The sequence below is a fragment of the uncultured Eubacterium sp. genome (assembly GCF_937958975.1).
Lineage (GTDB): Bacteria > Bacillota > Clostridia > Lachnospirales > Lachnospiraceae > Eubacterium_G.
Genome location: NZ_CALGRE010000044.1, coordinates 1 through 57,671, shown reverse-complemented (window position 1 = coordinate 57,671; position 57,671 = coordinate 1). Strand labels below are relative to the sequence as shown.

Genomic DNA, 57,671 nt, shown 5'->3' with positions numbered 1-57,671 from the left:
TTTCTCCCATACCATAAGATATCAAATTCGCCTGACTATCCAATAAAATAGAACGCTTAAAACTATTACTCCAGTAATCGTAATGCGCCATTCTTCTCAGACTCGCCTCGATACCACCGATAATTATTGGTTTATTCTTATATGTATGGCGTATCAGATTGCAATACGCCACCACCGCATGGTCCGGTCTTTTTCCAATGACACCGCCAGGGGTATACGCATCACTGTCACGCCTTTTCTTTGATACATAATAGTGATTCACCATAGAGTCCATATTTCCACCCATAACAATAAAAGCAAGACGCGGCTCTCCTAAAATATTAATGCTTGCGTCATCTTTCCAGTCAGGTTGTGAAATAATCCCCACACTATAACCATGTGCCTCCAATACTCGACTGATAATGGCATGTCCAAAAGAAGGATGGTCCACATAGGCATCCCCGATAACATACACAAAATCCAATTGTTCTATTCCACGCTCTAACATATCCTGCCTTGAAATTGGTAGAAATGACATATCCTTTTTCCTCTCAAACTTTTTTCTCATTAATTTTTGTATTCAAATCATTCTAATTCATACTTTTTTCCGCTTCATCTAAACTGCGATACCCTTGCAGTTTTGCCGTATTTTCAATGGTCATCCGCGCCAGATTTTTTCCACTCCGGTACAAGTCCACCACAAACTGTGCATACAGTTTTAACAATTCCTCGGAATAAGTCAACAGTTCGCCTTTCAGATAAGTTTCATAACTTGCATTATCTATCTCATCTGCATCACTGGTTATATCACGGGCATTAGCCGCTAATTTAGGGTACTCTTTTGCAAAATCCTGCATCCATGAAACCTGTATCTCTGCAATCTGATTTACAATTGCCTTCGTCTCCTCAGATTTATGTGGAAAACTCTCCTGAATCCTCTCATATTCTTCGGGTGCTGTGCTTTCCATCATACGACCATATTTTTCTGTAATCATATTCCATCCCTTTGCTTTATTTTCTGACCAAAGGTCACGAATACATAAAAGCATATCATCTGTCCACGTTAAATACTGGCTCTTTCTCATCACATAGAAAAACGGCCAATTGTTTTGGCATTCTGCTCTGCCCCCCTCATTTTGTACCTTATCAAAAGCCTCAAACTCCAGACGGACAATTTCATTTATCACATCATCTCGCTTAAAATCAGCCCGATTCATAATTATTGTTACATAATCATCCAGAAAATTGGAAACTATGTTATCCACAATCTTCTGATTTTTTAACTCATTTATAATCAATTTTGCAATAATTTCCACAATCATTGCTTTTTGGTCATTTTCGTTGACTTCCGTATTTTTATATGCATAGTCTTTCCATACTGCTCTCTGGTCTTCTGTATCTGCCATAGCTCTTAAAATATCACCAACCTCCGGCAATATTTCAAGCTTTTTCGTTCCCTCAAGCATCCATTTATAATAAGGTGCATACTTTTTATTTAATATATAAATACACTTCATGGTATGCTGCATAAACTCTGAAATGCAAATCTGTGCTGTTACATAATCTTTTCTCGCCATAGACCGGGCATAGTTCGCCTGTCCTGTCTGTGCCATTGCCGATATTTCCCGTGCCAGCTTCACCAGCCTTACTTTTTCCGGCTGAGCTGCAAAATGATTCCTGATATCTGTAAAAATTCCTTCATCATCTCTAAAGACCATGCCATTCGTCACTGTAGCTAATCGGTAATCCTCAATATCTATCCATTCTGATACCTTCTCCGGACTCTGACAAAATCCGGTATATTTCTCATAAAAGTCGCCAATTAATTGCACTCCCAGTCTTCCCTGTGCCATTTTCGTATCGATACGTTGAATCCCCATATATTCTTTTGGCAGTTTATCATATTCTTCCTGTAACTTTTCTCCAATCTCCGCATAGGTAGATTTTGTTACCCACATGCAAAATCCCGGTCCGAAATCATGGTCCCTTGAATAAATATCATCAAAACCAAAACGCTCAGAACCTTCCCCGACAAACCCGACAGCTATCTTTCCCTCATACTCAGGAAACTTTTCATGTATCATAGGTACACCATATTCCTCATAAAACTGCCTTGCCAATTCTATTCCGGAGAGATTCGCATCACTGTCATAATTTGCATTCATAACCTTTTCCGGTCTTTTCATCCCCAGCTTTTCACATACTTTATTTAGATTACCCTCCGTAATCTGATAAGCAGACCCCCTGCCCATATTTACTTCTATTTCTTTCAAGGCTTCCTCATATAATGGAACTGCCTCCTCGTACCTTCCAATTTTGCATTTTGCCGCCGCCATAGCAGAGAGCGCTGCACTATAGTGAAAATTCTTTACCTCATCTTTTCTATAAGTACACAATGCTTTTTCGAGATAACAGATAGCCTCATCGGTTCTATCCAGCTCAAGCAAAGATGCTGCCAGATTAGAATATGTCGTTGCCACCTCAATTTCCGCTCCCTCAATATTTTCGATGATAGCCAATGCTTTCTCTAAATAATCTACTGCCTTTTTAAAATCTCCCATTTCCTGATACAACAATGCGATATTGTTATTCAGGCTGGCAAATCGATAATCACCGGCTTCAATATTTTTTTCATATATCCTGAAAGCTTCCATATAATAAGTCAATGAATCTTTTAAAAGCCCTGCTGCACGGTACGCATTTGCTATATTTTGAAGAGATGTTGCGTAATCTACCGTCCCCTCTATCCCCATTGTTTTCATAATATAAATACATTGCTCACACGCGTTGATAGACTTTTCATACTGACTTGTATCTCTGAAAAATCCCATCATTTCATTTAAAATCGTAAACTGCGCCGATAAATTGTTTTCTTTTTTTGCCATTTCAAGACTTGTCTGAAAAAAAGGCTCCACTTCCTTTAACTGTTTCTTTTCATATAATCCGTCTAATTCTTCCAAAAATAAATTGATATCCATATCTGTCTCCATTTTTTTTATACTCTTTTTTGAACCATAGAAAAAATACTAAATAATATAAACACTGCAAGATTTACAACAACAATACTCGCACCTGCCGGTATTGAAAAAATATAAGAGCATACAAGCCCTATTGTAAAATTGATTACCGCCAAAACAGCCGAACATACAGTGACACTCAAAAAACTTTTTAAAATACGCATGGATGTCAATGCCGGAAAAATAATAAGACTTGATATCAACATCGCCCCCATCATTTTAATTCCAATCACAACAGTCACAGCCGTAAATACCGAAATAAGTGTATTGTAAGTTCCAACCTTCACACCCGTTGCTTTGGAAAAACTCTCATCAAAAGTAACTGCAAATATCTTATGATAAAAGAACACGAACATAATAATTACAACAATGGAAAGACAGACACTGACGGTCACATCCTCTTTGGACATTGCCAGTATACTCCCGAACATATAACTATATACATCGGTGCTCAATCCTGTTGTGACAGATGTTACGATAACACCAATTGCCAACGCTGACGCTGAAACCATAGCAATTGCCGCATCACTTCGCATTCTTCCATTTTCAGCGAGTCTCAAAAGCAGAAATGCCGCCACAATAACAACCGGTATTGCGAATTTTATCGGTGCAAAACCACAGGCAATCGCGATAGATAATGCACCGAAAGATACATGAGACAACCCGTCCCCAATCATAGAATATCTCTTTAAAACAAGACTTACACCGAGAAGGGCAGCGCACAGTGAAACAAGCACTCCACCCACAAAAGCTCTCTGTATAAATTCATACGATAACATTTGACTAAGCATTTGTCACACCTCCTAAAAACATATCGGACACATTTGATTTTTTGTATTCTGAAACAGTTCCAAAAAAATCATTATCCTGTTCTAAATGAAGGATATGAGTCGCATAATTCAACGCATTTTTGATGTCATGAGTTACCATAACAATAGTAACTCCCTCTTTGTTTAATTCCTTTATTGTTTCATAAAATTCTTTTGCTGCCGCAGGGTCCAGTCCCGTTACAGGTTCATCTAAAATCAATGCACTGTCTGTAGCGCACAAGGCTCTTGCCAACAAAACCCTCTGCTGCTGACCACCGGATAACTCCCGATAACACTGCCTTTTTAAATGTTCTATTCCTAATTTCTTTAAATTGGACATAGCCTCTGCCTTGTCTTCTCTGGAATAAAAAGGTCTTTTATGCCCGGTATTTAATACGCCTGAAAGCACCACTTCCCATACACTCGCTGGAAAATCCTTCTGTGCCTGTGTCTGCTGTGGAAGATAACCAATCCCTTTCAGACTTTTTCCCACATTTACAGTAATCTTTCCTTCTATAGGACTAATCAATCCTAAAAGTGTTTTAATCAGCGTGCTTTTTCCTGTTCCGTTCTCACCCACGATACAAAGATACTCTCCTTTATGAACCGTAAAGTTTAAGTTTTTTGCCACGATGCGGTTTTCATATCCGAGTGTCACATTATTACATTCTAAAATCATTTCCATCTCCGTACTAATTTTTATATTACTTGCCATTCAATGCCTTGTCCAAAACTTTAATGTTTTCTTTCATGAGACTTACATAGGTAACTCCATCATCGAATTGTCTGCCGGTTATATTGTGACAGGAATTAAACTGATATTTTGATACGCCTGTATCATCACAGATAACATCTGCCATTGCCTGACTGCTTAACTCCAGATAGAATATTCCTTTTACATCTTTTGCCCGTACTTTGTCAATAAGAAACGCTACTGTTTTTGCACTGGGTTCCATTTCTCCGCTGCACCCGTCAAAAGCTGCATAATATTTTAATCCGTATTCATCTGCAAAATATTTCAGTGGAAACTTATCCGCAAAAATAATCTCCTTCTTCTCAGCCCTTTGAACAACATCCCTGAATTGTTTATCGATTCCTTTTATTTGGTTAACATAATTTTTTGTATTTTCTCTAAAAACATCTCCATATTCAGGCAACTTTTTACATAATGTATCACAGATGTTTTCTAATAAAATTTGGGCAAAAGCAGGGGATGTCCAAATATGCTCATCTACTTCTTCATGATGATGTTCCTCCACTGCATGATTGTGCTCATGGTCATCCACCGCAAAAATCTGTTCTTCGTCATCTTCATCATGATTTTCCTCAATCTGTTCTTCCACACAATCCATCATCCGGATAACTGTCTGTTCCCTGTTATCCAATGACTGTAAGACTTCACTTACCCAATTTTCAATAGTTCCGCCATTATAAATAAACACATCTGCTTTGTCGATTTCTAATACATTTGCCGGTGTTGGCTCAAAGGAATGGTCATCCTGACCCGGTGAAACTAATAATTTAATTTCAATATTTTCTGCATCCCGAACTATTGCTCTGACAAAATCATAATATGGAAAAAGAGTAGTCATAATTGTTATCTTATTTTCTTTTTTTATCTGTTCAGTGCTCTGACTACAACCTGCCAAACAGCCTGCTAAAATCAGCGCCATTACTATAGCCAATATTTTTTTACATTTCATAATAACTCTACCTACTTTGCACACTTATCACATTTTCCATAAAAGATTGTTCTCTTGGGATTAATGTTGAAATGATGGTCCTCATTTACATGGTGATATAATTCAGCTAAATGATGGCATTCCATTCTCGTAACCTGACCACATTTCTCACATTCGATATAAAAACCATCTTCCTTATCATTTGTAATATATTGAAAACACGCACCTGTCTGCTTTTCCACATGTATTCTGACAACGATACCATCCTGCTCCATTTTTTCTAAATGTCTGTAGATAGTTGTCAAACCAACAGCATAATTATTTTCTTTTAAATATCTTTCAATTTCCTGTACCGTAACATAACCATCCTTATGCAACTCAAGGCACTTTCTGATAGCAGCCTGCTGCTTTGTTTTGTATTTTCCTGCCACAGTAAACCTCCTTTGGTATTTTCAAATTGAAAACGTTTTCCAATTTACGTTATTTCATTCTACTATCCTGATAAGGCAATGTCAACAAAAGAAATAAAAAGTTGTTTCACAATCTCAACTTGTAAAACAACTTTACTTTTATGTCAAATTATTTTTTATTTTATTATACAATGCTTCCTGCAAAACCTGAGAGAAATTTATCCCCTGCTCTAAAGCAATCGTATTCAGCCATAAGGGAATGCTCAAAGTTTTCTTTACTGACTTTTCAAAATTTTCTTTTGCATAAGCTTTGACATCCACTGATATCATATTAACAAAAGCATCCTCAGATGAAATTTCCAATGCTGTCTCTATTTCTTTAATATTTACATCAGATACATTTGAGGGCGCCGCAATAGTCATGTTCATCTTCTCACAAGTATAAATATGACTCGCCAAACAATCAATAGACTTTTCTAGTGCTTCATTTAAATCCTTTCCACATGTACTTAACCAATCTAAATCTGGAAATATCACCGAATAACCGTTATCTTCCTTAAAAAAACATGCTGGATATACTGTTAACATATAAACCTCCTTTATTTTAAACCTGCTTGCTTTAAAATTGCATTTTCTGTTCCTTTTGGTAATTCCCTACAATGAAATGGAATTGTAACTTTTCCTTTTTTTATTGGATGAATATAGTGTCTATGTGAACCAACCTGCGCTTTTAGTAACCATCCATCTCTTAAAATAAGCTTTTCAATCTCTTTAGGTTTTTTAGGCATATCTTTCTCCTTTAAGTATATTTTTTAATACGTGTTTTGTCAATACGTGTTTCCTTTCAATATAAAAAAGCACACTTTAAAAAAATGTGCTTATCTCCATCTAAAATTATATATTATTTATTATTTAATTTCAATCCCATCATTTTAGAAACATCATTTGAGTTTAAATTTTACTGCTTTCTTTTTACCAGATATTCTAAATCTAATCATATAACGCTAATTTTTCTTTTAAAGCTTCTTTATTTACATAAAATACTCTTTTGCTGTTTTCCCCTTTCGTATTCTATAAACACTATCTTATATCATTGTAATACCTTTTTTCTTATAATCACTATCTCTAACTTCAATCCTATATCAGATATTTTTCTATCGCTTCCACACATCCATCATTGTCACAATCACTCACAACGGCATCGCATATTTTCTTTACATTATCATTGGCATTTCCCATTGCAATAGATAACCCGGCCTTACTCAAAACGTCTAAATCATTATCTGCGTCTCCCACAGCTATTACATCCTCTAATGAAATTCCTAAATGCTCACATAACTTAATAAGCCCTGTCGCCTTTGTTGTCCCCTCTGCCGATATCTCTAAAGATGTCTCCTCGGCATTAACCAAAATCAATTTCTCATCAGCCAATGCTCTTCTTGTTTTCTCACGCTCTTTTGCACTGCAATGATACATATTTAATTTCATTACTGTAGGTTTTTCATCAGAATAAAATCTATAAATATCCTCCACAACCGTTGAAACATTATGAAACAATGGTATATATCTATCCATCTGAAAATGTTTCATATTTTCCATATTACTTTTCTGTACAATGGATTCTCTCTCTAGCAGGTGAACCATCGCATCCACTTTTTTCGATGCTTCCAATATCTTTTTTACATCACGCTCTGGAATTTTATTTGTAAAAATATTCATATCTTCTTTAATATCATATACAAAGGCCCCGCTTAACCCCACAATATATCTCAATCTTGGTATCTGCTCTATATAATAATTTAATTCTGCAAGACATCTCCCTGTACAGAAAATCACTTCTTTCCCTGCATCAAATGCCATATCAATTGCCCTTAACGTGTTTTTTGAAATCTCTTTACTGGAATTTAGTAACGTTCCATCCATATCCAAAGCTATCATCTTATATTCATTCATTTTTTCTCTTAAACTCCTTTATTACCTCACTGATGGTATTATAATCTCTTTGAAATAATTCCTCACTAATTTGATAGTTCAGCTCGTCTTCAGGTACTTTTAACAAAATCTTTTCCATCACAAAATCTTTACTTTTCTGTTTATACTTTGGCATTTTATTAATTTCTTGTATATGTGCCAGCTCGGGACGCCAGAGAATACTAAGCTTTTTCTTTATTTTCATTTTAGGATTTTTTGCAGGTTCTCTTATAACATAAAAATCCACTTTTCCATGAATCAATTCCACAGAAATAATTCCCCACCATTTAGGAACATGTTCCGACACATGCCTCGCATGTTTTGAACCCACAACTACATAATTAAAATCAAAATATCTATTGTAATCTTTTACCTGTCTCTCTAATCTGGCATATGTGTCAGCATCGCTCTTGATTTCAATGCCCACAATCCCATCAGGCATAACCATTACCACATCTGCCCTTGATTTGGCAATCTGTTTTTCTTCTATTATTCTTATTTTACCATAATTGTCCTCTAAAAATTCAAAAAGAGGTTCTCTTATATCTGCATCATATAACATGGATTTTAACCTCGTTACTCTTCATATCCGATAGCCTCGATACCGCCCTCATCCATCAATGTTACATCATATAGTAAGTCTTTTGCCAGTCCCTGTGCAAAAAACTTTCCATCCTTCATTATTACCACTTTGCTGCACACTTCTTTCGCAAAAGTTAAATCGTGTGTGGCAATCAACATTGTATGGGGCAGTCCTTTCAAAACGTGAATCAAATTTCTTCTTGCCTTCGGGTCCAAAAATGCAGTCGGTTCATCCAAAAGCATAATAGACGGTTTCATTGCAAGAACTGTAGCTAAAGCCGCCATTCTCTTTTCACCCCCGGATAATTTCAAAGCGGTTTTGTCTTTTAAATATTCAATATTCAAAAGTTTCAATCTATCTTCCACTCTATATTTCACTGATACTTCATCTAATCCCATATTTCTCGGTCCAAAAGCTACATCATCATAAATTGTTGCCATAAATAACTGGTCGTCAGGATTCTGAAACAATAACCCCACTTTTTTTCTGATATCCACAACCGTATCTTTTGCCAAAATAATATCTTCCGCCTGCACTTTTCCTGTACTTTCAATAATCCCTTCGACGGCAAGCATCAGACTGGACTTACCTGCCCCATTTGCACCAACCAGTGCAATATGCTCACCATCCCCGACTTCTAAAGAAAAATCTTCCACCGCAATTTTCCCATCAGGGTATTTCACATTTAAACTCTCAATCTTTAACAATTCCGCCTCCTAAATCAAAGCAAATATAATAGAAGAAATACAACCCGTAATTAAAAATATAATATCCCCTGCCTTCATTTTCCGCTTCATATAAACAGCCTTTACACTTCCATATCCTCTGCACTTCATTGCCTGATAAATTCTTTCAGCACGCTCAATACTGCGCAGAAACAAATGTCCTACAAACGGTCCCATATCCCTGATAAGCGGCCACTTATAATTTGGATTTCTCAGACGATAAGACGTGACCATCACCGAAGCTTCCTCGACTAAAACCGATAAATACCTATATATCATTTCTAATAGATTTACAATGATAGCAGGTATATGTGCTCTCATAAGCTGTCCGGTAATCTCCGTAAAATGCGTGGTTGCCACTAAAATCAAAATGGCACTGACACACAAAAAAGTTCTTACAATTAACGTAAAAAAAGAAATCAATCCCGTTGAAATTACAACATTGCCTACAGTCCCCCATTGCGCTGTATCAAATATTAAATTGCTAATACCTGCAAATAAAGTAAACGGTAATGCAATGCTTGTTCTCTTCACAATCATCCCAAATGGTATCTCAGCCAATGCCATTATTACAATAGGATAAAATAGAAAGGGTGCCATAGCAGATAGATGATATCTGCCATGAGCCATAATGCATATAATATACACAATCGTAACGAGCATTTTCGATAAAGGATGTAATTTATGTATCAATGTATTTTTTCTGCTAAGGCTTTCCAGTGAATATACATCATTCAGTTTGCTCCGCATATCTGCCATTTTTTCTTTTCCTCTTAATAAATGTTATTACAAACCCGGCTCCCAATGCCAACACACTTGTTATAATAGCGCCAATCACACCGGATATCCCTGTACCTTTTCCCTGCCCTGCTTTAAAATCATAATCGGGAAGAAAAGACATTTTTTCCTGTATTCCTGACACAACACGATATACAAATCCCTGTGCTTCTAACTCTGTTGTTCCCGCTGTTTTTTCCATAGACCACTCCAATCCATCAGGATTCGAAGATGCATATAAGGAAAGAACACCTCCAACCAATATCGCTAAAGCCGCTAAAATAACCGTCACTTTTCTCATTGAAACTTTTGCATGTAGCTTATGCTTTAAAACAGAAGATTGAATTAATTCCGGTCTCATCTGCCACACAAAAACTAAAACAGCAGCGGTAACCGCCCCCTCACCAAGTCCGATTGCAAAATGTATTGGCTGCATCAAAGACAAAAAAGTCATAAAAGGCAATTGTGTTATCCCTGAAGCTAACGTCTCGATAACAACAAAAAATGCCCCGAGCTGTAACCCTATTACCGGCGCTAGTACAGATGCTGCCGTGAGCTTTCTTTTCGTTATTCCTCTTTTTAAAAACGGTCTAAATACCAATGGATACACAACCAGACAAGGTATTACACCCATATTAAATATATTTGCCCCAAGAGCCAGCAGACCTCCGTCTGCAAAAAACAGGCATTGAATCACTAATACCGCTGATAAAGTAATCAATGCCGGAAATTCTCCAAGCAGAGCCGCCAATAATATGCCTCCACCAATATGTCCACTGGAACCCGTTCCCGGAATTGTAAAATTTATCATTTGTGCCGCGAACACAAACGCTCCGGAAACTGCCATAACAGGAAGTTTCTTCTCTGACATATCTACATCATTTATTTTTTTTGCCGCATAAACCGTTGCCCCCGCACTGGCTGCCCACATCACAGTGCCAACTTCAGGTGACAACAACGCATCTGCCATATGCATAATTTACCTCCTAAATATTACATTATATCATTCTTAAGTTCTATCTCTATTTCCTCTATAGACTTTGACTGTTCCTTTGCAATTCTTTCCAAGTCACTATATTCCATTTTCTCTCTTTTTACTCCATACCCTGTAGACGTCTTTATATGAACCTCGCCGTATTTTGTCTGTAACACACGAATACTTCTATCCAATCCATATCTGTTACATATATACTCTCGGATTCCCAATGTTGTAGTATGTTTCAATAAAATATGTAAAAATTTACTTTTATCTGCTTTTTTACACATACAGGTAAGCATTATTCCCGGACGATTCTTTTTCATTCCCACAGATGTAGTATAAACATCTAACGCTCCCTGCTCAATCATGAGTTCCATCACAAAGCCAATTTTTTCTGCTGTCATATCATCTAAATTGCAACATAATTCCACAATTTCATCCATCTGCTTCTCTGTGATGCCTATCATAGCCCTTACACAGTTTGCAATTTCAAACTCTTTATTTCCCATACCATAACCGACTTTTTCTATCTGCATAACCGGCATACCTGAAAAATCATCCACGAAATGTTTCAGCAACGCCGCACCCGTAGGTGTACATAACTCCCCTTTGACCTCTCCTCCATAAATAGGAACCCCCCTTAAAATATATGCAGTCGCAGGCGCCGGAACCGGTAAAATACCATGCGCACATTTTACATTTCCACTTCCCACATGTACCGGAGAAGCAACAATCCTATCTACTTTTAAGTCGTTTATCAGCAGGCAGACGCCAACCACATCTGCAACTGCATCCATCGTTCCCACCTCATGAAAATGAATCTCTTCCATAGGTTTCCCATGAGCATTACTCTCAGCCGCTGCAATCAGTTGATATACACACAATGCATTCTCTTTCACCCTCTGCGGTATATCTAAATTATGTATTATATGCGAGACATCATAAAGGCTGGTATGATGGTGATGATGTGCATGAGCATGATTGTGTGAATGCTCATTATCATGCATATGTCCATGATGTGCATCCAAACTTTGTTCCTCTTTTCCATCTACAGTAACCTTTATATGCGTTCCTTGAATGCCACATTTCACACTACTTTCTTTTTCTAATTTCACTCCGGGGAGCCCCAACTGATTCATTTTTTCAATAAAATTATCTGCGCTCGGATGCAATTCCAACAATGCTCCCATCAGCATATCGCCTGCTGCTCCCATATTACATTCTAAATATAAAGTTCTCATATATTTCTCCTAACTATATTTAATAGGAATTTCTGTCTTTATTTCAATACTACTTGAAATCCCTTTGTCGCAATGTTATCATAATTATATAAGGAGAAAGCACCCACTCCATAGATGGATGCTCCGAGTTTAGACGAATAATTGTCCTTATGGACGACGCCTACCCTGTGGACCAGACAGGATAGGCGTTTTTATTTTTGCTTGTTTCTCTTATCGAGTAAGGCAAGCAATGCAACAACTAAACTTCCAAAAGATATTAGCAAAGCCAATATCCCTATAAAAATTGAAATAATCTCATAAGCTGTCATTGACACCACCTCCCCTCTTATGTACTCCGATAATTCGGTATTCATAAACTCAGGAGGTTACCACCCTGTCATGGGTACTTTCTGTAACAATATTATACCATCCGCATTACTAATTAACAACTATATATATATTTAGTAATCATTCTTAATGTCAAAAATGATTACAATTTATGATTTATCATGCTTGCCAGATATCCGGCTCCAAAGCCATTATCTATATTTACCACACTCACTCCACTGGCACAGGAATTGAGCATGGATAAAAGTGCCGATACACCGCCAAATGAAGCCCCATATCCCACACTTGTAGGCACTGCAATCACCGGACAATCTGCCAGACCACCGATTACACTTGCCAGCGCTCCCTCCATCCCGGCAATTGCAATAATTACCTGTGCGCTCATCAATTCCTCTGCATGCGCCAGCAGCCTATGTAAACCTGCAACCCCCACATCATATAATCTTACCACTTCATTTCCAAGAACCTCTGCCGTCAGTGCCGCTTCTTCCGCCACAGGCATGTCACTGGTACCACCTGTAGCTACAACTATTTTTCCAATACCATCAGGATGTGGTATATCACCTACAATACCTATTCTGCTCATCTTATCATATTGAAAAACCCCTGCACCATCTGCATGGCTCAAACCTTCTTCCACATGCACTGCTGCTTCTTGACTTATTCTGGTAATCAAAACATTTTTCTGCCCCTTTTGTATAAAAGCCCTTACAATTTCTACAATCTGTTCCGGTGTCTTTCCCGCACCATATATCACCTCAGGCACACCTTGTCTGATACTCCTATGATAGTCCAACTTGGCAAAACCTAAATCTTCAAAAGGTTCTTTTTTTAACTGCAATTCAGCCTCATCCACACTTACCTTGCCCTCTGCCACACAATTCAACAGTTCTTTTAATCTCATTTCTTCCATAATAATTCCTCATTCATACTGCCACTTCTAAAACCTAATATATCAAGAGTTATATAAGAAAACCCCAGATATTTAAAATAATTATAAATTTCCTCTCTAATATTATCTTCCATAAATTTATCAAATTGTTTCGGAAGTATTTCTATACGCGCCATCATCCCATGTATTCGAACTCTGTTTTGCTCAAAACCATGTTCCATCAAAAATTGTTCCGCTCTATCTATCATCTGTAGCTTTTCTTTCGTTATCTTTTCTCCATAGACAAATCTCGAAGCCAAACAGGCCTTGCTTGGTTTTTTCCATGTACTAAGTCCCAACTGTCTTGACAACATTCTTATCTCATCTTTTGACAGCTCTGCTTTCTGTAACGGACTAAATACATTTAATTCATTGATTGCTCTCAGCCCCGGTCTGTAGTCAGATATATCATCCATATTAGAACCTTCTGCTACATTATCAACACCATGTTCCTTTGCAATTTCAATTATTTCATTAAAAATTTTCTTTTTGCAAATATAACATCTGTCAGGAGGATTATCTGCAAAACCATCGATGTTAAGAGGCTCAAACTCACACACACAATATTTTATTCCCTCATTCTCACAAAATCTCTGAGCCTCCGCCAATTCTTCAGAGGGAAAAGCTTTCGCCTTTAACATAATAGCTATTGTATTTTCGTCTAAAACATCATGTGCAACTCTTAATAAAAATGTAGAATCGACTCCTCCGGAAAAGGCAATTGCAACACTCCCTAAATTTCCTAAATACTCCTTTAAACTTTCTAATTTGTCTATTATATCTCTATTCATAAATCCTCACTATAGTTTTCAATATTTTATCAGGAACCCTCACACTTTTGCAACTTTATATTTATTCTAACCAAAACAAACACATGTATCAAATACCTATATTATATACCTAAATATGCTTTCAAAGTATAATAAAATAAAACGATAATAATATTGAAATCACATATCTATTCCACTATAATTATTTTATCACTGATTTTATATATAGAGGGAAACAAAATGAATAATAACGAAAAATGGCTGCAATGGGCTGTTGAACTTCAAAGTCTTGCCCAGGCCGGACTAACATACGGAAAAGATATATATGACAAAGAAAGATATGAGCGGATAAGAGAGATTTCAGCAGAAATGCTTTCATATAAAACAGAAATTTCTATTGAGAAAGTAAAAGAGCTATTTTGCAATGAGACCGGATATCAGACACCGAAACTCGATACCAGAGCCGCTATTTTTGATAATGGAAAGATACTTCTCGTAAAAGAAAACAATGGCAAATGGTCACTGCCTGGCGGTTGGGTTGACATAAATGTATCTGTGAAAGAAAATACTGTGAAAGAAGTCAAAGAAGAGTCAGGATTAGATGTCACGGCTGACAAAATTATTGCGGTTCAGGACAGAGCAAAACATAACCTGCCGGTCTATGCCTACGGCGTATGTAAAATATTTGTCCTTTGTTCTGTCATCGGAGGACACTTTCAGAAAAATATAGAAACAACAGAATTTCGTTATTTTTCTGAAAATGAATTACCTGAACTCGCAACAGAAAAAAATAACGAGGAACAAATACAAATATGTTTTTCTGCATATCGAGATAAAAACTGGCAGACATTATTTGACTAATTTAAAAATCAACTTATGAAAAATAAAGAAGCCGATTCTACAATTGTAAAAGCGACTTCTTTATTTTTATTTTACATTTTCATATATTTTATCTGTCAATTCTTTTATAATTCTATCAATCTCTTCGAGTACACTATCCATTGAAATTTTTTCCTGAATACTCTTATCACGAGTGGATATTTCAACGACACGCTCTTTTAGATTTCTAGGGCTTACAACCACCCGCACCGGAACACCCAAAAGGTCTGCGTCAGCAAACATTGCTCCCGGTCTTGCTTTTCTATCATCATAAATTACTTCAATCCCCTTTTTCTGCAATGTGTTGTAGATATTGTCTGCAAATTCTTTACACTCTGCATCATCAGAACGCAGACAGCAAAGATGTACCTGCCAAGGTGCAATTGTAATCGGCCAGATTGGACCGTAATCGTCATGTCTCACCTCACAGATAGAGGCAGCCATACGTCCTACACCAATTCCATAGCATCCCATAATAGGATGTTGTTCCTCACCATTTTCATCTGTATACTTAAATCCCATAGATTTAGAATATTTTGTACCAAGCTGGAAAATATTACCAACCTCAATACCTCTGGAAACTTTAATAATAGGTTTACCACACTGAGGACAGATACCGCCTTCTGTTATTTTTGCAAGGTCGAGATACTCTGCTTCTCCATAATCTCTCTCAATATTAAATCCTGTATAATGAACATCAACCTTATTTGCACCTGTAGCAAAATAGTCAATTCCCTTAAGAGAATTATCAAATACTACTGTAATCTTATCGGAGAGGCCTACAGGACCGATAAACCCGGCATTTAGTTCACAATCATCAGTAATCACTGCAGGATGAATTTCACATCCGAGTGCATTCGTCAACTTTGTCTCATTAATATCCAAATCTCCACGGATAAATGCAACAATATAACTATCATCTTCATTTCTCTGATATACTACAGCCTTACATGTATTTTCTGCCGGAATTTCAAGAAATGCACAGAGTTCCTCAATAGTTCCCACATTCGGTGTTTGAACCTCTTTCATCTCTTCTATCGGTATCTTATTTTCATTTTTTATAATGCTTTCTGCCGCTTCTACATTTGCACTATATCCGCATTCCGGACATATTGCAATCGAATCCTCGCCAGCTGCTGTAAGTAACATATACTCATGGGAAATACTGCCTCCCATCATACCGGAATCAGATGCCACAACTGTAACTTCCGGGATACCACATCTGGCAAAAATGCGATTATACGCATCATATGCTTTCTGATAATACTGCTCTAAATCTTCCTGAGATGTGTGGAAAGAATAAGCATCCTTCATTGTAAATTCACGGACACGAATTAACCCCGCACGCGGCCTCGCCTCATCACGGAATTTTGTCTGAAATTGATAAATCATAAACGGGTATTTTGCATAACTGTTTGCATATTCTCTTACCAGCTGTACGGATGCCTCCTCATGTGTCATACCAAGTACCATCCTACTTCCGGTTCTGTCAGTAAACCTGAGAAGTTCTGAACCGACGCTTTCATATCTGCCCGATTCTTCCCATAAGCTGCCTGGTAAAGCGACTGGAAATAAAACCTCCTGTCCATCAATTTTATCCATCTCATCTCTGATAATATTTTCTATTTTTTGTGAAATTCTCTTCATTGGGGGGAATTGTGAGTAAATACCATTCGCAACGTTCTTGATGTATCCTCCTCTAACCATTAATGCATGACTGTCAATCAAACAATTCGCCGGTCTTTCCTTAAATCTGTCCCCAACAAGTTTTGATAATTTCATCTTTCTTTCTCCTCTTCCATATGTATTGCCTTCTCTTTTGATGAGCGGCATATCGTAATAATTCTAATACACTTTATATAAAAAAGCAACTTACCGCACAAAATAAATAGGCAAAACGCTCTGTAATCTTTGTTACGTTCTAGTTAATATAAGAAAACTATTAAACACATCTATTTTACCATACCCCCATTGCCTGCTCGGATAAGTTACATCCCGGTCTCTCTGTGCTCCACGGATTAAATAATTTTTAATATATGCAGTTTTCATATATGGCTCATTTGCATCGACAACTCCCCACTCTAACATCTGGGCACAACAGCCTGCAACAAGAGCTGTCCCTACAGAGGTTCCCGTTTTTCTCGTAAATCCACCTGAACCTTCCACTCCCCTGCCGACATCCGGTCCAAAAACATTCACTGACGGCGCCACTAAATCCGGCTTTACATTATTGTCATTTGTAAATCCTCTTCCTGTTCTGGGATAAATGGCATTTGAATTATTGTCAAAACCTCCTACTGTGATTACCCCCTCCGAGCTCGACGGCACTGTCAATGTCATATCCGGGTCAGGCTTTAAAAAATACGTTTCACTATCCATGAATTGTCTCAAATTAGACCAAATATTAAACCGGCCGCTTAAAATAAAGCTTCCATAAACCTTTACAGTCCATATTCCCGGCGATGGATTCACAAACCTCATAAAAATCAGCTCTCCACCATTTCCTGACTCCACAAGTTTATAATCTACATCAATGTATGTTCCCTCCAGCAAAAAATTAACTCTCTCACTCACATCCTTTCTCGCCGGTATTCTCGGAACGCTTTCTCCTAAAGGTGACACAAACGAAACCGAAAATAAATCCGGTGTATTTCCCCACAATTCCAATACAAATCCATTACTGTTTTCACCAACTCTTATTTCTACATCTTCGCTGCTTCCATCCTCCACACTTCCACTGTAATGCAACCTCTCATTTCCTTCATTACCGCTGCAAACTACCACACATTGTCCTACATACTGCCCAAGGGCATCTAAATGCTGCGCCAAAGGTGAACCTCCTGCCCGGTCACCACTTCCACTTCCAAGACCCAAAACTATCACTACAGGCATATCATATTTAATCTTAAGTTCCCGCAGGTATGAAGCTGCAAGCATAATGTCATTCTCCTGATATACAGGCTCTCCATCTTCAATAAGAAAATAATCTTTTAAATAACGCTTCGCAGGTTTCAACTTTACTATAGCAATCAGACTCTCAGGAGCGCTTCCTATAAAATCCTGCTGCTCATTATACTTTCCGCACGCCACTCCTGCCAAAAAAGTCCCATGTCCATTTTCATCATTATGCGGAACAATATTTCTTGGATTATCACTTTGCAGCGCCCTATTAATCGCATCCATATCATATTCACTTCCATATAAGAATCCCTCCGGCGGCTCCCCTGTATTGTCCGTCTGGTCCCAGATACCTATGATTCTTGTCTGACCTGTATTATTCTTAAAAGCATCATTTGTGTAATCAATTCCGGTATCTATAAATCCTACGATAACCCCTCTCCCTGATAACTCAAATCCGGTTTGATTCTGAAGACGAATAGCTCCTGTTGCGGCAACTGCTGTTGTATCCATTAATCCATAGAGCTTTGGTATTGCACCATATGTATAATTTGCGACATTAAAATTTGTTACTAATCTCAGTTCCTGATATAGTGTCACATATCTGTCACTTATAAACTGTGGACAATATTCCCCAAATTTTTCTTCAATTTCACTACTCAAAATACTGTATTCAGCAATAAAGTCCGCATATTCTTCCGACATAATTTTTTCTCTGCAATCCGGCATAATTCATCATCCTTTTATAACAAATGGAGAGAATTATATTCTCTCCATTTGTCTGTCTTTTTTTATTAAATTGTATGCCGGGCAATATCCCATTATGTCGTATTTTCCAATTTAATTATCCCGGCAAACGCATACCGATAACCGGTCCTCCGGTTCCATTGATATATGCCTCCGTAATCTGTACTGTACCAATATGGTCATCCTTTGGAATTTCAAACATGACATCCAGCATAAATTCTTCAATAATAGCCCGAAGTGCTCTGGCTCCTGTCTTCTTTTCCATTGCTTTCCTTGCGATAGTCCTTAAAGCTTCCTCCGTAAACTCTAATTTTACTTCATCTAGCTCTAATAATTTCTGATACTGTTTAATAATTGCATTCTTTGGATTCGTTAAAATTTTTACAAGCATATCTTCTGTCAGTCCGTCCAGCGTAAATACAATCGGCAATCTTCCTAAAAACTCGGGTATCATACCAAACTTTCTCAAATCCTCACCTGTAACATTTTTCATGATGTTCTTATCATGGTCATATTTATCCGTTAAATCTCCCGTAAAACCAATTGCAGCCTGTTTATTTAATCTTTCTTTAATAATATCCTCTAAATCCGGAAATGCTCCACCGCAAATAAATAAGATATTTTTTGTATTCATTGTGGCAAGAGGTACCATTGCATTTTTGCTTGTGGCTCCCACAGGCACTTCTACCTCGCTCCCCTCCAGTAACTTTAGCATTCCCTGCTGCACAGACTCTCCACTGACATCCCTGCTTCTTGAAGTATCTTTCTTTGCGATTTTATCAATCTCATCTATGAAAACAATTCCCGTCTCAGCTCTCTCCACATCATTATCTGCTGCTGCAAGAAGTTTTGACAAAACACTTTCAATATCATCTCCGATATACCCCGCCTCTGTAAGAGAAGTTGCATCGGTAATGGCCAATGGTACATCCAAGAGTTTTGCTAACGTCTTTACAAGATATGTTTTTCCACATCCGGTAGGTCCAATCATAAGCATGTTGGACTTTTCAATCTCAATTTCATCCATTGTATTTGTCGCAACACGTTTATAATGATTGTACACTGCCACAGACATAACCTTCTTTGCATAATCCTGCCCAATTACATAATCGTCTAACTTTTCTTTAATCACATGAGGTGCAGGAATTTTGTTAATATCAAGTACCGGATTTTCTTTATTTTCTTCTACTTTTTTCTTTTTCTTTATTTTCTGCTTATTAGGAACTGTTTTTCTCAAATCCTCAGGTGTCATCATATGAATCCCAGGCATATTAAGGAGATTTTCAAGTTCTTCCTGACTAATATTGACATTCATTCCTATATTCTGAAAACTGTTAAAACTTTTTTGAAGGCAGTCAGTACATACACAGATTCCCCCCGGCATATCTATCATCTTGCCTGCTTTACTTTCCGGCCTTCTACATACATAGCATATCTTTTCATATTCATCATCATCTTTTTTATTGTCATTCATATTTTGTTCCATATTATCTAACTGTTCTTTTTCTAATTCATCCTTAAAGTCACTCATAATAACTCCATTCTTAAAATATTCTTAACTCTGCTTAGTTTAACACATATCTAAAGAAATTGAAACATACAAAAAATGTCACCACCCCCTTTAAAATGGGAAAAGTCCTATGCAATGATAAAACATTGAGCATAGGACTCCTTTTATATTTTGGAATGGAAAAACCTAAATTTAAATTTTTTTAAATTATTTATTCTGCGTATTTACACTTACATCTTTTGCCGTTCCCAATGTAACCGTTACTTCTTTTTGCTTATATTCTCTCCCCTCAGCATAAGCAATTTTTACTTTTACTTTTTCTCCTGCTTTATAGTATGCCATTGCACTCTTTAACGTATCATATGAGGATATCTGCTGACCATCAAACTCTGTGAGAATATCTCCTGCCTGTATTCCTGCTTTATCTGCCGGACCATTTTTTACAGTCTCATAAATATAAACACCGGTTGGCATACCATACATTTCTGAAATCTGTGCAGAAACATCATACTTACTGCTGATACCCAAATATCCCTGTTCTTCTTCGCTTACTTTTGTTCTTGTCTGTTTTGTTTCAAGATTACTAATAATATTCTTTACAGAAGAAATAGGAATTGCAAATCCCATGCCTTCTACACTCGCACTGGTTGTTCCATCAGACGAATATTTTGCAACATTAATTCCAATAACTTCACCCTTTGCATTCAGTAAAGCTCCACCACTGTTACCACCATTGATAGCAGCATCTGTCTGAAGAAGTTTCATCGTCTTTTCTTCGATAGTTACCTCTCTGTCTTTTGCACTGATAACACCTGTTGTTACGGATTGTCCATATCCAAGAGCATTTCCTATCGCAATAACACCCTCTCCTACGCTTACTTTATCTGAATCACCTATAGTCGCCTTTTTAATTGTTTCCAATGTCCCACTCGAGATATCTTTTAGCTTTACTGCCACAACTGCAACATCAGCATTTGCATCTGTCCCTTTAATATATCCATCGACTGCATCTTCTGTTTTCATGCCATCAAACTGTATTTTAAGGCTGTCAGAACCTTCTACAACGTGATTGTTTGTAACAATCAAAAGTTCTGTGTCTGTCTGGTCCACAATAATTCCTGAACCTGCTGCCTCCTGCTCATAAGTCTGATTTCCACCTCTTCCACCACCGAAATATTCATCAAAAATGGAACTGTATCCTTTGGACTCTATTAATGTCTTACTGGTAATAGCAACAACCGATGGCATTGCGTTACTCACAACACCTGAAACGTCTGTAACTGTTACCCCACCACTAGAAGAACCACTGCTGATATTCGTAGAACCAATATCATCATACTTCTCTGTACTTTCTGTTGTTTCTTTATTTGATAACATATTTTTTAAATCTGAACCACCCGAATTTTTCCCAATGATAGTAAAAATGCCAACTATACCGGAAATCATCACTAAAACTGTTGCACAAGCGATAGCAATAATAATAGGCAGCTTGTTTTTATTTTTATTATTTCCATTATTATAGTCATTCATCTGATTATAGTTTTGTCCACCATTGTTATTTGACGAATAATTGTTCTGAGAATAATATCTATTATCAAAATTTTCATATCTGTTTTGGTTTTCAAAACTATTATTATCCTCACTAGAATTATTTTCTGTTTGATTTACTTGTCCATTTGTTTCATCGTTATCTTCCGGATTTATATTAAATCCATTTGTATTTTCATTGTCTATCATGAATATATCTCCTTTCAACAAACTTTACTTGATTTATTTTATAACTAGAGTTTAATGTTTATATGTGATTATTCTGTGTTTTAACTGTTAAAAAGTAAGTAATTTGTGAACGTACTACAGGGCATACAATATTAGTATGCCCTGTGACAATTAAATATGAATCTAATTTAATAAAAATCACTTTTCCCTTTATCATCATAATCATAATTCGTGTCATCCGCTTTCGTTGTCGTATCCGGCTCTGTTGTATTCTGACCGGCCTGTGTAGGATTAAAACCATTAGAATCTGCTGTTATTCCTGTATATCCCGCTACATAATTTTCTACGGACAGCACATTATCTGTTGGCTGATAATTTTCTTCTCCATAAAAGAACTTGTGAAGTTCAGAGACATTATGGGATAATCCCCTTGCGACAACAAAACTTACAGTATCATATGTCCCCGTTGTAAGTTCAGATGGAAATCCCTGACTTCCACTCAACTCAAAATCAAAGATTACTGGTATAAGATTTATAATTTCGTCGAAAGTAAAACTTGTAGATATAATTCGATTCCCATCTGAATTGTCATTCATTACAGCCTGCACCATTCCCTGCAGCTCTGACAATCCCGCTTTTTTTGCTTTCTCTACCAGTTTCATCATAACCAGTCTCTGTCTGGCAGCACGCCCAAAATCATCACTAATTGCATCACCTGTGTCCGGGTCATAAAATGTAGCTTTTCTAATTCTACAATAAGTAGTAGCCTGAAGACCATTCAACTTTATATTTTTTCCACTTTTCTTGACCTGCGGCGTATACTGTCCTGTAGAACTGAGCGTACTCTTTAAATGACGATTTAATTGAGAAAGTTCATCATCCGTCAGGTTAACTGTAATACCTCCCAGCTGATTGATAATTTCTGCAACCCCTGAAAAATTTACAGTCACATAATCCTGAATATCCAAATCCAGATTTTTATTTAATGTATTGATGGCAGCTTCCGGTCCACCTCCTGCATAGGCTGAATTTATCTTAAAATACTTATTTAAATTTCCTTCTTTATCATATATGCCAAGCATGGTATCTCTGTAAACAGAAGCCATTTTTACTTCACCTGTTGTATTATGGATATTGACAATCAATATAGAATCACTATTGGAAGCCTCCACTTCTCCCTCTCTGGAGTCCACTCCAAATAGTACAAATGTCGTATATTCTTCTGAATAATTATATTTTAATTCATTTTTGATTAATTTACTCATATCGAAATTAGAATCAAATACACTTTGTGCATAAGCCTCACTGCCAAACCAGGAAATAATCTTCTGCCCTATCGGTGTAGATGCCATTCCCTTAATTAGTTCAGCTTTCACGTTTGGAACAAATAAAATTATTGCCATTGCAATCAATAATACTCCAAAAATCACTTCAATTGTTGTAATAATTCTTTTCCATATTTTTATTGTTTTCAACTGCTTTTCCGGTGTCTTTATCTTCTTAGAACTCATGGTTTTCTCCAATCATGTTTATTGCTTATCTGTATCCGTTCGGATTGTTTTTCTGCCAATTCCATGAATCTTCACACATTTCTTTGATTCCATTTTTGGCTTCCCATCCCAACTCTTTTTTTGCCAATGCCGGGTCCGCATAACATTCGGCAATATCTCCGGCTCTTCTTTCTGCAATCACATAAGGAATATCTTTTCCAACCGCCTTGCTTACATTGTTGATAACATCAAGGACACTATATCCTTTTCCTGTTCCCAGATTATAAATCTTTACTCCCGGATTTTCTTCGATTTTCTTTATTGCCTTGACATGTCCAACTGCCAAATCAACAACATGAATATAATCTCTGACACCTGTTCCATCCGGTGTAGAATAATCATTACCAAATACGTTTACCTTTGGAAGTTGTCCAATAGCAACCTTCATGACATAAGGCATTAAATTATTCGGTATGCCATTAGGGTCTTCTCCCATCACCCCACTCTTGTGTGCCCCAATCGGGTTAAAGTAACGAAGTAAAATAACATTCCATTCGTTGTCAGCCTTCTGTATGTCCATTAACATCTGCTCTAACATTGACTTTGTCCATCCATATGGATTAGTACATTGACCTTTTGGACATTCTTCTGTAATCGGAACAGTCTCAGGGTCACCATAAACAGTTGCAGAGGAACTAAATATAATATTTTTTACATTATATTCACGCATCACTTCACACATAGAAAGAGTTCCTGATATATTGTTTTTATAATATTCCAAAGGCTTTTCAACAGATTCTCCAACCGCTTTCAGTCCCGCAAAATGAATGACGCCAAATATATTATTCTCCTCAAAAATTTTGCTCATAGCTGTCTTATCTGCGATGTCAGCCTCATAAAACTTTACGCCTTTTCCTGTTATTTTCTCTACTCTCTTTAATGACTCTTTTGACGAATTGCACAGATTATCAACAACGACCACATCATATCCTGACTCTAATAATTCAACACATGTATGGCTGCCGATATAACCTGCTCCACCTGTTACTAAAATGGTACTCATAATGCATTCCTCCTAAATATAATTACTTTTTCTTTTTCTTAATTTTAACCTTAACCGTGATGTTATTCAACAATACCGTTCCATCCGGAACGACAACAGATACATCAACCGTTTCTGTTCCCTCTTTATAATTTTTTATATCAATACTTGCACGAATATCCTTTGAAGAAATATTCTTCATGATTTTATCTTCACCCTGCAGTTGTGCAGAGACTGACTTATTACTGAATGTCACTTCATAGTCACGATTCAAATCTTCTATTACAATATCATCTGTATCAATAGTAAATTTCTTTGTTACGAGCTTATTAATTTGAATCCGGACTTCAATCAGACTATCTCCGCGAACAGAAACACCCTCGGGAAGATATTTTTTTATATCAATCTTTTCTAAGGTATCCTTTGCTTTATCGGTAATATCTATAGTATCCGCAACTATAATAGATTCAATGCCATCAATCTGCTCTTTTTTTCCAATCAATATTACATTTTCCGGCTTAGTCTCAACTGATTCCACATGATATCCACTCAAAGGCGAGCTAATATTATTAACAACAATTGGAACTTCCTTCTCTTTCAAAACTATTACAGAAACCTTTATAGTCTTTGCTGAAATTGTGATGTCATTTGATTTCACCTGTCTTCCATGTTTATCATATAAGACAATGGCACTTTTTTTCGTGAAATCATCAGTCTCGCCATCTACATCACACTGTGCAACAACCCTGTCGATTCTGTCAAGTATCGATTCCGGCGCCTCAATCGTAACATTGTTTCTGGATAAAGTATAATCACCTGTGACATATCCCTCTGCAACATTTCCAATATACTCAGCCTGTATGGAAAAGGTCTGCTTTTTAATTTCCTCCACACCAATCTCTAATGTCTGAATGGATTGTTTTTCTATTGTCACCTTTCTTCCTATAGAATTTTGTTTTGCAACGATTTCCACCGGCACAGAATTAACTTTTGACAATTCCTTTAAAGATGCTGTTGCCTTGAAATCATCTGCCGAGAGCCTGCTTACTATAGAACGTTTTCCTGATACAGTAATATTCACGCTTGCATCTCTATCTACATTATAAACCATATTCATATCGGTTATGGCATTCTCATGCGTAATTGTTATAGGAATATTATATATTACTATAGTTTTTTCGGGGTCGCTTATATTTACAACTGTAAGCCAGATAAGCGTAGCAATAATAACCGCAATAATCTTAATCCCTACGTTGTTTGTAAGCGATGCCTTAATTTTCATCATGGCTTTTTTCATTGCGGTTCCTTCCTTTCCAAAACCTCTTTTTAGGTTTTACTTCTTCCTTTGCCTGTGCTTTTGTCAATTCATTTTTTAAAATTGCAGCATCGGCATATCGAATTAGTTTTCCTTCTCTGGCAATAGAAATACTTCCCGTCTCTTCTGATACTATAATTATAATACTGTCTGTCACCTCGCTTAAACCAAGCCCCGCTCTATGCCTCGTACCCAGTTCTTTGCTCAAAGACGTACTGTCCGACAACGGTATATAACATGTGGCTGAGATAATCTCATCCCCCTCAATAATTACAGCACCATCATGTAACGGTGTATTTTTTTCAAAAATATTAATCAACAGCTGGCTTGTAATCTTGGCATCCAACCTAATTCCTGTTTCAATATACTGCCCCAAATCATGCTCCTGTGAAATAACCATAAGCGCTCCTGTCTTAGCTTTTGCCATTTCAAGTGTCGCTCTGGTGATTTCTTCAACTGACTTATCACTAAATCTCTCGTTGGACAAACTGCTTCCAATTTTCATTACCTTATATAATACATTTTTCTTTCCAAGCTCCTCCAAAGCTCTTCTAAGCTCCGGCTGAAATATAATTACAAGAGCAATAATTCCTGCGCTTAGTGTTTTGTTTATAATCCATAAAAGAGTCGTCAGGTGAAACAGCGATGCGACAACCATAAATAGAACAAGAACAAGAATACCTCTAAGCAAAACCCATGCTCTGCTCTTTTTGAACCAGAGTATAATATAATAAATCAATACAGCGATAACTATAATCTCAATAAAATCACTCATATAGATATCCGGTATTGTCAAATATTTCTCTATGAAATTTTGAATATAGTTTAATACGGTGCTCATCCTGACTCTCCTTTCTTCTTACTATTTTAATTTATACGAAACAGATTTACGATTTATTTCAATAATTTATATTATTTTCTTTTTGCCTGAACTTTTCTTCTTCTCTGGGCGTTTATTCTTTTCACATTCATTTCCGGTGCTGTCACATTAATTTTTGGTACAGCTTTTACATAATAATAATATTCATCATCTTCAAACTGTGTATGCTCTGTCCTGGAGTAATCAACTGAAAATACAAAAAACTGCAATATAGCTGATATTATTATTGACAGTACCGTGCCTATAATAATCCATAAAATTGAATTTTCTGTGTTCAAAATCATACTTCCAACAATTGTAATAACTAAATCTACAATTCCGCCAACTATAATAGCAATCGACCATGCATTATTTACAGAAGAACGTCTGATAATATATACAACAATAATCGTTACGGCAAATGCAACCACCGTCAAAACCATTCCTTTATTATTACTCATCATATTAATAATGGAATTTATGCTCGCAGCACTGGTTCCCCCACCTGAAATATTAGATATGGCAGTATCATTTTCGCTTATTACATAAATCATATAATATATTATTGTTCCAAAGCTGACAGAAACAATTGCCGTCGGAGTACAGATAAGTCCAACTATAATTGGCACAACATACGGTATTTTAAGAAAGAAAGCTAATGGTATCATTACCAATAAAACTCCCTGTCTCGGTGTAAACCGAAAGAAAAATAAAAACATAATCAACATAACAACGAGCATTAATAAGGCAAGCTCCATCGATAAAGAAAATACATTTGCAATAATAACTGCCGCAAGACATAATGTAATGACTCCCCAAGGTAAAAAGGCAAAGATTATTGAAATAACAATAATAAACGGCCATGTATTAATATATCCCATATATCCTATATTGTTTTTTATGAGAAACATCGCTACAAAAGCAGCGAGAAACTTTATAATCGGTCTCAAAAACATTTCATGCTCTGCATAAAAATTCTTTAATTTTTCCTTAAATTCTATTAAACCTGTCATTATTCTTCCTCGCCTCCCTCTTCTTCCAGCTCATCAATAATAGCATCATACTCTAATTCCTGTATCCTATGTAGTGTCTTCAAATCGCCATTATATTCTTTAAGATTTTTTCTTATTGTTCTAAACCTATGCGAATAAAATGCATAGCTAAAAATCATATAAATTATTGTTACTATAACATATATGAGGATAATAATAACGATAAAACCAGTAAATCTTCCAAGAGTTGTCATATTTGCCAGAACCTGGTCTGAACTGTACATAAACCATACTCCAAGACATAACAGATATCCTATGGTCACACTGATAAATGACCCTAGCATTTTTAACAACATGTAATCACTCTTAAAATACTTACCCGTCTTGATTTCTTTTTTCTGATTTTTCTGCTCGTATAATGACAGCTTTGTCATTAGTATAATCTTTTCATTATTAAGCATATAAATCTCCTATTTTTCATATAAAAAGTTCCAGGGTACAAATTCCCATAATTATTTATTATTCTATCATAACCCACTTCCCCTTGCAATGTAATAAAAATAAAAAGGCATTATGCCTAAAGCACAATACCTTTTTTACTATAATAAATAATTTATTTCTGTGTAGGGTCTAATACCTTTCCCATAAACATAATTTCATTTGTCTTATTGTTTTTTATTACATAAGCAAATGGTCTGTTTAGATTCACCGTCTTAACTTTAGTTTTTCCTCCCAGTGCAGATGTTGCCTTGACCGTTGTTATCGTGACCGCTGCTGCTTTTGTTCCATCTTCATCCATAATAATCCTACAGGACTGTAATATATCACTGACATAGATACTGGCATTCGTCTTGCAAAACATATTTTTCAACGGATTTATTTGTGCATCAAAAATATATTTTACATCTGTTTTTTGAAGCGGCTCGCTTAAAGAATCCTTCCAACTGTACTCAAACTTTGGAAGATAAATATATACTTTATATTTATTTGTCTTCCTTTTTAAAAAGTCATTGAGATTCAGTTGAGAAAGTTTGAAATCCCCTTTTTTCTTTGGGAGAACAGCCACAAACGAGTATTCTTCATTTTTTCCATATGTCTTTTCAAAACCGGTCGCATACTTATTTTCGTAATAATCCCACACTGTATCTTCCATCATATCAACTCTGACCTTTTTATTATCTGCTTTTGTAAACACTTCCGGAGAGGTCAGCTCATGTTTGAAAGGCTCCGTCCATTTGCCTTTAAACAAAAGAGTATTTATCAAATAAGCATACTCATCTCTTCCAATTTCCTCTATAATTTTTTTAATCATTCCATCCGTATTATCACATACCCATTGGTTTATTTTTGGAACCAATTCCGCATTAAATTTTTCTTTATTTATATCTGCATAATAACAGTTTTTTAACATTTTCTCATACTGAGGCTCTATTGTAAGACTATCCCGATACCAGAAACTATTGGCAATATGAAACATGCTGTCTTTCTTTGTGGCATCCATCTGTCTTTTTAAATCATTGTTTAATTCTTTTACAGACGTATCTAAGTATCTTTCAATCCCCTTTCTGGCAGTTGTGTCTGCCCCATTGGCAGCCATTGCCAATGCATATTTGAGAGAGAGAGGACTAACGATAATATTTTTTCCGTCATACAAACTGTCTAACATGCTTTGTCCGATTTTGGTTCCCTTTAAAGCAGGCAGGGCAATATAACTTGTATTTTTCTTCTTTTTTACGTTAATTTTACACTTATACTTCTTTCCTTTTACCTTCGCAGTAATGATAACTCTGCCTTTCTTTTTTGCCTTAACAATACCTTTTTTCACTGTAGCTACTTTTTTATTTGAGCTTGACCATTTTACCTTTTTAGCCTTTATCCCTTTTATTTTTAATTTTAATTTTTTTCCTACATACATAGTAGCTTTCTTTTTATTAATTCTGATTTTGGCTTTTGATTTTGGGGCATTGACTCGTATACCCGTAATTTTATTATTTAAATTATTTTCTGCATTTGCCGGCATTATGCACAGACTTGCGGCAATTAACGCCAATGTCATTATTATAACAAGAACCTTTTTCATTTTATTTCCTCCTTTTAAATCTTCGTTTTCCCGACACATAGACCTTCGTTTGTTTCTTTTGCTTTTTATGGTAGACCGTGATTTCCACTTTCATCCTATAAGTTCCACTCTTTCTCAACTGAAACTTTTTATTGGCATAAGCTATGTTACTTTTTTTAACTACCTTATATTTTTTATATGTAACCCACTTTTTCCCATGTTTCCTCTGAATCTTTATTTTCATTTTTGTTTTTATGGCAGTTTCATAATCATTTTCTGAAAATACTACAGCTGAAACATTTCCATGTTTATCAATACAAAAATCACTATTTAATAAAATATGGGTAGCTTTTAAATATACAATTTCTTTCCCTTTTGTAATCACCTCATTTTTTGAAGGAGAAGTACAGGCTATATTTTTATCCACAGTTCCTGTGGCTTCTTCCGTATTACCGGTTTCTAAAATATTAAATTCTTTCGATTGAAAATAATATTTCCCCTGTGTTTTATAAACCACCTTGATATGATATTTCCCGGAAATTAATTCATTCCTGTTTATTTTATAAGTGTCACTAAGCAAAATACTGTCATACACCTTCTTTGCAGGCTCTATCGAAATATTTCTTTTTACGGATGCATTTTTCTTTCGCTCTAATTCAATCCACTCTCCATCAATCTGTCTCTCGACAACAACCTTTTTTACCCTGATTTTCTGGTCAGATTGATTTCTAATTCTAAAAACAGGCTCCCTCAAATTTTTATCTATCTTAGTGTTTTCCAAATGTACACTTACTTTCGGAATCTTCACCTGCGCCTTTGCTGAATTTATATTTGTCATCAGCAGTAAACAAATGATTATAAAAATATAAAGGATTTTAAAATGTATTTTGAAAAGTCTCGTTTCATATACTGTCATCTATTGTTCCTCCAAATTTTTAACAATCTCTATCGCAGTCTTTTTATCGGCATCCTGTCCCTGTATTTCTACTATATGATAATACTTTACATCTGCAAAGAAAGCTGTAATGTTATTCTCTCCGGAAACAAATGTGACTTCCCTTGTCCCTATTATTTCTGTTTCACTTTTTCCTTTTGCAATATTAATATCGGCTGACTTCGTGACCGGACTTTCTGTATATGTTATTGTTCCATAATCAGATTGCAATATCTGTACGACAAGCTCATCTGTTGAATAAAACTCCTGCTGCGAGTATCCCTCCGGAATACTTCCAATTTTTAAATGAATACTTTCACTCTCTTTGTTTTTGGCTACTTCCTGTTTTTCAGAAACGCTCTCCTTATTATCACGAAATCTTATATTTATCATATCTCCGGTGGAATCTACAACGACCTCCCACAAATTTATGTGAAGTGCCTGAATAGATATGGTATTGACAATCAGAATACATATAATTACGGCAACAGCTTCCGTAACATATCTTGTACAGATTTCTAACCATCTCTTTCCGTTAAATGTATGATTTGCCCGAATCAGATGTCTCATTTTCCGTTCAAATCTTCCTGAAAAGTTATGCGCTTCTACTATATCCGGCAACTCATCCATAAAAATATCATTATTCATCTTCAGTGCCTGAATGAATATGCTGTCACAAGTATTATCCATAAATGATTTCACTAAAATATTCTTATTCATTTTCACTGGTTATCCTCCTCCAAAATTTGTGAAAGCATTTTCCTGCCATTTAGCAGCTGCTGCCTGACATTGGTCTCACTAAGACCGGTAATCTCTGCTATCTCTTTTCCTGAATATCCTAAGACATATTTTAAAGTCAACAATGATGAAAACTTATACGGTAACTGTTCTATTGCATTTTGAACCTCATTTACTAATTTGTCGCTGTTTTCCTTTTTTAAGCTGCTAAGGTCTACGCTAAAGTCCTCGTCCCTTTTTTTCTTTTTGTTATATATCTTCATAGCTTCACGTTTCGTAATGATGGCAACAAAATTTTTTGTTTCTTTACTTAAAATATCATCTATCTTGTCCATATTCCTTGCAATTCTCAAAAAGGCCTCCTGCACTGCATCTTCTGAATCTCTCTCATCCTGCAATACCTGAAAAGCTATGTAATACATTAAATTTTTGAAACCATAATAAATTTTCTCAAACCTTGTCTTCTCATTCTCCTCATCGATAAGTGATAAATATAGCGCTATCATCTTTTCCTCCAAAGCGTTTCTTTTGCTTCTACTTTTATTAATCCTGCTTTTTATTAAAATGTTATTTAATTTAATATTATTGTTAAATAAAAACAAAAAATCTCTAACCGAAAGTCATTCTTTCCGGCTAGAAATTTTCTAATTACCATTCTATCAAATCTTTTATTACTTCCCCTCCGATAATCAGTCCCACAACAGAAGGTACAAACGCATTGCTTCCCGGAACCTGCCTTTTTTGTATATGACTTGTTGTATCATCTGACGAGCATACACCGCCTGTCTCACAACCATTCATCGGAGTTATAGGTTTTTCCTTAGAATATACGACCTTTAGATTCTCTATTCCTCTCTTTTTCAATTCTCTCCGCATCACTTTCGCCAAAGGGCACACCGATGTTTTATAAATATCCTCCACCTCGAAAGCAGTCGGGTCCATTTTATTACCAGCCCCCATAGAACAAATAATTGGCGTTCCCGCTTTCTTCGCTTCTTCAACCAATTTCAACTTTCCGGTCACCGTATCAATTGCATCTACTACATAATCATACCGGGAAAAATCAAACGCATCCGCAGTATCCGGCATATAAAAGGTTTTGTATGTATTAACTACCGCATCCGGATTAATATCAAGAACTCTTTCTTTTGCCACATCTACCTTATATTGACCAATAGTCTTTTGGGTAGCTATTATCTGACGATTTATATTCGTCAAACAAACCTTATCATTATCTATTAAATCCAATGTACCAATTCCACTTCTCGCCAGCGCTTCCACAGTATATCCGCCAACACCTCCGACACCGAAAACCGCAACCCGTGCATTTTTAAGACGTATCATGTTTTCCCTGCCGATTAAAAGTTCTGTTCTTGAAAATTGACTTAGCATTTACCCTTCTGTTGCCTCCTATACCAAAATTAATTGTACTCCTGCGTTCTTAAGCATTTCTTCTATTTCTTCCCCGGGACTCTTGTCTGTAATAATTCCATCAATCTGCTCCAAAGAACAACATTTATAATTTCTTTTTTCAAAAAACTTAGAATGAACTGTCAACAAATATATTTTATCCGCATTTCTTGTAATAGAACGCTTCATTGCTGCATCCTCCTGCTTGTAGGAATATATTCCGTCCTGCATAATTCCATCCGCTCCCAAAAATGCAATATCATAATGTGTTCTTTCAATTTGTTCCAGCGCTTCATAACCATATATAAACTTATTTTCATGATTCAGTTTTCCTCCAATAATATGCACCGGACATTCTCTCTGGTCCAGAACTGCCACATTATTAAGAGAATTAGAGAACACTTCAATGTCAAGCGGACAGACATAACACAACTGCAATACTGCTGTTGAAGCCTCAAAATAACAAACATCCTCACTATGAATCAACTTAGCAGCCGCTTTCGCTATCCTCTGTTTTTCCTCAACTTTGTCATTAATTCTAAGCTCATAATACTCAGCAATACGTCGTTTCTTAGGTAATGTAATCCCACCATGTGTACGAAGGACACTTCCTTCTTTTGTGAGTCTTACAATATCACGACGTGCTGTATCTCTGGAAACCCCAAAAACTTCAACAATATCATTTGTTGTCATGCGCTGTTTTTCTTCCAGCAATTCTAATATTTTGTATAGACGTTCTTCCTGAAACATATCGTCTCCTTATTAATCAATTCTTATTTCTGATATTTTAACATAAAATTCGCTCCCTTGAAATGTCGAAATTTTAAACCCTATGCGACTTGTGAAATCACTATCTAATATATTTTTTCCGCAGGATATAAACTCATGTCCATCTATCGAAAAAAATGTCTCATAAATATGACCGTCTTTTTTTAATCTTAAATACACACTCTCACTATCCACACTTTTCAAAGGATTTTCTGTTTCCATAAAATCGCAGCTTCCAGACTGAATTATATTTCTATCTCCCCCTGCCTGTAATGCTATATACACATAATTTTCTCCACAGTAACTATATATTCCATAAGAATCATTAAATGACATATGCATTGGCGTGAACTTCGCCTCAATTTCATAGTCACCAATCATTTCTTTTCTTAAATATGGAGACACATGTTCTTTAAAATTCAGCGTTCCATTATAGTTTTCATTCATTGCCATCATAACATATTCTTTACTATCTTCCATAAATAAAGTTCCGTTCTCTAACTTAAAATTTGTCATTGTACATCCTCCTTATATTTACTTGCATCTTTATAAGTGTTTTCTTTGTATTTCAAGTATATATAAGTATTATGTGTATGTCAATAAGCATTTTTAAGTTTTTAAATAAAAAAATGGATGCCCGGCTTATACCGAGCACCCATTTTTTATTATATCCTATATTTAATTACCACTTCAAATCAATAATAAGCGCATCTGCATTATCGTACTGAAGAAGTGTACTCTGATCATTTACATCATCGTAACAGAATCCATAAGCTAATCCTACAACAGAATGATTGTGGAAGAATCCTGCGTAATAGTTGTTAATTGAATTTTTGTAATATTCTTTTGGTTTATACCATTTAGAAGGTTCTGTTGCAACACCTCTGTTAAATGCTGCACATAACTGTGCTTCGATTGCTAACTCTACTGAATTACCTCTGTCAAATGCACCCTTTCCTTCCAAAACATCCTGAGTAGATGGCTTATCAATATAATAAATTGTACTGTCGCCTGCTCTTGTAAACTGCATACGGTTTCCAACTACACGACCTGTAAATGAACCTGCTTCACTGTTAAATACAAGATTTTCGTTAGAATATTTTGCCCAGAACTCATTAATATATCCATCAAAATAGTTTGCATATGGCTGACCAGCATTAAATACTGATTTACATGGACAGATAATACGCTTACCGTCTGCAAGAGGTTTAAATGCCGCTGGTGCATTATTTCTAAAGCTTGCAAAAATCTCATCTCTTGTTCCAATATCACCAACCGTCTTATCATACTTCTCATACTGTGTATGACCAACAAGTCTTGTAATCATTGGGAAACTAAAGAAGTCAACTCGTGTTGTATTACCCCAATAGTTCTTTCCGGTAATTGTAAACTCTGCAAATTCAAATAATGTGTTTACGTTAGGGTCAGATGTATTATTTAAATCCGGTCCTGCAAAACCAATTCTTCCATCAGCCGCCTGATTGAATGTAATATAAATTGGTTTCTCATAACTTAAGTACATTCTACCAGATTCAATGGAAGGTGCATATACATGGTCAGACTCTGATAATGTATGGCTAACATTTGCTACCATTCTATCGCCAACCTTAACGTTGTTCATTCCAAGGTTAGCAGGAATTAAATTACCATCCTTATCCATATAGCAAAGCTGTTTTGCATCATTATATCCTAATATACACCAATATACCTGGTTGTTTGAGTATTTACCATTTGTCTTATTGTTTAACTGTATCAAAACTCTGTCATCTCTTAAAGGTACGTCACTTCTAAGCTGTGGCTGTAACTCTGGAGGACAAGTCTCCGGCTCTGTCTCTTTTTCACCAATACCATTAACGGCAATTGACATTTCAAGTCTCTTAGATTCTCTCTTATCTACAACAGTTGCGATAGCTACTGTATGTGTTCCCTCAAAATATACAGGCATTGTAATGGATGATGCCTTAACACCTGTACGTCTGCGTTCTCCATCTACATAAACATTATAGCAGTCGATTTCTCCACGTCCCCATACAACTGTTAAATATCCACTCTCATTTGATTTTAAATCCATACCAAATGGCATTGGAATGGATGAATCTGTTGTAAAGTCTGTTCCACCAGCTGATGTCTCCGGCTGTTGTGTGTTCTTTGTTGTAGACGGCTGTTGTGGCTGTGTAGGTGCCTCTGTCTGTTTTTCTGTTGTTATTACTTCTCCTGTATAAGTAAACGGAATAACTGTTGCGTCGGATACTTTATTTCCAAACACTGCACCAACACCAATTGTGTACTCTCCTGCACCCTTAGTAAATACAGATGCATCAAGGTTTACTGATGTGCCAGTCACATTTGTTACATATTTTCCATTCACATAAACATCAAAAGAATCACATCCATTTACCGGTGCCCATGCAAAATAGAATGGCAAATCTGCATTTCCCGCATATGTAAGTCCTACAGGTTTTTCTAATGAACCATCAACAGCATGGTTTGTAGTATCTTCATATTTTGATGTTGTTTCCGGATTTTCAGTCTTAGATGTTGTTTCTTTATCTCCTACTGTTCCTGGTCTAACAATAGATGATGAACCTGAAAAATCCTTCTTCTGATATGATGGATTTACAACAGACAAAATATTATCAAAAAGATAATCGTGTTTTGCCGTGCTTCCCATAAGCTGTTTCTGATATAAAGTATCTGCTATCTTATATACTGAATTTGAGCTTGTCTTACCATATACTAATGTTCCGTCTTTTAACTTTGCATATGGTTTTACACTAATTGCATCTTTAAAAAACTTTGCATTTTTTACAAATTTCATTGTCAAAACATATGTCTGCGCATTTTCTGAATCACTATAACACAGTTCTGATTTTCCGGCATTAGTAGCAGCAAATGAATATACCATTTTATTCGTACTTCCAACTACCATATCTGCCTCAGTAATATGTTCTGTCAAACCATAAATCAGACCAACTTCTGCCACTTTTTCTGAAGGGTCTACGACAGAATATACTGTTCTAAACGCTTCTAAATTCGTGCTAATCTGATAACCATTAATTTCCAATCCTACGTTATCATCTGCTTTAACTTCTGATACATTGCAAAAGCTTTGCGCTATCATCATCACAAGCACTAACACAGATAAAACGTATTTTCCAATTCTTCCCAATTGTCTTTCCATGAAACACTCTCCTTTAATAAATTTCTAATATGATTTATTTAAATAAATCATAACGCTTCCAATGAAAGGGTATCCTTTCACATTTGTTATTAGTCTCTCTTATTTAAACGTTTTTTTCAAGGTGTAATATTTATAAATAAGGGTTCATATTTTATTTATTAACAAAATTTAATATCTAAAACATTAATTTATTAGATATTTTAGACAAAAAAGAGATGGTATAACTATATAATGAAAGCTTTACCATCTCCTATAAATATTTCTTCAACTGTCAATTACGAACGCGCCATGCCATCTACACTCAACACAACTCCTGTGATATAACTTGCCATATCGCTTGCCAAAAATACAAATGCATTTGCAATATCTTCCGGCTCACCAATGCGACGAAGCGGAATCTGTGCAATCAGTGGGGCGATATGTTCTTCCGGCACTGCCTTCATCATATCTGTATTTGTAATTCCCGGTGCAACTGCATTGACACGAATCCCAAAAGGACCTAATTCACGGGCTAAAGAAACCGTCATTCCATTTACAGCAAATTTACTTGTAGGATATGCCACACCGGATGGCTGACCATATTTGCTGACCATACTGCTTGTATTAACAATACAGCCGCTTTTCTGTTCTTTCATCTTTTCTACAACTGCTCTGGTACAATGAAACACAGCGTTCACATTTAAATTCATAGTTTTTTGAAACATTTCATCTGTATATGACGTAATTGGCTCACTGGCCGACACTCCCGCATTATTTACCAGAATATCTATCCTTCCGTATTTTTCTATTACCGTGTCAAAAGATTCCTTTACCTCTTTATATTCTGACAGGTTTGGCCAGATTCCTTCTACCTTCCAATTAGGATTTTCTTCTTTTAGCTGTGCAACAGCCTTATCTGCTGTCTCCTGTCGGGAACCGCATAAAACGACAATCGCACCATTTTTCAGATATTCTTTTACAATAGAATAACCAATTCCGCGTGTTCCTCCCGTAACAATTGCTACTTTGTTCTCTAATAACATGAAAATTGCCTCCTATATTATAAATTTGTTTATAAGCCAATACTATTATATCACTAATTTGTACAACGTAAACGTTATTATAAACTTTCCTGTTATCATCTAAAAAATACAAAGTGCCTTTGACACCAATCGGAGTCAAAGACACTTTATTTATTTAATATCCATATACGTTCATTTCATACAAAGAATATCCATACTCTGTATTTCTTTTTATGCCCTGCATTTTTACATATCTCGCATTTGCGTTTATGTTTATTTTTTCTGTTCCACCATTTCCATTATTCACTGTATCTACTGTAGTCCAATGGACTCCATCAGAAGAAACCTGTACGGAATACTGTGATGCGTATGCGTCCTCCCAGATAAACTCTGCTGAGGAAACATATTTTTCACTTCCTAAATCTACATATATCCATTCATTGTCTGTCCATGCAGATGACCATCTGGTAGATGTATCACCATCCACCACTTTATCCGCTGACAAATCATCTCCCTCACTGCTTGAAGCGACAACATTCTTTCCATTACTGATTAACTGCACATTCGGGGAAATATTTTCATATTCTGCCGCATAAACTTCTATTTCAAAAAGAGAATAACCATACTCAGTACCTCTATTTACTCCCTGCATTTTTACATATCTTGCATTGACTGGTGCAAATTCAACATCATAATCTTTACAATATGTATCGCCAAGAACAGCTACATCTGTCCAGTTCTCTGCATCATTTGAAACCTGAAGTTTAAAATTCGTAGCAAAAGCTCCTTCCCAGAAAAGTTTTACTTTTGCAATATCATAACTTTCACCCAAATCAACATATATCCACTCATTATCTGTCCATGCAGATGACCACCTGGTACTCATTGAACCATCTGTTACATTACCTGCCATCAGCTCATCACTTTCATTGCTTGATGAGTAAACATTCTTGTCTCTTGCTATATTAATATCTGAAATAGTGTACTGTGACTCTGTGGAAATCTCTGTTGTAACCGGTTCAATCGCTGTTCCCGAAACCTGTACGGTCTGTACTACTCCAGCCGATTCCTTTCCGTTTAACACTGCGGTTACTTTTACAGTAACACTACCGGCATTTATATTTTCAATTGTGTATCTGGCACAGACAACTTCATTGTATTTCTTTACATCATTAATATATACATTATACTTACACCCACTGTTGATTCTATCTGTATCCTGTCCCCACACAACTTCAATTGTATTATCCTTTGTGCAAGTTGCATTCATACCAATGACCTCTAATGGTTCCTCCTCAGTAATTGTAGTAGTTGGTGCCTCTGTTGTAGTCTCGTTCGTAGTTGGTGCTTCTGTTGTAGTCTCTACTACACTTCCTGTTACATTCACTGTCTGTGTTACACCGGCGCTCTCTATTCCATTTAAAACTGCTGTTACTTTAACTTGTACGTTTCCAGCTTCTATATTATTAATCGTATAATAGTTACAGATAACTTCACTTAATACCTTTGTACCATTCACATATACATTATATTTACAACCACTGTTAATTCTGTCTGCATCCTGACCCCATACGACTCCAATTGTATTATCCGCTGTGCATGATACATTCATGCCGATAACCTCTAATGGTGTTTCTTCCACAATCGTAGTTGGTTCCTCTGTTGGAGCGTTGGTCGTAGTTGGCGCTTCTGTTGTTGTAGGCGGCATGGAGCTGCCAACATATGCATTGTATATTTTTCCTTCGGATTCCATTCCATTAAGATTCGAAGTAACTTTAAATGTATGATATCCCGGCCTTGATACGGATACAATTAAATGATTTACCGTCATTCCTGATTGTACAAGCTGTCCATCAACATACACATTATATGTATAATTTTTTAATGCCCTATTCGCATCAGTTGTCCATGATACATTTGCCGAATTTGGGAAAATCCAAGCAGCTCTCATGTCAATTACTTCTAACGGTTTTTCTTTTTCATTGAGAATATCTTTATATTCTATTTTACTTTCGACATCTCCATATACTTCTAACTCTGTCAAAATTACATATGTGTCATTATCGATAAACTCTACCTTTACATATCTTGCTTTCTGTTTTTCTATTTCAAAACTTTTACTTGATTGGGCAGCTTTTTCTCCACTGGCTATTTCTGTCCAATTTTCATCATCCTTGGAAACTAAGATTCGATATGCTGTTGTACTGAATCTTTCATAATAAAGATTAATTTTATCTATATCATATTCCTGTCCTAAATCAACCTTTACATATTGTCCACTGCTGCTCTCTGTAATACACTTTGTTGATGTGTTTCCGTCTACTAAATTGGTGAGCGGAAAACCATCTGCATTAAATACACTTGATGCAGTAACATTTTTTCCACGTGCCACATTCTGATATGTTGCTTCCTCAAACTTAAACAACGTCTCCGGAGTATATCCTACTGCATATTCAATACATTTTGCAGCATTCACCACACCATAAGGAACTGCTTTACTTATTGATTCATTCGCAAGGTCTGACGCCGTATTTGCCATAATTCTCTTGACATCAAAATAATTCAAATCACTATTTATAGAACACATCATAGCTGTCACAGCTGCTACTATCGGTGACGCCATAGACGTTCCCTCACCATATACCGCACCGGAATTTGTTGTCAACATATAAATATCCATACCCGGCGCACATATATTTTTTTGTTTTCCAAAATTAGAAAAACCTGCGATATAATTTCCCTGTGTAGTCGCTACTACCGAAATAGTCTTCTCAAAGTCAGATGGATAATATATTTCGTCACTACTCTCATTCCCCGCAGCACACACTATTATAATTCCGGCTTCAGTCAATTTATTAATTGTTGCCTCCTGCACGCTGTCATATGAGAAACCGCCAAGACTCATATTAATTACTTTTACACCCTGCTTCGCACAATAATCCATCGCCCTATTTAAATTCTCTACTGAGAATCTGTATTGCTTATACGATTCATAATATGTAGATGCCTGAACTGCAAGAATTTCTACTACATCGTTATTGTAACAACTTGCCACTCCTGCTACCTGTCTGTTATTATTTGCTTCAGCCGCAATAAGACTTGCAACTCCCGTACCATGCCATGTTTTCGCAGGTACAGCACAATCCTTCAATAAAACCGGTGAATTGCCTGTTATATCCGCAGAATTTGGTGAAATAGAATTTTTCAAATCAGGATGGTCTATTTGAACACCCGTATCAATTACACCGACTAATACTTTGTTATGGGTATGCGTTGAAACATAATCCCAGGCTTCTTTTACATGAATGTTGTCCAAATAATACTGTTTTGACAAGTCAGTATCATTTGTTGCATTCAATACACTTTCTCCAACAACATCATAATAATTATTGCTGTCAACCGCCTCTGTAATACTATAATCACCATAAGCTTCTGTTGCCATATCAACTGTCTGACCTAATGAAATGGAAATTGTTGCGACATAATCTCCGGTAAAATCCTTATAAATAGATTCCACTTCTCCATGCTGTGCCTCACAAACAGCATCAATTTCTTCTTCTGTTGCATCCTTGTCAAACATTGCAATTACTTTACCCGCTTCATAACCGTTGGCATCGCCTTTGGCTCTTTCCTTAGCAGCTTTTTTGTATCCTGCTATAACATCCTCACTTCTACTATCGACGGTCTTTTCAAACTCATCTAACTGGTCAAAATCCTCAGTTTCATAATAAGAAGTAAGCGCATAATTCAGTGCTTCGTCATAATCTACAGCATCATCATAACAATTTACTAAATTCGCTGCCTTCTCTCCATCTTCCAAAGCAGTTTCTGCAATTCGCTCTAGTTTATTTTCTGAAATACTGGTTTTTACTATTTCATCAAAAACCGTTTTATTATCAGCTTTTACTTTTGTACTTTTGGTAATGTTGGCATTACACAAAGAAATGCTCATTGCACATGCTAAAACAATACCTGTTGTTCTTTTAAAAAATTTTCTCATCTTTCTCTCCTCTCCCTTTGTTTATTGTCTAACCCCAAGAGAGTAACATTTATTGACATAATTCGTCAATACATAAAAATGTTTTTTACTATTTCTGGTATATTTTTGGTAATTTTATACTATAAAAATACTTTTATTTGTAATATTTTTCTTCAAAAAAATGCTATCCCATAATCTATGGGACAGCATTTTTTGTCAGCAATCATTAAATTTCTATATTTCTTAATGCTTATGATACATTCTCTCATCTTCCTCATATCTTGGTTCACATGTAAGCTGAATCCCAAGTTTTTTTAATATCTGTTCATCCACGGAAGATAGTAACACCGTCGAATGAGCATCACAGCCCTTAAGTAATGGAAGTTGTCTCATCGCAAGCGCTGCAACCTCACTATATGATGCAGTTGAAGATAAAGCTGTTAATACCTCATCCGTATGGAGCCTTGGATTACGACTGCCAAGATAGTTTATTTTCAAAGCCTGTATCGGTTCAATCGCTTTTGGGTCAATAAGCTTAATGTCATCTTCTATATCTCCTAAAACCTTCAACGCATTTAATAAAGCCGATGATGCTGCACCTAAAAGCTCACTTGTACCTCCGGTTATAATTCTTCCATCCGGCAATTCGATTGCAACTGCCGGTTTTTCGTCCGTTGCTTTTTCTTTCTCTAATGCCGCAATCGTTACCTTTCTATCCTCAACTGTAATTTCTGCCTGTTTCATCAGTAATTCCAGCTTATATATATCATCCTTTGTTGTTCCTTTTCGTCTTTTTTCGCATAAACTCTTATAATAACGTCTGATAATTTCCTGTTTTGATGCCTCACAACATGCCTCGTCGTCAAAAATACAGTTTCCCGCCATATTTACGCCCATATCTGTAGGGGATTTGTATGGGCTTTCACCTGAAATAAGCTCAAACATCGCATTCACTACCGGAAATATCTCACAATCTCTATTATAATTTACGGCAGTCTCTCCATATGCCTCAAGATGAAATGGGTCTATAATATTAACATCATTTAAATCTGCTGTTGCCGCCTCATAAGCAAGATTGACCGGGTGTTTCAAAGGAATGTTCCAAATCGGAAAGGTCTCATATTTTGCATACCCTGCATCCACACCTCTTTTATGCTCATGGTATAATTGAGACAAACATGTTGCCATCTTTCCGCTTCCCGGTCCGGGAGCGGTAATAACAACCAAAGGTCTCTCCGTCTCTATATAGTCATTTTTTCCGTAACCCTCGTCACTGACAATATAATTTACATCACTCGGATAACCGGGTATTTTATAATGTTTATAAGATTTAATCCCCATAGACTCAAGTCTCTTCATAAACAATTCTGCTGAAGGCTGTCCGGCAAACTTTGTCAGGCAGACGCTTCCCACAAATAAACCTATTGATTGAAATTCATCAATCAATCTCAGCACATCCATATCATATGTAATTCCATAGTCACCACGCACCTTGTTTTCCTCAATATCCTCAGCACTGATAACAATAACAATCTCTGCCTGTTCTTTGAGCTGCAATAACATCTGAAGCTTAGAGTCCGGCTTAAATCCGGGCAAAACTCTTGAGGCATGAAAATCATCAAATAACTTTCCACCAAACTCCAAATATAACTTATTGCCGAATTGAGCAATCCTTTCTCGAATATGCTCTGACTGCATCATCAAATATTTTTCATTATCAAATCCTTTTTTTAACATTTTAACCTCATCCGTATTTTTATTTATTAATCTCATTCTTAAATGTAACAGATTTTACAACCATCGGATATTTTATCATTTTTTTGTTTTGATATCAAACCTTTACGGTCTAAATTTATAAAAATATTATACCATAAAATAAAACGCAGCCACCTTAAAATGACTGCGCCTATTTTTAATTTAGAAAAATAAATGAACCACAATTGCTGCTAAAGGAATAGCAATAATTGTCCTCTCTATAAAACATACAATTATTTCCCAGAACTTAATCGGTGACTTTGTCGCCATCATAACCGTTGCAGTTTCTGAAAAGAAAATAATCTGTACCATTGATACAATTGTCACAAAAGCTTTCGCTTTTACTGCCATTGTTGCCGCGCTTCCCACAATTGTAAGTACAGGCAAAAACATTTCTGCAATACCTACCGGAATTGCCGCTGATACGATTGCTGCATCCGGTATTCGGAATAAATACAAAAGAGGTCTGAATATATATCCAATCCATTCAAATATCGGTGTGTATTCTGCCAGAATCAATCCTGAAACACCTATCGCCGAAAGCATTGTTAATACCTGTGGTAACACAAGAATACTATCCTTTAAACTAAACGGAATATCTTTATGTAATCCCTTCGCAATATAAGCACGCTTTACAGCACGAGAGCATCCTGTAGGAATCGTTTTTACACTAAATTTAGCATTTTCTTTTCTTTCCTCATCCGTCTGCACTTTACCATTATAATAAACATCCTTCTTATTTCGAATAGGAGGTATTCTTACCATAATAGGTTCCATAATAAATACAAGAACAAAGCTTATCGCATATACTTTCACAAACTGGCTTCCCAAACCCGCCGTGTTTATTACTAAATAGGCAAATCCGATGCTGACAGCGGAAAAGCCTGTCATAATACCTACCATTTCTTTATCTGTATATACATTTTTCTTCCACAAACGATTGGTAATAAGCACTCCCAGAGAAGAGGAACTTACAAAAGATGCAACCGCGTCCAATGCCGCTTTTCCCGGTACTTTAAACAATGGTCTCATTAATGGCTCTAATATAGCTCCAATAATTTCCAAAATACCATAATTTAAAAGAAACGGCATAAAAACTGCACCGACAATAATGATACCTAATACCCCCAATACAATTGGTGGGAATACCTGGTCACCCGTGGATGCCCCAACAATAACCTCCGGACCCATAATGTTTGTAGTAACTTTTAAGGCATACAACAATGCATAAGCAAAACCTAATGTATATAACACCGTATGAATTATATTGTCATTCTCATATACTTTAGCAAACTCATTTTGAACTGTTTTCTTTTTAATCCATCTGAAATATAAATGACAGAATAAATTTGCACCGATGATAATTACCAATAGCCAGTATGCAAAATCGCCAAACAATCCTACAAAACCGTTATATAAGATACTAAATATAATCGTACTCTCCCCTTTGTATGGTACAGAAACGAAAAATACCAAAATTCCAATTAGAGAACAGACCAAAAGCCTGATAATACCTTTTGTTCTCTGTTTAGAATTTAATTTTATTTCATCCAGTTCCGCTGACTGCATATCGCTGTCGTATACTACTGTTTCTTTTGTTTCCATGTATTCTCCTCCTAATCTTCCTTATTCTTTTTCTGCAACGCAAGAATAGATAAAAATTCAAATACAATATTGGCAGCCAGATATGCTGTAATTTCACTGCTATCGTATGCCGGCAATACCTCTACGATATCAAATCCCACAAAATTCACTGTCTTAAGACTTCTGACCATCTCAAGAGTCTCGTATGAAGTAAATCCACCAACTTCCGGTGTTCCTGTTCCCGGTGCATATGCCGGGTCTACGAAATCAATATCAAATGTCAGGAATACCGGCTTGTCTCCAACTCTTTCCAGAGCCATCTCCATCACTTTATCAATTCCCATCTGACGAACCTTATGTGCCGGTATCAACAACATTCCCAAGTCTGCTGCCATCTTATGCTCATTCGGGTCGTACAAAGAACCTCTCATTCCTATCTGAATAGAATGTGAAGGGTCAATTAAACCTTCCTCAATTGCACGTCTAAATGGCGTGCCATGATTATACTTTTCTCCAAATACCTCATCACAAAGGTCTGAATGTGAATCAAAATGTATTAGACCGACCGGTCCATATTTCTTGGCAACAGCACGAAGTTCTCCAAGAGTAATCGCATGGTCTCCACCCAAAACGATTGGTGTAGCACCTGCGTTAAGAATCTTTGAAACTCCTTCTTCAATCGCTGCATAAGACGGATGAATATATCCCGGTGTTACATTAAAATCACCAATATCACCACCCTTAAGACTTTCCATAATATTTACCTGCATAATAACATTATTCGGTTTCATCATAGCAGAAATATTTCTAATTCCGTTCGGACCGAATCTGGAACCTGAGCGGAACGAACTTCCCGTGTCAAACGGAGCTCCTGCGATACAAAAGTCCAAATTTTCTGCTGAATCTACATGCTGCATTCTCATAAATGTGCCCATATTGCAAAATCTTGGTGAAGATAATGCACTGGCCGGCTGATTTTTATCTGCCATTTTTCTCCCTCCTTAAACTCCTCAAAAACTTATTAAAATTTAAATCCTTCAACTCATAAGTAGACATATAAACAAGAAAAAAAGACCAAAGTCTCCACTCTGGTCATAACCTCCAAATACGTCATATATTCTTACATTTACTGTCTTTAATACATCCCTGTATTTCTCCGTCCTTTTGCCTGAGAGATTTAGCAGTTATACTGCCTTGCACCTTCGGCACTTTTCGTAGTTATATTACGTAAAAGCTTCTCCAGAGTAACAATCCATTCACAGTCCTCACCGCACAGCGATACCTGAGAGTTTTACTCCTTTGGTTGAAATATGTTCATTTCCTGCGAACTTCACCTTGTTTTTATTTCTATTTACTTCTAATAAGATGTTACCCCTATTTATGTTAACTGTCAAGTTCTTTAAATCCGGTAACAGGTCGAATTAACAAGGAATAATCTGTTCGATGAACTGCATGACAACAACATTATTTATCCAGTCCACATGGATAAGCTTGTTCCGTCATCATTTTTTCTCTGATAACACTTTCATAAAAACGATAGCCACCAGAAAAATTGTAACAATCATATCCATTCTGAGTCAAAATCCTACATGCAATATAACTTCTTAGCCCACTCTGACACATCACATAAACCGGTTTCGCTTTATCTATTTCATCCAATCTGTCTCTTAAATCATCCACCGGAATATTGATAAACCCCTTCACATGCCCACTAATGTACTCTTTTTCTGTTCTCGTATCAATCAACGTAATACTTTCATCTATTGGCAAGTGTTCTAACTCATCCCAGTGAAACTGCCTAATTCTCCCAGTAGCAATATTTTCTATCACAAAACCAGCCATATTAACCGGGTCCTTTGCTGACGAAAAAGGAGGTGCATATGCTAAATCTAAATCTTTAAGCTGATTCGCTTTCATCCCGGCATTAATGGCTGTAGCAATTACATCTATTCTTTTGTCTACTCCATCACGTCCCACAATTTGTGCTCCGAGAATTTTAAGACTCTCTCTTTCAAACATAAGTTTCATAATCATGACCTTGGCACCCGGATAATATCCGGCATGTGAAGAAGGCGAAAGAATTACTTTATCATAATCAATACCAGCTTCTTTCGCAGCTCTTTCTGTTATTCCCGTGCTGGCAACAGTCATATCAAAAATCTTAATTACAGATGAGCCCATGGACCCTTTGTAACAACTTTCAAATCCACATATATTATCTGCCGCAATTCGCCCCTGCTTATTTGCCGGTCCCGCAAGTGCTATTACCACATCAGAGCCTGTTATAGAATGCTTTACCGAAACTGCATCACCTACTGCATAGATATCTGGAACAGAGGTCTCCATTTTGTCATTTACTACAACTGCATTTTTTATACCAAGCGTAAGCCCCGCTTTCTTAGCTAATGATGTTTCCGGACTAACCCCTATCGCCATAAGAACCATATCTGTCTTTATTGAAACATCATCCTTAAGAAGAATATTAAGACTATCCACTTCTTCCTCGAAACCAATCACATTTCCACCAAGTTTCAGTGCAATACCTTTTGAGCGAAGCTTTGCATGCACCATAGTTGCCATATCATAGTCAAGTGTGTTCATCAACTGATTCGTTCTCTGAACAATCGTGACCTGAATCCCCAAATCACATAGATTCTCTGCAACCTCTAGCCCTATAAATCCGCCTCCCACCATAACTGCTGATTTTGGTTTATACTCCTCTACAAACTGCCTAATCTGAAAAGTATCCTCTACTGTTCTTAGAGAAAATACTCTTTTATGATTAATTCCCGGCATATCAGGACTAACCGGTCTTGCTCCTGGAGCAAGAATCAATTTATCATAGGATTCTTCATATACCTGACCATTCTCTATTTCCTGTACAGTAACCGTCTTTTTTTCGACATTTATATCTATTACTTCTTGTTTTACTCTAACATCAATTCGAAATCTATCCCAAAAACTGTTCGGAGTCTGCAAGGTCAAATCCTCATCATCTTCAATGACTCCACCTATATAGTATGGCAGACCGCAGTTTGCATATGAAATATATCCGGTTCTTTCAAACACAATAATCTGTGCATTTTCATCCAGCCTGCGTATTCTTGTTGCTGCTGTGGCACCACCTGCAACACCACCTACAATTACAACTTTCATGTATTCTCTCACAACCTTTCCACGATAACCACTGATACCGCCAATATTTGTCATATTTCATGCTAGTATAAAATTAAAAAATGCTTATTGTAACATAGCCTCCAACTCTATCTTTGAGCTTACACCGACTACTTGCTTTACTACCTTCCCATCCTTAATGAGTACAATGGTAGGAATACTCATTACCCGAAATTTCTGTGCTAATTCTGCTTCTTCATCTACATTTATCTTTCCAACTTTTACCTTACCTGCGTACTCAGCTGCCAACTGTTCAATAACCGGATTCATCATTCGGCATGGAGCACACCAGGGAGCCCAAAAATCAATTAATACCGGTTGTTTTGATAATAAAACCTCTTTATTAAAATTCTTATCTGTAATCTTTAACTCTGCCATATATTTATTCTCCTCTATATATCAATTATCTTACCTGTGATATAAGTATACTCATATAGCAAATTTATTTCTGTGACTGAGTCACATAGCAAAAAATTAATGAATTAATCTTTGTAATGCATCAATATTTTTTAATGTTATTGCTCCTCTGTTTATCTCAATCCATCCTTCCAAAGCAAATACCTTAAGCATCCTGGCAACAACTTCTCTTGCTGAATTTACCTCCTGTGCCATAGCTTCCTGTGTCATCTTTATCTTTTTTTCTCCTGTCCTCTCATATATTGACAGCAATAAACGGGCCATACGTTCATCAAAACGAGCAAACAAAATCTGTTGCATGACCCATACAACCGTTGAAAAGCGTTTTGTGGAAAGTTCATATGCAAAACATTTTACTTGAATATTACTATCCATTAACTGTTGAAATTTTCCAGCATGCACAGCCAACAATTCCGTTTCCGTTTCTGCCACTAACTGTACATCCAAAGATATTTCATTAATAACACAGGAGGCTGACAAAATACAGCTGTCTCCCTTTGCTATATGAAACAGGGTTACTTCTCTACCTTCGTCTGAAGTTATATATACTCTGAGAGCACCGGCAAGAACATATACCATTCCAAGACATGCATCTGAAAAACCATGAATATATTCATTTTTATGATATGTCCTATAGGTTGTTCCCCGCAATAACAGGTTCTTTTCATCTTCAGAAACAAAACTCCAGTATGGAAGTTTTGTAATAATAGCATCTATATTCATTTGTGGCATCCACCATTTTCACATCCATGATTTCCACAACTGTTTCCCTCCTCATGAGAATGGTGGTCACACTGTATATCCGGATTATACACAAGTGTTCCATTAAGTAGTGCACAAACTACTTCGTCTACATTTCCTGATACACCACCATAAAACTTAATACCTGCATCTGACAATGCCATTTGCGCACCACCACCGATTCCACCACAGATTAGAATTTCGATTCCTAAGTCAAGAAGAAATCCTGCCAACGCTCCGTGCCCTTGTCCATCCGAATCAATCACCTCTGATTTCATAATAACACCATTTTCAACAACATATACTTTGAACTGTTCTGTATGGCCAAAATGCTGAAATACTTCTCCATTTTCATAAGTTACTGCTATTTTCATTTTTTTATTTCCTTTCTCAATTTTATTTTTCTTCGATTCTGCTGCATATCTCCAACATGGTCGTCCACAGCATGACTTTTGTTTTCCTTTGCAGATTCTATAATTTCCACCTGTTATTACTAATTGTTTTCCATTCACAATGCAATCTGAGATTTTAAATCTTGCCCGCTCGTATATTTCTGTTACTGTTGTGCGTGAAATGTCCATAATTGCTGCACATTGTTCGTGATTCTGCTTTTCATAATCCACAAATCTTATCACTTCATACTCGTCTACAGAAAGAATAACACTTTCCGGATTCTCTTCTCCCTTTGGTTCAAAACATGAGTATTCCGGCTCCCTGCAAACTGTTCTACATCTTTTGGGTCTTGGCATTTTTTACCTCCTTTTTTCCGACATATGTTGATTATAACACATTTGCTTTGCTTTTTCCATAACGCAAAATAAGGATATTTTCTAAATTTCTTTAGAAAATATCCTCTTAAATAGTTCCTTAAATTCGGATAAATACTAAATTTATTTATCCAAACTCTTCATTGTAGGGGATCGAACATATGCTTAATTACTTTTAACCCATCTTCAACTAAATCAATCTGTATCGACTCTGCTAAGCCGAAAAATCCTTTAAATGAAAATACAAAGAGATTATATTATGAGTAATTTACAAACCCACATCAAAAATTATGTAAAATTGTGTAACTGAATATTACAGTTTTGGAATTAAATTATAATGAGAATTATTGGCTTCCTACACAAACGACTCATGATGAAAATAAGAATTTTTATCAGTACAACAGAAATAAAAATCATTCATTTTTCAGAAAATAGTTACAAACAAATTCAATGGATTCCTTTTTAACTTTATGTACTAAACTTTTTTATTATAAATAAGCTTCTGACAAGATATTTTTAATGATATTACAAAAGAAAACGTCCTCTCACAGAAACAATTTCATTCTTTAATTAATCTCCTTATAAATTGTACACTCAATTTTTTATCAATTCGCACAATCCTTTTTACTGTTTATTTAGTTAAGTGTTGAACTGCTACTCCAAAAACACCAATAACTTCACCACTTTATCATAGGATAATAATTATGTTATACTATTAAATTATTGAAAAGTTCTTTTTTATATTGACAAATCTTTTAAACGTTTTTATTTATCAACTTCATTATTGATACTTAAGAGTGTAATTATATTTTTTAACTTACATATTCTCTAGCACTTTTTCCAGTATTTCATTTTCTATCATTTCTATTTTTTCAATGTCTGATAATATACTATTTTTCACTTTTTCAACATTTTTATCCAATGAAATATATGCATTATATTTCATTACACTATTTAACATTGTTCTTCCTAACTGAACTACTCTATCGTACTGTTTTGCATATTCCTGAGTTAAAAAAATATGTTCTTCAAATAAATATTGAAACCTCTTTTGCATTATAATTTTATTTTCATATATAAAATAAATTTGTGGCAAATCGATGCTTTTCTTTTGTTTTGACATATCTATTAGATATTTTTTCAAATCATTATATATATGTATTCCATACTTATTAATTATATTACTGTTTAAAGGGTTAATATGTCGCCTGTCATATAAAAAATTAGTACCATTAATATATCTTTTCAGCATATGCTTTATGTACTGAGAATCAATTGAATAATACGGCCTCATCCACTCATTATCTTTATGAAAGGAAAAAATAAAAAATGGTAAATCCCGATTCATTTCAGAAGAATAAAATGATTTTATAAAATCATCATATTTAACTTTCCTTAATTTATAGTGCAAATCATCTCCATAGTATATACAACAGAGAACTTGTTCAAATTCATCGTAACCATAAATCATTATTTCGTGGTTGTAATGCTTCACACCAAAATATATAGTTTCTTCTATATAAAACTCATCTACAAACAAAGCAACATATTTTTCTAAATCAATTATTTTTTTTATTTGCTCTATAGGAGAATTTTGAAATAAATCAAATGTTGATATTGTCATTTTTTCCGTATTTAAATAATATACTTCATCCTCAAAATATTGAATATCATAATTAATAACCAAATCATTATTATCATAAAAAGAATACACATTTATAAAGTTCGAATAAAACCAACCTTTACTATTTTCTCTACTACCCACTATAGACATTGGGATAGCAATATTATGATATGGTTTTACTATAGGAATACATACATCCAAAGTATGTTTTTCCTTTGTAACTATCCCTTGCTCTATACTATCATATAAACATGAATTTAAACAATTATTCATAATAATCCCTGTATGATTATTCAGAAATACTTAATCATACTTTCCTTTCATTTTAATTGTATATCATATTATATTAGCACTTTACCCTTACTTGTTTTTTGAACCAAAACATTATCTAATCTTTCCATTAAAACATGAAAATTGTGTTATTATATTATTACTATTATATCATAAATTTCATATTTACATTTAAATTTATTTTAGGGCAAGTAATATGACCTAAGTTACTAATCTTGATAATACTGTGCTTGTTTATTAAACATATTTGCATATATTCCATCTTTTATATTAATTAATTCACTATGTGAACCACACTCTTTTATTGTACTTTCTGAAAAAACTACAATCTTTTCACAGAACTTACAACTTGACAATCTATGTGATATATATATAGCCGTTTTCTCTCCTACTAAATCATCAAACTTATTATAAATCTCATACTCTGCCACTGGATCCAACGCAGCTGTTGGTTCATCTAAAATAACAATAGAAGAATTTTTGTATATTGCCCTTGCAATAGCTAACTTTTGTTTTTGGCCCCCAGATAATTCTATACCGTTTTCCTCAAAATATTTAGATATGTATGTATTTAATCCCGAAGGTAAATTCATAACATCATTATATAATCCAGACATTTTTAAAGCAGCATTAATTCTTTCAAATTCTCCCACACCATTTTTGTTATCAAAACATATGTTATCCTTGAGCGTAAATGCAAAAAGCTGAAAATCTTGGAATACAACTGCAAACAATTTTCTATAATCATCCATTGAATAACTTTCTATATTAATTCCATCAATTAATATTTCACCTTCATTTACATTATATAATCGACATAACAATTTTATAAAAGTAGTTTTTCCTGCTCCATTTAATCCTACAATTGCAATATGTTCTCCAAAACTAATTTTCAAATTTATATCTTTCAATACATATTTATCACTTCTTGGATACTTAAAGCTCACATGTTTAAATTCTATACAATGCTGACTTTCATTATTTATTTCTAAATCACCTTTCTTCAAAGCTTCCGGATATTCCATAAACAATACATATTGATATGCATAATTGCATTTTTTTGTTATATCCTGTATTCCATTCGCTATTCCTGTCAAACTCTGAAAAAGCTCTGATGAAGCAGCTGTACACATCGAAAAATCTCCAATCGAAATGACTTTTTTTATTGCTAAGTATCCTATATATACATAGCCGATTCCATCTCTTATAATATTAATTAATATATTTGCTATAGAATTTCCTTTCTGCTTCTTTGCGGCCATTTTAAATATAGATTGTATTTCATTAATATGATATTTTTCCTTCTTTTCTATCATATCTGCACCATCATATAATCTTATATCTTTTCCATATGCAAAATCCTGCAACGTAAACAATACATATCCAAACACTCTATTAATTTTCGACATTGCCATGTGCACCTCAACTTCAATTTTATTATTTCTTGCAGTAAAATATGATGTACACGATAATGCCAATAACTGAATTGGAAATAAAAATGGACAATATGCTATAATAATTCCTATTGATACCATAAATGCTATAATATTTAAAACAATTGCATAGACTGAGTCTAATACACCTATTACCCCACCGCTGTACCAGGTCATTCCTTCCTTACCTTTATTCATTTGGTCTAAAACGTTTGGATCTTCAGTTTGTTCAAAATCCATTCTCATACATTTACCTGCAATTGTTTCATTTACATATTCATTAAATCTCTCAGCTTGAACATTTAAATTAAGCACTACAAATTCCAATAATAATTTTGCAACTAATTCCGAACCCACTATAATTAACACATAAATAATCACATTATTTAAATGACTATTTATCTCAGCACCTTCTTGTATTAATATTAATTCATCTATGATAAATTTAGGTATAACGATTGTTTTGATTTTTAATAGTAAATCGCAAAAAAACCTTAAGACATACAATACAAATACTATCTTTTCCTCTTTTCTAGCAATCAAAAACATTTTTCTGATAGTACAATTAATTATCTGTATATTTTTTTTTAGCATTTTCTGCCTCCATATGTAATCCGTTATTTTCTTTCATATAATATTGGGCTTGAAGTTTAAATATTTCTTCATATTTTCCCCTTTTTTTCACCAGTTCATCATGTGTACCACTTTCAATAATATGTCCATTTTCAAACATCACTATATTTGAACAAAATTTTGTCGAACTAAGTCTGTGACTGATATATACAGCAGACCTTTTCCCAATAAGTTTGTCAAAATCTTCATATAGCTTTGCTTCAGCAATTGCATCCAAAGCTGCTGTAGGTTCATCTAAAACTACAAATTCTCCATTTTTATACAATGCTCTTGAAAGTGCCAGCTTTTGTTTTTCACCACCAGATAAATCCACACCATCCTCATAAATCACTTTGAGTATCTCAGTATCAATTCCTTTATTAAGCTGATTTATTTTTTCATGCAATCCTGTTTGATTTATAACTTCTTGCACCTTATTCTTGTCAGTATTTTCCTCATCTTTCATTGATATATTAGAATATAACGGAAATGCATATAAATTTACATTTTGAAACACTGGCGAAAAAATACTATAATAATCTTTTCTACTAAATTTTCTTATATCTACATTATTTAATAAAATTCGTCCCTTTGAAGGTTCATATAATCTCATCAAAAGGCTAATAAATGTTGTTTTTCCTGCTCCATTTAATCCTACAATTGCAATACGTTCTCCTTGCTTTATTTTTAAATTAATATTTTCAAGAGCATATTTATCTGCTCCAGGATATTTAAAAGATACGTTTTCAAATACTATTTCATATCCGTCTGATTTTGGAATCTCACTGTCACCAATTTCCTCGGATTCCCCTATCAATTCTTCTATATCCATAAAGGTTCTAAAATCATCAACACCTCTAGATAAATGTAGCATTTCATCTACACCTCCAAACAAGTAAGTTACATATGTAAAAAAAGTTGCAGACGATGTCAAGTATAATGAGAAATTTCCTATCGGCATTGATTTATATATAACTGAATAAATAAGCCATGCATAAAGCATTACTTGCACAACACCCCACATAATATTTCCAATTTCATTTGCTACAAGCCAATATGTTCTATTTTTTTTATGACTAGTAAATACCATATTATTTACTTCGTGAAATTTTTTCAACATAAAGTCTTGCAAACCTTGTAGCCTAATATCCTTTGCATAACTAAAATCAGATGTAACATTTTTCAAATACTCTACTTTTCTCCAGGTATTAGACATTGGATCCCATATTTTTTTCTTACATAATTCATTCGTTTTATTTTTAATATAAAAATTTACCCCTGCTAATACAGTTATAACTATCACAATGATTACATTTAGATTTCCTAAAATAATAAGTCCAACCACTACAACAGAAATTATGGATATAAAATCCATAAATTTTCTCATCAACCCTTCTATTCCATCATTATTATTTGATGTAGCATTCATAGCTTTATAATGGCAATCAAGAACCAATGGATTTTCCAAAAGCTCGTATTTTATACTCATTACTTTTCTATTTTTCTTTAGTAAAAAAACAAAGCGCACAGTAGTTAGTCTCCAGTTTTTTTCTGTATCTACTATGGATAGTATACTATTAATAAGAAAATATCCTATCGAACCAACTATTATTGTAAGTGCTAACTTATCCACTCTTTCAGTATATGTTATTATATCTATTACATATTTTGTAATAAATCCCCATAAATAATGCAAAAATGGACTTAGTACAAATCCCAATATTGTAAATACAATAAGAATTTTATCTGTTCTATATTCCTCGGATACAATATATTTTAAGTTACTTATCAATCCATATTCCTTATGTAATATTTTTTCTTCATTCATTTATATTATTTCCTTATACTATAATTTTGTAACATTTATTTAACCATATTAATATTTATAACTAACTATAATATTTAATAATAGCATCAACCAATTTGTTCATTTCATCCATATTTCCTAGAATAAATGAAGGAACATTTGTTATTCTACTAATTTCTTCTTTTTTATTCTTAAGTTGTTCTTCTTTCATTTGTACCATACCACCATAAACTCCCAATTGTTTGTTTCGCAATGCCATTGGGAAAATAACAACAGCTATAATTTCAGCTTGAACCGAGGCATTAATAAACTGAATTGTCCTAGTAATAAACTCCATTTCATCAAATGTATTTACACATAATATTACTGTATCCGGTAAAGTTCCCTGAATAAACATATACTGTGAAATATTAAACATTTCTAAATTTCCAACATCATATGGAACTGTACCTGATTGTGAGCCAACAATGACAATTTCATTATCCTTATCAGATATTTCATGCATTTTGTAATTCAAATATGCTATTGATTCTATTTCTTTTATTTCAACAGAACTATTATACCCCATAGGGTATACCTCGTCCATTCCAAATAACAACGCTGAAGGCTCAGTTCCCATTTGCCCCACCTTATATCCTCTTTCAATTAATAAGTACCGAAGATAAAGCTGAAGGGTAAATTTTCCTTGTTTTGAACTAGTCCCAAATACTCCTAATACTGGTTTAGAATTCCTAAATAATTTACCATAAATACATATTGGTATATTTTCTTTCTTAACGGAAGGCCAAAATATTTTTTCATTATCTACAATATTATTTTTTTCTAAAAAGGGCCCTATATCATCAAAAGAATATATATTTTTTTGATGATAATAAGTTTTTTTCACTAATTCAGTTTTATACTCGTCTATGTTTTTATTTACATTTAAACTTAATTCCTCTGTATGTCCCAGAATCAAAGTATCAAACGAAGCAAAATCGATAGATTCTATATCTTTTATGTTTTTATCAAGGACTTCATCATCTCTTAATAATTTTTTTATATTACTTCCTACCCTTCCAGAATATTTAGTATCATACACATCAATGATTTCAAAATTCAGTTTTTTATAAAATCGTACCAAACTATGCATTTCCTTATTAAAAGGAAACAACACTGCTTTTCGGGGAATAAAACCTTGCCTTTTTATCTCAGTCTTATAATCAAATACACTTATTGCGTCTCTTTTAAAACTATCTAAAAGTTCATTAATTGTCATTTCTTTATTGTGCATATAGCTTATGCATTGCTTGGTGACGTAAGCACAAGCAAAACTGTTTCCAGCATTCATTATAAATTTAGGATTTTTCCATGCAACCCTTTGTACGTTTCCCATAGCACCAATATTTACCATCTTATCATAAAAAAAGACAAATTCATTCTTCTTCTTACAAAGTGGGCTGTTTGTAACACCTATAACATTTTCTAATGCTGCCGGATATGCAATTGACCCTGTATTATCAAATGCTGAAACAATTATTACACCTTTATTTATCAATTTATCACATATTTCTCTCCAACATTTTGTCGATTGCACCATATTTGTTCCTAAACTCATATTTATAATATCAACATCAAGATTTTTATCTATATAATCTAAAGCAATATACAATAGTTTTTCATCTACACCTTCTTCTATTCCTTCAATTTTTATATTAATAATATCACTTAAGATCGGAAGAGCACACGTCAGAACTCCAGTCACATA

The 57,671-nt window shown here is 35.1% G+C and carries 48 protein-coding genes and 1 riboswitch (1 of these 49 running past the window's edge); of the genes, 1 reads left to right on the top strand and 47 read right to left on the bottom strand.

Going from position 1 to position 57,671, the window contains the following annotated elements; all coding sequences use genetic code 11:
* The 17 genes from Q5O86_RS07865 to larE all read right to left on the bottom strand — a co-directional run.
* Positions 1 to 517, bottom strand: the start of a protein-coding gene (locus Q5O86_RS07865) for a YgiQ family radical SAM protein (protein ID WP_302626589.1). It extends 1,355 nt beyond the left edge of the window; the window shows 517 of its 1,872 coding nt (coding positions 1-517); it begins with the start codon at positions 515 to 517; its stop codon lies off the left edge, out of view.
* Positions 518 to 569: 52 nt separating this feature from the next.
* Positions 570 to 2,957, bottom strand: coding sequence for a DUF4125 family protein (locus Q5O86_RS07860; protein ID WP_302626588.1), 2,388 nt, complete (start codon positions 2,955 to 2,957; stop codon positions 570 to 572).
* 17 nt (positions 2,958 to 2,974) lie between these two features.
* Complete coding sequence (locus tag Q5O86_RS07855; RefSeq protein WP_302626587.1) at positions 2,975 to 3,787, bottom strand: metal ABC transporter permease; 813 nt, start codon at positions 3,785 to 3,787, stop codon at positions 2,975 to 2,977.
* A complete protein-coding gene (locus Q5O86_RS07850) occupies positions 3,780 to 4,490 on the bottom strand; it encodes a metal ABC transporter ATP-binding protein (protein WP_302626592.1) in 711 nt (236 codons plus the stop codon). Before Q5O86_RS07850 ends, Q5O86_RS07855 begins: the two co-directional genes overlap by 8 nt.
* A 19-nt stretch (positions 4,491 to 4,509) precedes the next feature.
* Positions 4,510 to 5,508 (bottom strand): metal ABC transporter substrate-binding protein, encoded by a 999-nt coding sequence (locus tag Q5O86_RS07845; RefSeq protein WP_302626586.1) that lies wholly within the window; start codon positions 5,506 to 5,508, stop codon positions 4,510 to 4,512.
* Between the two features lie 11 nt (positions 5,509 to 5,519).
* Positions 5,520 to 5,918: a Fur family transcriptional regulator gene (locus tag Q5O86_RS07840; protein ID WP_302626585.1), complete on the bottom strand. Its 399-nt coding sequence runs from the start codon at positions 5,916 to 5,918 to the stop codon at positions 5,520 to 5,522.
* Between the two features lie 138 nt (positions 5,919 to 6,056).
* The gene (locus Q5O86_RS07835) at positions 6,057 to 6,485 is read right to left on the bottom strand and encodes a type II toxin-antitoxin system HicB family antitoxin (protein WP_302626584.1); all 429 of its coding nucleotides are present in this window, start codon (positions 6,483 to 6,485) and stop codon (positions 6,057 to 6,059) included.
* Between the two features lie 11 nt (positions 6,486 to 6,496).
* Complete coding sequence (locus tag Q5O86_RS07830; protein WP_302626583.1) at positions 6,497 to 6,685, bottom strand: type II toxin-antitoxin system HicA family toxin; 189 nt, start codon at positions 6,683 to 6,685, stop codon at positions 6,497 to 6,499.
* Between the two features lie 349 nt (positions 6,686 to 7,034).
* On the bottom strand, positions 7,035 to 7,850 hold the full coding sequence (locus tag Q5O86_RS07825) for a Cof-type HAD-IIB family hydrolase (RefSeq protein ID WP_302626582.1): 816 nt from the start codon (positions 7,848 to 7,850) through the stop codon (positions 7,035 to 7,037).
* Positions 7,843 to 8,430 (bottom strand): sce7726 family protein, encoded by a 588-nt coding sequence (locus tag Q5O86_RS07820; protein WP_302626581.1) that lies wholly within the window; start codon positions 8,428 to 8,430, stop codon positions 7,843 to 7,845. The genes Q5O86_RS07825 and Q5O86_RS07820 overlap by 8 nt, the downstream gene beginning before the upstream one ends.
* 14 nt (positions 8,431 to 8,444) lie before the next feature.
* Positions 8,445 to 9,158: an energy-coupling factor ABC transporter ATP-binding protein gene (locus Q5O86_RS07815; RefSeq protein WP_302626580.1), complete on the bottom strand. Its 714-nt coding sequence runs from the start codon at positions 9,156 to 9,158 to the stop codon at positions 8,445 to 8,447.
* 9 nt (positions 9,159 to 9,167) lie between these two features.
* Entirely contained in the window at positions 9,168 to 9,935 is a 768-nt protein-coding gene (cbiQ, locus tag Q5O86_RS07810; protein ID WP_302626579.1) for a cobalt ECF transporter T component CbiQ, read from the bottom strand.
* Complete coding sequence (locus tag Q5O86_RS07805) at positions 9,907 to 10,929, bottom strand: energy-coupling factor ABC transporter permease (RefSeq protein ID WP_302626578.1); 1,023 nt, start codon at positions 10,927 to 10,929, stop codon at positions 9,907 to 9,909. The genes cbiQ and Q5O86_RS07805 overlap by 29 nt, the downstream gene beginning before the upstream one ends.
* 17 nt (positions 10,930 to 10,946) lie before the next feature.
* A complete protein-coding gene (gene larC / locus Q5O86_RS07800) occupies positions 10,947 to 12,173 on the bottom strand; it encodes a nickel pincer cofactor biosynthesis protein LarC (protein ID WP_302626577.1) in 1,227 nt (408 codons plus the stop codon).
* Between the two features lie 191 nt (positions 12,174 to 12,364).
* A complete protein-coding gene (locus tag Q5O86_RS10925; RefSeq protein WP_368074756.1) occupies positions 12,365 to 12,481 on the bottom strand; it encodes a putative holin-like toxin in 117 nt (38 codons plus the stop codon).
* A gap of 161 nt (positions 12,482 to 12,642) precedes the next feature.
* Positions 12,643 to 13,413, bottom strand: coding sequence for a nickel pincer cofactor biosynthesis protein LarB (gene larB, locus Q5O86_RS07795; RefSeq protein WP_302626576.1), 771 nt, complete (start codon positions 13,411 to 13,413; stop codon positions 12,643 to 12,645).
* Positions 13,401 to 14,222 (bottom strand): ATP-dependent sacrificial sulfur transferase LarE, encoded by an 822-nt coding sequence (gene larE / locus Q5O86_RS07790; RefSeq protein WP_302626575.1) that lies wholly within the window; start codon positions 14,220 to 14,222, stop codon positions 13,401 to 13,403. The genes larB and larE overlap by 13 nt, the downstream gene beginning before the upstream one ends.
* 219 nt (positions 14,223 to 14,441) lie before the next feature.
* Here larE and Q5O86_RS07785 point away from each other — a divergent pair, with 219 nt between their 5' ends.
* On the top strand, positions 14,442 to 15,062 hold the full coding sequence (locus Q5O86_RS07785; protein WP_302626574.1) for an NUDIX hydrolase: 621 nt from the start codon (positions 14,442 to 14,444) through the stop codon (positions 15,060 to 15,062).
* A gap of 66 nt (positions 15,063 to 15,128) precedes the next feature.
* Here the strand turns inward: Q5O86_RS07785 and Q5O86_RS07780 are convergent, their stop codons facing one another.
* The 30 genes from Q5O86_RS07780 to Q5O86_RS07635 all read right to left on the bottom strand — a co-directional run bounded on the left by Q5O86_RS07780 (position 15,129) and on the right by Q5O86_RS07635 (position 55,945).
* On the bottom strand, positions 15,129 to 16,862 hold the full coding sequence (locus Q5O86_RS07780; protein WP_302626573.1) for a proline--tRNA ligase: 1,734 nt from the start codon (positions 16,860 to 16,862) through the stop codon (positions 15,129 to 15,131).
* 132 nt (positions 16,863 to 16,994) lie between these two features.
* Positions 16,995 to 18,707, bottom strand: coding sequence for a S8 family peptidase (locus Q5O86_RS07775; RefSeq protein WP_302626572.1), 1,713 nt, complete (start codon positions 18,705 to 18,707; stop codon positions 16,995 to 16,997).
* A gap of 115 nt (positions 18,708 to 18,822) precedes the next feature.
* Positions 18,823 to 20,211, bottom strand: a complete 1,389-nt coding sequence (clpX, locus tag Q5O86_RS07770) for an ATP-dependent Clp protease ATP-binding subunit ClpX (protein WP_368074757.1) — start codon at positions 20,209 to 20,211, stop codon at positions 18,823 to 18,825.
* A gap of 231 nt (positions 20,212 to 20,442) precedes the next feature.
* A complete protein-coding gene (locus tag Q5O86_RS07765; RefSeq protein ID WP_302626570.1) occupies positions 20,443 to 21,972 on the bottom strand; it encodes a S1C family serine protease in 1,530 nt (509 codons plus the stop codon).
* A 167-nt stretch (positions 21,973 to 22,139) separates the two neighbouring features.
* Positions 22,140 to 23,462, bottom strand: a complete 1,323-nt coding sequence (locus Q5O86_RS07760) for an LCP family protein (RefSeq protein ID WP_302626569.1) — start codon at positions 23,460 to 23,462, stop codon at positions 22,140 to 22,142.
* A 25-nt stretch (positions 23,463 to 23,487) separates the two neighbouring features.
* Positions 23,488 to 24,504 carry a UDP-glucose 4-epimerase GalE gene (gene galE / locus Q5O86_RS07755; RefSeq protein WP_302626568.1) on the bottom strand — a complete coding sequence of 339 codons (1,017 nt, stop codon included), beginning with the start codon at positions 24,502 to 24,504 and terminating at the stop codon, positions 23,488 to 23,490.
* Between the two features lie 22 nt (positions 24,505 to 24,526).
* Entirely contained in the window at positions 24,527 to 25,780 is a 1,254-nt protein-coding gene (locus Q5O86_RS07750; RefSeq protein WP_302626567.1) for a YbbR-like domain-containing protein, read from the bottom strand.
* The gene (gene cdaA, locus Q5O86_RS07745) at positions 25,755 to 26,639 is read right to left on the bottom strand and encodes a diadenylate cyclase CdaA (protein ID WP_302626566.1); all 885 of its coding nucleotides are present in this window, start codon (positions 26,637 to 26,639) and stop codon (positions 25,755 to 25,757) included. The genes Q5O86_RS07750 and cdaA overlap by 26 nt, the downstream gene beginning before the upstream one ends.
* A gap of 71 nt (positions 26,640 to 26,710) precedes the next feature.
* On the bottom strand, positions 26,711 to 27,670 hold the full coding sequence (locus Q5O86_RS07740) for a hypothetical protein (protein WP_302626565.1): 960 nt from the start codon (positions 27,668 to 27,670) through the stop codon (positions 26,711 to 26,713).
* On the bottom strand, positions 27,670 to 28,110 hold the full coding sequence (locus Q5O86_RS07735) for a hypothetical protein (protein WP_302626564.1): 441 nt from the start codon (positions 28,108 to 28,110) through the stop codon (positions 27,670 to 27,672). The genes Q5O86_RS07740 and Q5O86_RS07735 overlap by 1 nt, the downstream gene beginning before the upstream one ends.
* A 152-nt stretch (positions 28,111 to 28,262) precedes the next feature.
* Positions 28,263 to 29,729: a serpin family protein gene (locus tag Q5O86_RS07730; RefSeq protein ID WP_302626563.1), complete on the bottom strand. Its 1,467-nt coding sequence runs from the start codon at positions 29,727 to 29,729 to the stop codon at positions 28,263 to 28,265.
* A gap of 1 nt (position 29,730) precedes the next feature.
* Positions 29,731 to 30,624, bottom strand: coding sequence for a hypothetical protein (locus tag Q5O86_RS07725; RefSeq protein WP_302626562.1), 894 nt, complete (start codon positions 30,622 to 30,624; stop codon positions 29,731 to 29,733).
* Positions 30,625 to 31,362 carry a hypothetical protein gene (locus Q5O86_RS07720; protein ID WP_302626561.1) on the bottom strand — a complete coding sequence of 246 codons (738 nt, stop codon included), beginning with the start codon at positions 31,360 to 31,362 and terminating at the stop codon, positions 30,625 to 30,627.
* 2 nt (positions 31,363 to 31,364) lie between these two features.
* On the bottom strand, positions 31,365 to 31,886 hold the full coding sequence (locus tag Q5O86_RS07715; protein WP_302626560.1) for an RNA polymerase sigma factor: 522 nt from the start codon (positions 31,884 to 31,886) through the stop codon (positions 31,365 to 31,367).
* A 142-nt stretch (positions 31,887 to 32,028) separates the two neighbouring features.
* On the bottom strand, positions 32,029 to 32,772 hold the full coding sequence (locus tag Q5O86_RS07710) for a tRNA threonylcarbamoyladenosine dehydratase (protein WP_302626559.1): 744 nt from the start codon (positions 32,770 to 32,772) through the stop codon (positions 32,029 to 32,031).
* A gap of 18 nt (positions 32,773 to 32,790) precedes the next feature.
* Positions 32,791 to 33,540: a DeoR/GlpR family DNA-binding transcription regulator gene (locus Q5O86_RS07705; protein WP_302626558.1), complete on the bottom strand. Its 750-nt coding sequence runs from the start codon at positions 33,538 to 33,540 to the stop codon at positions 32,791 to 32,793.
* 12 nt (positions 33,541 to 33,552) lie between these two features.
* On the bottom strand, positions 33,553 to 34,074 hold the full coding sequence (locus tag Q5O86_RS07700; protein ID WP_302626557.1) for a hypothetical protein: 522 nt from the start codon (positions 34,072 to 34,074) through the stop codon (positions 33,553 to 33,555).
* Between the two features lie 166 nt (positions 34,075 to 34,240).
* A complete protein-coding gene (locus tag Q5O86_RS07695; RefSeq protein ID WP_302626556.1) occupies positions 34,241 to 36,739 on the bottom strand; it encodes a glycoside hydrolase family 64 protein in 2,499 nt (832 codons plus the stop codon).
* 275 nt (positions 36,740 to 37,014) lie between these two features.
* Positions 37,015 to 37,761: an SDR family NAD(P)-dependent oxidoreductase gene (locus Q5O86_RS07690; protein ID WP_302626555.1), complete on the bottom strand. Its 747-nt coding sequence runs from the start codon at positions 37,759 to 37,761 to the stop codon at positions 37,015 to 37,017.
* 154 nt (positions 37,762 to 37,915) lie between these two features.
* Positions 37,916 to 41,740: a discoidin domain-containing protein gene (locus Q5O86_RS07685; RefSeq protein ID WP_302626554.1), complete on the bottom strand. Its 3,825-nt coding sequence runs from the start codon at positions 41,738 to 41,740 to the stop codon at positions 37,916 to 37,918.
* A 222-nt stretch (positions 41,741 to 41,962) separates the two neighbouring features.
* The gene (locus Q5O86_RS07680) at positions 41,963 to 43,456 is read right to left on the bottom strand and encodes a DUF1846 domain-containing protein (protein WP_302626553.1); all 1,494 of its coding nucleotides are present in this window, start codon (positions 43,454 to 43,456) and stop codon (positions 41,963 to 41,965) included.
* Between the two features lie 180 nt (positions 43,457 to 43,636).
* The gene (locus tag Q5O86_RS07675; RefSeq protein ID WP_302626552.1) at positions 43,637 to 45,079 is read right to left on the bottom strand and encodes a YjiH family protein; all 1,443 of its coding nucleotides are present in this window, start codon (positions 45,077 to 45,079) and stop codon (positions 43,637 to 43,639) included.
* A gap of 11 nt (positions 45,080 to 45,090) precedes the next feature.
* Positions 45,091 to 46,047, bottom strand: a complete 957-nt coding sequence (gene speB / locus Q5O86_RS07670; RefSeq protein WP_302626551.1) for an agmatinase — start codon at positions 46,045 to 46,047, stop codon at positions 45,091 to 45,093.
* Positions 46,048 to 46,204: 157 nt separating this feature from the next.
* Positions 46,205 to 46,311, bottom strand: a riboswitch (glycine riboswitch).
* Positions 46,312 to 46,522: 211 nt separating this feature from the next.
* Positions 46,523 to 48,214, bottom strand: a complete 1,692-nt coding sequence (locus tag Q5O86_RS07665) for an FAD-dependent oxidoreductase (RefSeq protein WP_302626591.1) — start codon at positions 48,212 to 48,214, stop codon at positions 46,523 to 46,525.
* Positions 48,215 to 48,298: 84 nt separating this feature from the next.
* The gene (trxA, locus tag Q5O86_RS07660) at positions 48,299 to 48,610 is read right to left on the bottom strand and encodes a thioredoxin (protein WP_302626550.1); all 312 of its coding nucleotides are present in this window, start codon (positions 48,608 to 48,610) and stop codon (positions 48,299 to 48,301) included.
* 96 nt (positions 48,611 to 48,706) lie between these two features.
* Entirely contained in the window at positions 48,707 to 49,372 is a 666-nt protein-coding gene (locus Q5O86_RS07655; RefSeq protein WP_302626549.1) for a Crp/Fnr family transcriptional regulator, read from the bottom strand.
* Positions 49,369 to 50,139 (bottom strand): DUF134 domain-containing protein, encoded by a 771-nt coding sequence (locus tag Q5O86_RS07650; protein ID WP_302626548.1) that lies wholly within the window; start codon positions 50,137 to 50,139, stop codon positions 49,369 to 49,371. Before Q5O86_RS07650 ends, Q5O86_RS07655 begins: the two co-directional genes overlap by 4 nt.
* A gap of 835 nt (positions 50,140 to 50,974) precedes the next feature.
* Positions 50,975 to 52,054: a hypothetical protein gene (locus Q5O86_RS07645; RefSeq protein ID WP_302626547.1), complete on the bottom strand. Its 1,080-nt coding sequence runs from the start codon at positions 52,052 to 52,054 to the stop codon at positions 50,975 to 50,977.
* Between the two features lie 227 nt (positions 52,055 to 52,281).
* Positions 52,282 to 54,099, bottom strand: coding sequence for an ABC transporter ATP-binding protein (locus Q5O86_RS07640; protein WP_302626546.1), 1,818 nt, complete (start codon positions 54,097 to 54,099; stop codon positions 52,282 to 52,284).
* Positions 54,071 to 55,945, bottom strand: a complete 1,875-nt coding sequence (locus tag Q5O86_RS07635; protein ID WP_302626545.1) for an ABC transporter ATP-binding protein — start codon at positions 55,943 to 55,945, stop codon at positions 54,071 to 54,073. Before Q5O86_RS07635 ends, Q5O86_RS07640 begins: the two co-directional genes overlap by 29 nt.
* Positions 55,946 to 57,671 lie beyond the last annotated feature (1,726 nt).

Bases quoted from the DNA above. Each gene is read 5' to 3' on its own strand.
- Q5O86_RS07830 (WP_302626583.1), bottom strand. From the start codon at position 6,685: ATGCCTAAAAAACCTAAAGAGATTGAAAAGCTTATTTTAAGAGATGGA.
- Q5O86_RS07760 (WP_302626569.1), bottom strand. From the start codon at position 23,462: ATGAGTTCTAAGAAGATAAAGACACCGGAAAAGCAGTTGAAAACAATA.
- Q5O86_RS07695 (WP_302626556.1), bottom strand. From the start codon at position 36,739: ATGGAAAGACAATTGGGAAGAATTGGAAAATACGTTTTATCTGTGTTA.
- trxA (WP_302626550.1), bottom strand. From the start codon at position 48,610: ATGGCAGAGTTAAAGATTACAGATAAGAATTTTAATAAAGAGGTTTTA.
- Q5O86_RS07835 (WP_302626584.1), bottom strand. From the start codon at position 6,485: ATGTTAACAGTATATCCAGCATGTTTTTTTAAGGAAGATAACGGTTAT.
- Q5O86_RS07665 (WP_302626591.1), bottom strand. From the start codon at position 48,214: ATGAAAGTTGTAATTGTAGGTGGTGTTGCAGGTGGTGCCACAGCAGCA.
- clpX (WP_368074757.1), bottom strand. From the start codon at position 20,211: ATGGAACAAAATATGAATGACAATAAAAAAGATGATGATGAATATGAA.
- Q5O86_RS07705 (WP_302626558.1), bottom strand. From the start codon at position 33,540: ATGTTTCAGGAAGAACGTCTATACAAAATATTAGAATTGCTGGAAGAA.
- Q5O86_RS07785 (WP_302626574.1), top strand. From the start codon at position 14,442: ATGAATAATAACGAAAAATGGCTGCAATGGGCTGTTGAACTTCAAAGT.
- Q5O86_RS07710 (WP_302626559.1), bottom strand. From the start codon at position 32,772: ATGCTAAGTCAATTTTCAAGAACAGAACTTTTAATCGGCAGGGAAAAC.
- Q5O86_RS07855 (WP_302626587.1), bottom strand. From the start codon at position 3,787: ATGCTTAGTCAAATGTTATCGTATGAATTTATACAGAGAGCTTTTGTG.
- larC (WP_302626577.1), bottom strand. From the start codon at position 12,173: ATGAGAACTTTATATTTAGAATGTAATATGGGAGCAGCAGGCGATATG.
- Q5O86_RS07685 (WP_302626554.1), bottom strand. From the start codon at position 41,740: ATGAGAAAATTTTTTAAAAGAACAACAGGTATTGTTTTAGCATGTGCA.
- galE (WP_302626568.1), bottom strand. From the start codon at position 24,504: ATGAGTACCATTTTAGTAACAGGTGGAGCAGGTTATATCGGCAGCCAT.
- Q5O86_RS07775 (WP_302626572.1), bottom strand. From the start codon at position 18,707: ATGCCGGATTGCAGAGAAAAAATTATGTCGGAAGAATATGCGGACTTT.
- Q5O86_RS07680 (WP_302626553.1), bottom strand. From the start codon at position 43,456: ATGTTAAAAAAAGGATTTGATAATGAAAAATATTTGATGATGCAGTCA.
- Q5O86_RS07740 (WP_302626565.1), bottom strand. From the start codon at position 27,670: ATGACAGGTTTAATAGAATTTAAGGAAAAATTAAAGAATTTTTATGCA.
- Q5O86_RS07750 (WP_302626567.1), bottom strand. From the start codon at position 25,780: ATGAAAAAAGCCATGATGAAAATTAAGGCATCGCTTACAAACAACGTA.
- Q5O86_RS07655 (WP_302626549.1), bottom strand. From the start codon at position 49,372: ATGAATATAGATGCTATTATTACAAAACTTCCATACTGGAGTTTTGTT.
- Q5O86_RS07645 (WP_302626547.1), bottom strand. From the start codon at position 52,054: ATGAATAATTGTTTAAATTCATGTTTATATGATAGTATAGAGCAAGGG.
- Q5O86_RS07725 (WP_302626562.1), bottom strand. From the start codon at position 30,624: ATGACAGTATATGAAACGAGACTTTTCAAAATACATTTTAAAATCCTT.
- Q5O86_RS07635 (WP_302626545.1), bottom strand. From the start codon at position 55,945: ATGAATGAAGAAAAAATATTACATAAGGAATATGGATTGATAAGTAAC.
- larB (WP_302626576.1), bottom strand. From the start codon at position 13,413: ATGGAAGAAATGAGATTAAAAGAACTGTTGAATTGTGTGGCAGAGGGC.
- Q5O86_RS07720 (WP_302626561.1), bottom strand. From the start codon at position 31,362: ATGAATAAGAATATTTTAGTGAAATCATTTATGGATAATACTTGTGAC.
- speB (WP_302626551.1), bottom strand. From the start codon at position 46,047: ATGGCAGATAAAAATCAGCCGGCCAGTGCATTATCTTCACCAAGATTT.
- Q5O86_RS07765 (WP_302626570.1), bottom strand. From the start codon at position 21,972: ATGATAGACAATGAAAATACAAATGGATTTAATATAAATCCGGAAGAT.
- Q5O86_RS07780 (WP_302626573.1), bottom strand. From the start codon at position 16,862: ATGAAATTATCAAAACTTGTTGGGGACAGATTTAAGGAAAGACCGGCG.
- Q5O86_RS07735 (WP_302626564.1), bottom strand. From the start codon at position 28,110: ATGCTTAATAATGAAAAGATTATACTAATGACAAAGCTGTCATTATAC.
- Q5O86_RS07715 (WP_302626560.1), bottom strand. From the start codon at position 31,886: ATGATAGCGCTATATTTATCACTTATCGATGAGGAGAATGAGAAGACA.
- larE (WP_302626575.1), bottom strand. From the start codon at position 14,222: ATGAATAGAGATATAATAGACAAATTAGAAAGTTTAAAGGAGTATTTA.
- Q5O86_RS07825 (WP_302626582.1), bottom strand. From the start codon at position 7,850: ATGAATGAATATAAGATGATAGCTTTGGATATGGATGGAACGTTACTA.
- Q5O86_RS07650 (WP_302626548.1), bottom strand. From the start codon at position 50,139: ATGCCAAGACCCAAAAGATGTAGAACAGTTTGCAGGGAGCCGGAATAC.
- Q5O86_RS07820 (WP_302626581.1), bottom strand. From the start codon at position 8,430: ATGTTATATGATGCAGATATAAGAGAACCTCTTTTTGAATTTTTAGAG.
- Q5O86_RS07860 (WP_302626588.1), bottom strand. From the start codon at position 2,957: ATGGATATCAATTTATTTTTGGAAGAATTAGACGGATTATATGAAAAG.
- Q5O86_RS07640 (WP_302626546.1), bottom strand. From the start codon at position 54,099: ATGCTAAAAAAAAATATACAGATAATTAATTGTACTATCAGAAAAATG.
- cdaA (WP_302626566.1), bottom strand. From the start codon at position 26,639: ATGAGCACCGTATTAAACTATATTCAAAATTTCATAGAGAAATATTTG.
- Q5O86_RS07850 (WP_302626592.1), bottom strand. From the start codon at position 4,490: ATGGAAATGATTTTAGAATGTAATAATGTGACACTCGGATATGAAAAC.
- Q5O86_RS07730 (WP_302626563.1), bottom strand. From the start codon at position 29,729: ATGAAAAAGGTTCTTGTTATAATAATGACATTGGCGTTAATTGCCGCA.
- Q5O86_RS07675 (WP_302626552.1), bottom strand. From the start codon at position 45,079: ATGGAAACAAAAGAAACAGTAGTATACGACAGCGATATGCAGTCAGCG.
- Q5O86_RS07700 (WP_302626557.1), bottom strand. From the start codon at position 34,074: ATGACAAATTTTAAGTTAGAGAACGGAACTTTATTTATGGAAGATAGT.
- Q5O86_RS10925 (WP_368074756.1), bottom strand. From the start codon at position 12,481: ATGACAGCTTATGAGATTATTTCAATTTTTATAGGGATATTGGCTTTG.
- Q5O86_RS07690 (WP_302626555.1), bottom strand. From the start codon at position 37,761: ATGTTATTAGAGAACAAAGTAGCAATTGTTACGGGAGGAACACGCGGA.
- Q5O86_RS07805 (WP_302626578.1), bottom strand. From the start codon at position 10,929: ATGCATATGGCAGATGCGTTGTTGTCACCTGAAGTTGGCACTGTGATG.
- Q5O86_RS07845 (WP_302626586.1), bottom strand. From the start codon at position 5,508: ATGAAATGTAAAAAAATATTGGCTATAGTAATGGCGCTGATTTTAGCA.
- cbiQ (WP_302626579.1), bottom strand. From the start codon at position 9,935: ATGGCAGATATGCGGAGCAAACTGAATGATGTATATTCACTGGAAAGC.